Annotated in this window: 46 protein-coding genes (2 of these 46 cut by a window edge); 16 read left to right on the top strand and 30 right to left on the bottom strand. The window is 52.4% G+C overall.

Annotated elements, in window-relative coordinates; genetic code table 11:
* Positions 1-2,005: the 3' portion of a YccS family putative transporter gene (yccS, locus tag HV311_RS15965; RefSeq protein ID WP_191220165.1), read on the top strand. Its footprint begins 149 nt before the window's first position; the window shows 2,005 of its 2,154 coding nt (coding positions 150-2,154); the start codon falls outside the window, past its left edge; its stop codon occupies positions 2,003-2,005.
* Here yccS and HV311_RS15970 read toward each other — a convergent pair.
* On the bottom strand, positions 1,983-2,597 hold the full coding sequence (locus tag HV311_RS15970) for a TfoX/Sxy family DNA transformation protein (RefSeq protein ID WP_016152483.1): 615 nt from the start codon (positions 2,595-2,597) through the stop codon (positions 1,983-1,985). The two genes, yccS and HV311_RS15970, sit on opposite strands and share 23 nt — an antisense overlap.
* A gap of 216 nt (positions 2,598-2,813) precedes the next feature.
* Between HV311_RS15970 and sulA the strand changes: the two genes are divergently transcribed.
* A complete protein-coding gene (sulA, locus tag HV311_RS15975; protein WP_032931135.1) occupies positions 2,814-3,323 on the top strand; it encodes an SOS-induced cell division inhibitor SulA in 510 nt (169 codons plus the stop codon).
* A gap of 357 nt (positions 3,324-3,680) precedes the next feature.
* Positions 3,681-4,739 (top strand): porin OmpA, encoded by a 1,059-nt coding sequence (ompA, locus tag HV311_RS15980; RefSeq protein WP_075144918.1) that lies wholly within the window; start codon positions 3,681-3,683, stop codon positions 4,737-4,739.
* A gap of 98 nt (positions 4,740-4,837) precedes the next feature.
* Here the strand turns inward: ompA and matP are convergent, their stop codons facing one another.
* Positions 4,838-5,290 carry a macrodomain Ter protein MatP gene (gene matP, locus HV311_RS15985; RefSeq protein ID WP_016152480.1) on the bottom strand — a complete coding sequence of 151 codons (453 nt, stop codon included), beginning with the start codon at positions 5,288-5,290 and terminating at the stop codon, positions 4,838-4,840.
* A 185-nt stretch (positions 5,291-5,475) separates the two neighbouring features.
* Here matP and HV311_RS15990 point away from each other — a divergent pair, with 185 nt between their 5' ends.
* Positions 5,476-7,236: an AAA family ATPase gene (locus HV311_RS15990; RefSeq protein WP_191220166.1), complete on the top strand. Its 1,761-nt coding sequence runs from the start codon at positions 5,476-5,478 to the stop codon at positions 7,234-7,236.
* Between the two features lie 68 nt (positions 7,237-7,304).
* Positions 7,305-7,823, top strand: a complete 519-nt coding sequence (gene fabA / locus HV311_RS15995) for a bifunctional 3-hydroxydecanoyl-ACP dehydratase/trans-2-decenoyl-ACP isomerase (protein WP_003035875.1) — start codon at positions 7,305-7,307, stop codon at positions 7,821-7,823.
* 107 nt (positions 7,824-7,930) lie between these two features.
* Here the strand turns inward: fabA and rmf are convergent, their stop codons facing one another.
* From rmf to rlmKL, 6 genes are all read right to left on the bottom strand, one after another.
* Positions 7,931-8,098 carry a ribosome modulation factor gene (gene rmf, locus HV311_RS16000; RefSeq protein WP_003035871.1) on the bottom strand — a complete coding sequence of 56 codons (168 nt, stop codon included), beginning with the start codon at positions 8,096-8,098 and terminating at the stop codon, positions 7,931-7,933.
* A gap of 257 nt (positions 8,099-8,355) precedes the next feature.
* The gene (gene pqiC / locus HV311_RS16005; RefSeq protein WP_191220167.1) at positions 8,356-8,919 is read right to left on the bottom strand and encodes a membrane integrity-associated transporter subunit PqiC; all 564 of its coding nucleotides are present in this window, start codon (positions 8,917-8,919) and stop codon (positions 8,356-8,358) included.
* A complete protein-coding gene (gene pqiB, locus HV311_RS16010) occupies positions 8,916-10,556 on the bottom strand; it encodes an intermembrane transport protein PqiB (protein WP_003836843.1) in 1,641 nt (546 codons plus the stop codon). Before pqiB ends, pqiC begins: the two co-directional genes overlap by 4 nt.
* A 4-nt stretch (positions 10,557-10,560) precedes the next feature.
* Entirely contained in the window at positions 10,561-11,808 is a 1,248-nt protein-coding gene (gene pqiA / locus HV311_RS16015) for a membrane integrity-associated transporter subunit PqiA (RefSeq protein WP_016152477.1), read from the bottom strand.
* 15 nt (positions 11,809-11,823) lie between these two features.
* Positions 11,824-13,731 (bottom strand): ABC transporter ATP-binding protein, encoded by a 1,908-nt coding sequence (locus tag HV311_RS16020; RefSeq protein WP_016152476.1) that lies wholly within the window; start codon positions 13,729-13,731, stop codon positions 11,824-11,826.
* A gap of 12 nt (positions 13,732-13,743) precedes the next feature.
* Positions 13,744-15,852, bottom strand: coding sequence for a bifunctional 23S rRNA (guanine(2069)-N(7))-methyltransferase RlmK/23S rRNA (guanine(2445)-N(2))-methyltransferase RlmL (rlmKL, locus tag HV311_RS16025; protein ID WP_191220168.1), 2,109 nt, complete (start codon positions 15,850-15,852; stop codon positions 13,744-13,746).
* Between the two features lie 98 nt (positions 15,853-15,950).
* On the opposite strand from rlmKL, the gene HV311_RS16030 reads away from it, so the two are divergent.
* The gene (locus tag HV311_RS16030; protein ID WP_047359371.1) at positions 15,951-17,057 is read left to right on the top strand and encodes a YcbX family protein; all 1,107 of its coding nucleotides are present in this window, start codon (positions 15,951-15,953) and stop codon (positions 17,055-17,057) included.
* Here the strand turns inward: HV311_RS16030 and zapC are convergent.
* Both zapC and pyrD read right to left on the bottom strand, forming a co-directional pair.
* Complete coding sequence (gene zapC, locus HV311_RS16035) at positions 17,054-17,596, bottom strand: cell division protein ZapC (RefSeq protein ID WP_191220169.1); 543 nt, start codon at positions 17,594-17,596, stop codon at positions 17,054-17,056. The genes HV311_RS16030 and zapC overlap by 4 nt on opposite strands.
* 165 nt (positions 17,597-17,761) lie before the next feature.
* On the bottom strand, positions 17,762-18,772 hold the full coding sequence (gene pyrD, locus HV311_RS16040) for a quinone-dependent dihydroorotate dehydrogenase (protein ID WP_016152472.1): 1,011 nt from the start codon (positions 18,770-18,772) through the stop codon (positions 17,762-17,764).
* A gap of 242 nt (positions 18,773-19,014) precedes the next feature.
* Here pyrD and ssuE point away from each other — a divergent pair, with 242 nt between their 5' ends.
* The 5 genes from ssuE to ssuB are packed head-to-tail and all read left to right on the top strand — an operon-like array spanning position 19,015 to position 23,266.
* On the top strand, positions 19,015-19,590 hold the full coding sequence (gene ssuE, locus HV311_RS16045; RefSeq protein WP_016156133.1) for an NADPH-dependent FMN reductase: 576 nt from the start codon (positions 19,015-19,017) through the stop codon (positions 19,588-19,590).
* Positions 19,583-20,557 carry a sulfonate ABC transporter substrate-binding protein gene (locus tag HV311_RS16050; RefSeq protein WP_191220170.1) on the top strand — a complete coding sequence of 325 codons (975 nt, stop codon included), beginning with the start codon at positions 19,583-19,585 and terminating at the stop codon, positions 20,555-20,557. Before ssuE ends, HV311_RS16050 begins: the two co-directional genes overlap by 8 nt.
* Entirely contained in the window at positions 20,554-21,699 is a 1,146-nt protein-coding gene (ssuD, locus tag HV311_RS16055; RefSeq protein WP_016156131.1) for an FMNH2-dependent alkanesulfonate monooxygenase, read from the top strand. The genes HV311_RS16050 and ssuD overlap by 4 nt, the downstream gene beginning before the upstream one ends.
* 11 nt (positions 21,700-21,710) lie before the next feature.
* Positions 21,711-22,502: an aliphatic sulfonate ABC transporter permease SsuC gene (gene ssuC, locus HV311_RS16060; protein ID WP_016156130.1), complete on the top strand. Its 792-nt coding sequence runs from the start codon at positions 21,711-21,713 to the stop codon at positions 22,500-22,502.
* Positions 22,499-23,266: an aliphatic sulfonates ABC transporter ATP-binding protein gene (gene ssuB, locus HV311_RS16065; protein ID WP_016152467.1), complete on the top strand. Its 768-nt coding sequence runs from the start codon at positions 22,499-22,501 to the stop codon at positions 23,264-23,266. The genes ssuC and ssuB overlap by 4 nt, the downstream gene beginning before the upstream one ends.
* A gap of 103 nt (positions 23,267-23,369) precedes the next feature.
* Here the strand turns inward: ssuB and pepN are convergent, their stop codons facing one another.
* Entirely contained in the window at positions 23,370-25,982 is a 2,613-nt protein-coding gene (pepN, locus tag HV311_RS16070) for an aminopeptidase N (protein ID WP_191220171.1), read from the bottom strand.
* A 265-nt stretch (positions 25,983-26,247) separates the two neighbouring features.
* On the opposite strand from pepN, the gene pncB reads away from it, so the two are divergent.
* The 4 genes from pncB (at position 26,248) to aspC (ending at position 32,067) form a co-directional block, all read left to right on the top strand.
* The gene (pncB, locus tag HV311_RS16075; protein ID WP_191220172.1) at positions 26,248-27,450 is read left to right on the top strand and encodes a nicotinate phosphoribosyltransferase; all 1,203 of its coding nucleotides are present in this window, start codon (positions 26,248-26,250) and stop codon (positions 27,448-27,450) included.
* 165 nt (positions 27,451-27,615) lie between these two features.
* The gene (asnS, locus tag HV311_RS16080; protein ID WP_016152464.1) at positions 27,616-29,016 is read left to right on the top strand and encodes an asparagine--tRNA ligase; all 1,401 of its coding nucleotides are present in this window, start codon (positions 27,616-27,618) and stop codon (positions 29,014-29,016) included.
* Between the two features lie 600 nt (positions 29,017-29,616).
* Positions 29,617-30,693: a porin OmpF gene (ompF, locus tag HV311_RS16085; RefSeq protein WP_016156126.1), complete on the top strand. Its 1,077-nt coding sequence runs from the start codon at positions 29,617-29,619 to the stop codon at positions 30,691-30,693.
* Between the two features lie 183 nt (positions 30,694-30,876).
* Positions 30,877-32,067, top strand: a complete 1,191-nt coding sequence (gene aspC, locus HV311_RS16090; protein WP_191220173.1) for an aspartate transaminase — start codon at positions 30,877-30,879, stop codon at positions 32,065-32,067.
* A gap of 54 nt (positions 32,068-32,121) precedes the next feature.
* Here aspC and HV311_RS16095 read toward each other — a convergent pair whose 3' ends face one another.
* The 7 genes from HV311_RS16095 to cmoM form a co-directional block, all read right to left on the bottom strand.
* Positions 32,122-32,769, bottom strand: a complete 648-nt coding sequence (locus HV311_RS16095; RefSeq protein ID WP_003035823.1) for an MBL fold metallo-hydrolase — start codon at positions 32,767-32,769, stop codon at positions 32,122-32,124.
* 28 nt (positions 32,770-32,797) lie between these two features.
* Positions 32,798-33,346, bottom strand: a complete 549-nt coding sequence (locus HV311_RS16100; protein ID WP_016152461.1) for a YcbK family protein — start codon at positions 33,344-33,346, stop codon at positions 32,798-32,800.
* Positions 33,347-33,523: 177 nt separating this feature from the next.
* Positions 33,524-35,275 (bottom strand): L,D-transpeptidase, encoded by a 1,752-nt coding sequence (ldtD, locus tag HV311_RS16105; protein WP_191220174.1) that lies wholly within the window; start codon positions 35,273-35,275, stop codon positions 33,524-33,526.
* Between the two features lie 255 nt (positions 35,276-35,530).
* The gene (gene mukB, locus HV311_RS16110; protein WP_191220175.1) at positions 35,531-39,991 is read right to left on the bottom strand and encodes a chromosome partition protein MukB; all 4,461 of its coding nucleotides are present in this window, start codon (positions 39,989-39,991) and stop codon (positions 35,531-35,533) included.
* A complete protein-coding gene (gene mukE, locus HV311_RS16115; RefSeq protein WP_016152457.1) occupies positions 39,991-40,695 on the bottom strand; it encodes a chromosome partition protein MukE in 705 nt (234 codons plus the stop codon). The genes mukB and mukE overlap by 1 nt, the downstream gene beginning before the upstream one ends.
* Positions 40,676-41,998: a chromosome partition protein MukF gene (gene mukF / locus HV311_RS16120; protein WP_016156123.1), complete on the bottom strand. Its 1,323-nt coding sequence runs from the start codon at positions 41,996-41,998 to the stop codon at positions 40,676-40,678. The genes mukE and mukF overlap by 20 nt, the downstream gene beginning before the upstream one ends.
* Entirely contained in the window at positions 41,991-42,794 is an 804-nt protein-coding gene (gene cmoM / locus HV311_RS16125; RefSeq protein ID WP_049042122.1) for a tRNA uridine 5-oxyacetic acid(34) methyltransferase CmoM, read from the bottom strand. The genes mukF and cmoM overlap by 8 nt, the downstream gene beginning before the upstream one ends.
* A 135-nt stretch (positions 42,795-42,929) precedes the next feature.
* Between cmoM and elyC the strand changes: the two genes are divergently transcribed.
* The gene (gene elyC / locus HV311_RS16130; RefSeq protein ID WP_016152454.1) at positions 42,930-43,694 is read left to right on the top strand and encodes an envelope biogenesis factor ElyC; all 765 of its coding nucleotides are present in this window, start codon (positions 42,930-42,932) and stop codon (positions 43,692-43,694) included.
* Between the two features lie 35 nt (positions 43,695-43,729).
* Here the strand turns inward: elyC and HV311_RS16135 are convergent, their stop codons facing one another.
* The 12 genes from HV311_RS16135 to serC all read right to left on the bottom strand — a co-directional run.
* Positions 43,730-44,623: a YcbJ family phosphotransferase gene (locus tag HV311_RS16135; protein ID WP_016156120.1), complete on the bottom strand. Its 894-nt coding sequence runs from the start codon at positions 44,621-44,623 to the stop codon at positions 43,730-43,732.
* A 163-nt stretch (positions 44,624-44,786) separates the two neighbouring features.
* Positions 44,787-45,533 carry a 3-deoxy-manno-octulosonate cytidylyltransferase gene (gene kdsB, locus HV311_RS16140; protein WP_016152452.1) on the bottom strand — a complete coding sequence of 249 codons (747 nt, stop codon included), beginning with the start codon at positions 45,531-45,533 and terminating at the stop codon, positions 44,787-44,789.
* Complete coding sequence (ycaR, locus tag HV311_RS16145; protein ID WP_003035793.1) at positions 45,530-45,712, bottom strand: protein YcaR; 183 nt, start codon at positions 45,710-45,712, stop codon at positions 45,530-45,532. The genes kdsB and ycaR overlap by 4 nt, the downstream gene beginning before the upstream one ends.
* 51 nt (positions 45,713-45,763) lie before the next feature.
* Positions 45,764-46,996 carry a winged helix-turn-helix domain-containing protein gene (locus tag HV311_RS16150; protein ID WP_016152451.1) on the bottom strand — a complete coding sequence of 411 codons (1,233 nt, stop codon included), beginning with the start codon at positions 46,994-46,996 and terminating at the stop codon, positions 45,764-45,766.
* A gap of 41 nt (positions 46,997-47,037) precedes the next feature.
* Positions 47,038-48,015 (bottom strand): tetraacyldisaccharide 4'-kinase, encoded by a 978-nt coding sequence (gene lpxK, locus HV311_RS16155; RefSeq protein WP_016152450.1) that lies wholly within the window; start codon positions 48,013-48,015, stop codon positions 47,038-47,040.
* Positions 48,012-49,760, bottom strand: a complete 1,749-nt coding sequence (msbA, locus tag HV311_RS16160; protein ID WP_047414130.1) for a lipid A ABC transporter ATP-binding protein/permease MsbA — start codon at positions 49,758-49,760, stop codon at positions 48,012-48,014. Before msbA ends, lpxK begins: the two co-directional genes overlap by 4 nt.
* 36 nt (positions 49,761-49,796) lie before the next feature.
* Positions 49,797-52,061 (bottom strand): ComEC family protein, encoded by a 2,265-nt coding sequence (locus tag HV311_RS16165; RefSeq protein ID WP_191220176.1) that lies wholly within the window; start codon positions 52,059-52,061, stop codon positions 49,797-49,799.
* Between the two features lie 206 nt (positions 52,062-52,267).
* A complete protein-coding gene (gene ihfB / locus HV311_RS16170; protein ID WP_003035780.1) occupies positions 52,268-52,552 on the bottom strand; it encodes an integration host factor subunit beta in 285 nt (94 codons plus the stop codon).
* 160 nt (positions 52,553-52,712) lie between these two features.
* On the bottom strand, positions 52,713-54,386 hold the full coding sequence (gene rpsA / locus HV311_RS16175; protein WP_003035776.1) for a 30S ribosomal protein S1: 1,674 nt from the start codon (positions 54,384-54,386) through the stop codon (positions 52,713-52,715).
* Positions 54,387-54,499: 113 nt separating this feature from the next.
* The gene (gene cmk, locus HV311_RS16180; RefSeq protein WP_016152447.1) at positions 54,500-55,183 is read right to left on the bottom strand and encodes a (d)CMP kinase; all 684 of its coding nucleotides are present in this window, start codon (positions 55,181-55,183) and stop codon (positions 54,500-54,502) included.
* A gap of 233 nt (positions 55,184-55,416) precedes the next feature.
* Positions 55,417-56,700 carry a 3-phosphoshikimate 1-carboxyvinyltransferase gene (aroA, locus tag HV311_RS16185; protein ID WP_047501177.1) on the bottom strand — a complete coding sequence of 428 codons (1,284 nt, stop codon included), beginning with the start codon at positions 56,698-56,700 and terminating at the stop codon, positions 55,417-55,419.
* Between the two features lie 68 nt (positions 56,701-56,768).
* Positions 56,769-57,671 carry the 3' portion of a 3-phosphoserine/phosphohydroxythreonine transaminase gene (serC, locus tag HV311_RS16190; protein WP_016152445.1) on the bottom strand. 186 nt of this gene lie beyond the right edge of the window, so only the last 903 of its 1,089 coding nucleotides appear in the window; its start codon lies off the right edge, out of view — the gene reads right to left on this strand; its stop codon occupies positions 56,769-56,771.

The raw sequence follows: 57,671 nt of genomic DNA on the forward strand, positions 1-57,671 counted from the left end.
AGCCGCGCTTACTGACCTGGACGATCGTCTTGCAGGTCGCCTGCGCAATTTGATCATCACGCTGGTGTGCTTTTTCATTGCCTCGGCCTCGGTCGAACTGCTCTTCCCATGGCCATGGCTGTTTGCCCTTGGGTTAACGCTTTCCACCAGCGGCTTTATACTGCTGGGGGGATTAGGGCAGCGCTATGCAACCATCGCCTTTGGCGCGTTGCTGATCGCCATTTACACGATGCTCGGCACCTCGCTTTACGATCAGTGGTATCAGCAGCCAATCCTGCTGCTCGCGGGCGCCATTTGGTACAACCTGTTAACCCTGACCGGACATCTTCTGTTCCCTATTCGCCCGTTGCAGGACAATCTGGCGCGTAGCTATGAACAGTTAGCGCACTATCTGGAACTGAAATCGCGTCTTTTTGATCCCGACATAGAAGATGAAAGCCAGGCGCCGTTGTATGATTTGGCTCTTGCGAATGGGCAACTGATGGCGACCCTAAACCAGACAAAGGTGTCGCTGCTGACCCGCCTGCGCGGCGACCGCGGACAGCGAGGAACACGTCGCACGCTACATTACTATTTTGTGGCGCAGGATATTCACGAACGCGCAAGCTCCTCGCATATTCAGTACCAAACGCTTCGCGACCATTTCCGCCACAGCGACGTGATGTTCCGCTTCCAGCGCCTGATGTCGATGCAGGGGCAAGCGTGTTCGCAACTGTCTCGCTGTATTTTATTACGCACGCCTTATCAGCACGATCCGCACTTTGAGCGCGTCTTCACCCATATTGATGCTGCACTTGAGCGCATGCGCGCGAGTGGTGAGCCTGCCGACCTGCTCAACACGTTGGGATTTTTGCTGTCAAACCTGCGGGCCATTGATGCCCAGTTGGCTACCATTGAGTCCGAACAGGCTCAGGTACTTTCGCGCAATGAGTCTGAAAATCAGCTTGCCGATGACAGCCCGCATGGGTTCAGTGATATCTGGTTGCGTCTGAGCCGTAATTTCACGCCTGAGTCCGCCCTGTTTCGTCATGCTGTTCGCATGTCGCTGGTGCTCTGCGTCGGCTATGCCATTATCCAGATAACCGGAATGAACCACGGGTACTGGATCCTCTTGACCAGTCTGTTTGTCTGCCAGCCAAACTACAACGCCACCCGACATCGTCTGGCACTAAGGATTATCGGCACATTAGTCGGGATCGCCATTGGGTTACCGATCCTGTGGTTTGTACCTTCTCTCGAAGGGCAATTGATCCTTCTGGTGATCACCGGCGTGTTGTTTTTTGCCTTTCGTAACGTCCAGTACGCGCATGCCACCATGTTTATCACGCTGCTGGTGCTGCTGTGCTTTAACCTGCTCGGTGAAGGTTTTGAAGTTGCACTTCCGCGCGTCATCGATACGTTGATCGGCTGTGCCATCGCCTGGGCTGCTGTCAGCTTTATCTGGCCAGACTGGCGTTTTCGGAATCTGCCGCGAGTGATTGAACGGGCCACTGACGCTAACTGTCGTTATCTTGATGCTATTCTCGAACAATATCATCAGGGGCGTGATAATCGTCTGGCATACCGTATCGCCCGCCGTGACGCGCACAATCGTGATGCGGAACTTGCTTCGGTGGTGTCGAACATGTCGAGTGAACCGGATGTCACGGCCCAAACACGCGAAACGGCGTTCCGCTTGCTGTGTCTTAACCATACGTTTACCAGCTATATTTCCGCCCTCGGCGCACATCGCGAGCAGTTAACCAATCCTGACGTCCTGGCATTGCTGGATGATGCCGTCTGCTATGTAGATGATGCGCTTCACCATCAACCTGCTGATGAGCAGCGCGTATACCAGGCACTGGAAGATCTGAAGCAGCGAATTCAGCATCTCGAGCCACGTCCGGACAGTAAAGAGCCGCTGGTCGTACAGCAAGTTGGGTTACTGATTGCCCTGCTCCCAGAGATTCGGCGATTACAGCAACAAATTGCTGTGCTGCCATCTAATACCCCGGTTCCGGAGTAAGAGAACTCACCCACTCCACCAGCTCCTGGCGACGCGTCGCCGGGAGCGCGGCTTCATGCACCCCGTCAACCGCTCCTTCAAGGGCATAGAGTATTTTTACCGTTAAGGCAGGGTTATTTTGCCGAAGTTTCAACCAGCACATCTGAGCTCCCAGCGATCGCAATGTCCCCTCATCCTTAATTCCTGCTTCATTTAGCAAGGTCTCCAGATGAAACGTCATATTCGGTAATTCCCGCAGGCGATGTTGTGCAAAGCGACTCTGTTTTTCCTTAACGGCTGCATCGAGTGAAAATTGTGATAGCGATACTAACTGCTGCTGGTTTTGCCACAGGGTATCGTTCACCTGGTAATAATTGAGTACAACCGGACGCCCGCGCTTGATAAATGTTAGCCAGACAGGAGAATTTTTTACACAGTACTGGGCGCTCTGCTCACAGGCGCGAAGATATAACTCACCACTGGCAACCATGGCAAAGACCGTATCACCAACCGTCAGACTATAGCCGCCAAACAGTGAGCGGTAGTGAATTGTTCCCAGAGAAGCCAGATATTCTTGTGATTTATAGATTCTTGCATAAGACTTTTCTTTCATAAAAATCCTTTTAAATCATAACGTAAGCAAATAATTTGCAGTAGCAGATCCGTTAATGACGAAAATAGGCAACTTATGCGTATGGGGCAAGATGAATTTTATTTTTCCCGTGATGATGACTAAAAATTGCGAACCTGTTTCCGAAAATTAGGTTGATCTTTATTGATGGCGGGGTTACTGTATATCCATACAGTAACTCACAGGGCTGGATTGATTATGTACACTTCAGGTTATGCAAATCGTTCTTCGTCGTTCTCTTCCGCATCGAGCAGCATTGCGCGCGTTTCAGCAGAGAACGCTACCGCTGGGCTTATCAGTGAAGTGGTCTATCGCGAGGACCAGCCCATGATGACGCAGCTCCTGCTGCTTCCCCTGCTGCAACAGTTAGGGCAACAATCACGCTGGCAGCTGTGGCTGACGCCTCAGCAAAAATTAAGCCGTGAGTGGGTGCAGTCGGCCGGGCTTCCATTGACCAAAGTCATGCAAATCAGCCAGCTCTCCCCCTGCAATACGCTGGAATCGATGGTTCGTGCGCTGCGCACGGGTAACTACAGCGTCGTCATCGGCTGGTTGACAGAAGAATTAACCGAAGATGAACATGCCGAGCTGGTAAAAGCGGCAGATGAAGGTAATGCGATGGGATTTATCATGCGTCCTGTTCGCGCTCAGACACTTGCGGGGAGACAGCATTCCGGGCTAAAAATTCACTCGAATTTGTATCATTGAGTAAAATTAGGAATTATCCTGGAATTTTTTTTCATGTTTTAATTTGCCATTGAGCTGTAACGCGTTTTCCGGCTGAAGGCCTGTCTGAAGCGGTTTTCAGGAAATCCTCAGTACATTTATTCATCTATAAATGTTAAATAATGTGTACACAAGCCTTTTTTTTTCATATGCCTGACGGACTTCACACTTGTAAGTTTTCAACTACGTTGTAGACTTTACATCGCCAGGGGTGCTCGGCATAAGCCGCAGATATCGGTAGAGTAACTATTGAACTGGTCCCCGGGTGAAGGATTTAACCGTGTTATCTCTCTTCGGAGATATTCATGGCGAATTTTGGATGATAACGAGGCGCAAAAAATGAAAAAGACAGCTATCGCAATTGCAGTGGCACTGGCTGGTTTCGCTACCGTGGCGCAGGCCGCTCCGAAAGATAACACCTGGTACACTGGTGCTAAACTGGGCTGGTCTCAGTACCATGATATTGGCAACAACCAGATCAACAACGCTGGTCCTACCCACGAAAGCCAACTGGGTGCTGGTGCGTTCGGTGGTTACCAGGTTAACCCGTACGTTGGTTTCGAAATGGGTTACGACTGGTTAGGTCGTATGCCGTACAAAGGCGCCACCGATGCTACCCACAATAATGGCGCTTTCAAAGCTCAGGGCGTTCAGCTGACCGCTAAACTGGGTTACCCAATCACTGACGATCTGGACGTTTATACCCGTCTGGGTGGTATGGTTTGGCGTGCAGACGCTAAAAACAACGAAGGCTTCAAAGACCACGACACTGGTGTTTCCCCAGTATTCGCAGGTGGCGTAGAGTATGCAATTACTCCTGAAATCGCTACCCGTCTGGAATACCAGTGGACCAACAACATCGGTGACGCGAACACCGTTGGCGGTCGTCCGGATAACGGTCTGTTGAGCGTTGGTGTTTCCTACCGTTTCGGTCAGCAGGAAGAAGCAGCTCCAGTAGTTGTTGCTCCGGCTCCGGCTCCAGAAGTACAGACCAAACACTTCACTCTGAAGTCTGACGTTCTGTTCAACTTCAACAAAGCAACTCTGAAACCAGAAGGCCAGCAGGCTCTGGATCAGATGTACAGCCAGCTGAGCAACCTGGATCCGAAAGACGGTTCCGTAGTGGTTCTGGGCTTCACTGACCGCATCGGTTCTGACGCTTACAACCAGGGTCTGTCCGAGAAACGTGCTCAGTCCGTTGTTGATTACCTGATCTCTAAAGGTATTCCTTCTGACAAAATCTCTGCACGTGGCATGGGCGAATCCAACCCAGTTACTGGCAACACCTGTGACAACGTGAAAGCTCGCGCTGCACTGATCGACTGCCTGGCTCCGGATCGTCGTGTTGAGATCGAAGTTAAAGGTATCAAAGACGTTGTAACTCAGCCTCAGGCTTAAGTTATCGTCTTATGAAAAAACCCCGCTTTGCGGGGTTTTTTTTTCACTTTTTATCAATCAAAGCACGCCTGTACACAACACATTTAGCCATTCTGTGGTTATTCTTTTCCCAGCAGCGCCTGTAAATCCTGCTTCAATGTCGACATTTTATTCGCGTACTTCTCTTTATGCTCTGCGTCTTCAATCAGTTGCACAATGGTTTCAGAAAGCGTTTTGCCGCGCCGCTGCGCAAGCCCCGCTAAGCGCTGCCAGACCATAAATTCCAGATCGATAGATTTCTTTCGCGTATGCTGATGCTCCGCGTTAAAGTGCCGCTTACGCCTCGCCCGTATGGTTTGTTTCATACGATTTAGCAGCGCAGAGTTCATGTGTTCTTCAATCCAGGTATTGACCCGAACCGGTTCATTTTCGAGGGTTAGCAACAAATCAACGGCTTCTTCGGCAGCGCTGGCCTCTACGTAACGGGTGATTAATTCCCCCTCACGATGCTTCTTCACCAGATACTTCCATTTCCAGCCGCTTTCAAGGTTTTCAAGTTGTTGATATTTCATTGCGATCTCAATGTTACCGTGTAACTCTTATCAGAATATCAGCTTTTTCGGCATCTGAAGAAAAGAATATCCAGCCTGTGAACTGTCGCGCGTCATCGCATTCGTTTCACAGCGCTTTCCACGTGTGCAGTGATGATGGTTACGGTATAATCTCGTTTTTTACAACAGACTAAAAAACATCAACTTTGACCATTACGAAACTTGCATGGCGTGATCTGGTTCCTGACACCGATAGTTATCAGGAAGTATTTGCACAGCCGCACGTCACTGACGACACCGATACCTTACTTAGTGATACTCAGCCACGTTTACAATTTGCGCTGGAGCAGCTTCTTCAGCACTGGACGACGTCTTCGTTCATGCTGGTAAAAGCGCCGGAAGAGCTTGAGTACATCAACCTTATTGCACAGGCCGCGCGGCCTCTGCACTCGGATGCCGGAAGTCTCACCGGAGGTCATTATGATATCTCCGGTCACACTATCCGCTATCGTACAGTTGAGACAGCAGAAGACAATTTTGCGACATTAACCCAGGTAGTCTGCGCTGACTGGGTTGAAGCCGAACAACTGTTTGGCTGTCTGCGTCAGTTCAATGGCGAAATTACCCTACAGCCAGGCCTTGTGCATCAGGCCAACGGTGGTGTGCTGGTTATTTCGTTGCGCACGCTACTGGCCCAACCGCTGCTGTGGATGCGCCTGAAAGCCATTGTCAGCCACGAGCGTTTTGACTGGGTAGCTTTTGATGAGTCTCGCCCGCTGCCCGTCTCCGTTCCACCTATGCCGCTTAAACTCAAAGTGGTATTAGTCGGTGAACGTGAATCACTGGCAGACTTCCAGGACATGGAGCCGGAGCTGGCTGAGCAGGCTATTTATAGCGAGTTTGAAGATAATCTGCAGATAGTGGATGCCGAAACCATGACGCAGTGGTGTCAGTGGGTAACACATACCGCTACGCGCAACAATTTGCCCTACCCGGCCCCTGATGCCTGGCAAGTGCTGATCCGTGAAGCCGTTCGTTATACCGGCGAACAGGATACATTGCCGCTTAACCCGCTGTGGATCACCCGGCAGTTCAAAGAAGTGGCCCCGTTATGCGAGGGTGAAACCTGCAACGCTGAGCAGTTCAGCCTGATGCTGACCCAGCGTGAATGGCGGGAAGGTTTCCTCGCCGAACGAATGCAGGATGAGATCCTGCAGGAACAGATCCTGATCGAGACGGAAGGCGAGCGTATTGGCCAAATCAACGCCCTGTCGGTGATTGAGTTTCCTGGCCACCCCCGCGCGTTTGGTGAGCCTTCTCGTATCAGTTGTGTGGTTCATATTGGCGACGGCGAATTTACGGATATTGAGCGCAAAGCCGAGCTTGGCGGAAATATTCATGCGAAGGGTATGATGATTATGCAGGCGTTCCTGATGTCGGAACTCCAGCTTGAACAGCAAATCCCCTTCTCTGCCTCGCTGACCTTTGAGCAATCCTATAGCGAAGTGGACGGCGACAGCGCGTCCATGGCAGAACTTTGCGCATTGATTAGCGCCCTCGCCGACGTTCCTGTTAATCAAAGCATCGCCATTACCGGTTCTGTCGATCAGTTTGGTCGGGCACAACCTGTTGGTGGTCTGAACGAGAAAATTGAAGGCTTCTTCGCCATCTGTCAGCAGCGTGAGCTGACAGGCACACAGGGCGTTATCATTCCTTCAGCGAATGTCAGACACCTGAGCCTGCAGCCTGCTCTGCTACAAGCCGTAGAAGAAGAAAAATTCACTATCTGGGCGGTGGACGACGTGACCGATGCGCTGCCACTGTTATTAAATCTGGTGTGGGATGGTGAAGGCCAGACAACGCTGATGCAAACTATCCAGGAGCGTATTGCTACGGCAACGCAGCAGGAAGGTCGTCACCGTTTTCCCTGGCCACTACGTTGGCTGAACTGGATTATTCCGAACTGATCGGACTTGTTCAGCGTACACGTGTTAGCTATCCTGCGTGCTTCAATAAAATAAGGCTTACAGAGAACATGGTAGATAAACGCGAATCCTATACAAAAGAAGACCTTCTTGCCTCTGGTCGCGGTGAGCTGTTTGGCGCAAAAGGGCCACAACTGCCTGCACCAAGCATGCTGATGATGGACCGTGTCATCAAGATGACCGAAACCGGCGGCAACTTTGACAAAGGTTATGTTGAAGCTGAACTGGATATCAACCCGGACCTGTGGTTCTTCGGATGCCACTTTATCGGCGATCCGGTGATGCCGGGCTGCCTGGGTCTGGATGCCATGTGGCAGCTGGTTGGATTCTATCTCGGCTGGCTGGGCGGCGAAGGTAAAGGCCGCGCGCTGGGCGTAGGCGAAGTTAAATTCACCGGCCAGGTTCTGCCGACTGCGAAGAAAGTGACTTACCGCATTCACTTCAAACGCATCGTTAATCGTCGCCTGATCATGGGCCTGGCTGATGGTGAAGTGCTGGTTGATGGTCGTCTAATCTATACCGCAAACGATCTGAAAGTGGGTCTGTTCCAGGACACTTCCGCGTTCTAATCCAGGTCAGCGTAGCCGCCAGACATTAACGTTTATTCGTCTTGTCTGGTGGGCAAAAAGGCGAAACCTCCGCTCTGCGGAGGTTTCTTTTATCTAAAGAGACAGAATCAGGCCATTAAAACCCTATCCCCCATGGCTTCTCGCCAGCCTCCCAGCCAGTATGACCTCTGATTCAGCGTCTGATAGGGACACATTTCTTTTGAGCGTCCGGCAATGCCGGCCTGATATCCACGTTGATGTGCCCGTTCCAGGCGATCTCGTTTTTGTCTCTTCATGCCTCGTTTCCCTCATCTTTGGGTCTGGTGGAAAAGAAAACAGTGATTACTAAGTGTGCAATCACACTAAAACGAATACCCCTAAACATCAGGCTCGTCAATGCGCAAAATTCACGCCAGTGTCATATTTGTGAGCTACCCGCAAAATCATTTGTACAAAAATAGTCTGTCAGAACAGCTATCTCCACGGCTAAAAAAATAAAAAAAACCGCCCCGGGCAATGAACCAGGGGCGGCATAATTTACAATTATTTAAGCTTAAGGGATGTGTTTCAGCTCCTGAGCAATTGCCGTCGCTTCCTGGCTCCAGGCGTTGGCCAGAACCTTCACCATCTCATCGTAGCCGTCTTTAGTCTGTGCAGCTTCGATGTGGAATGGACGCTTGATCAACTGCCCCTGGTGATTCAGCAGCCATTCACCGCTCACGATGACCTTACCATCGTACCGACCGTGGAAGCCGGTCACGGTGACGTTCAACGTGTCCTGAGTGCTTCCCAGCGGCTGCGAAGCGACAACCCAGCCAGGCAACTGCATACTGAGGTTCGTAACCAGGGTATTGCGCAATTGCTGATCTAATGGGCTGGCCCAGAGATTATTATTCGCTATCACATATTGCACATCGCTGGTCTGGTAAACCACCCCATTACCCGCCAGATAGTCCGGGACCGCAATCTGTTCAACCCACAGCAGACGGTTACCCTGGTTAGCGGAGCTCTGTACGCCCCCTTGCGCGATAGGAAGCTGGTAATAGCTTTTATTTTCTCCGCTGGAGCTACATGACGTCAGCCAGACCGCCATCATCGCCACTAGCCACTTTTTCATTGTTTCGCCCTCTTCGGCTCTGGATCTTTTTTGTCCTTCGCTTCAAATACCAGCGCATTGCTCTTATCGTTCAACGTTTTCAGTACCGGTTGCAGTTCTCGCAGCACCTGATCAAGACGCTGCATATCCGCCACCATCTTGTTGTAGGCGGCGGAACCCGGCTGGAAGCCCTGCATACTACGGTTCAGTTCGCGCAGCGTGTTCTGCATATCCGCCGGAAGATCCTGCATCGACTGACTGGACGTGATCTTATTCATGTTGTCCAGCGTGGTTTGCAGATGCTTCATCGTACGCTGGCTTTCCGACAATGTATTGGTCGCCTGCTCAATCATCGGGTTCAACGGCAGATTGTTAATCTTATCCAGCGCTTCCATCAGTCGCTGCTGGATCTGCGCCAGACCACCGCTCACGGTCGGAATAATTTGATAACCGTTAAATTCGCGTACACCGGTAATCGGCGGTTCTTTCGGGTAGAAGTCGAGATCGACATACAGAGCGCCAGTCACCAGGTTCCCGGTTTTCAGCGATGCCCGTAAGCCGCGTTTAAGCAATTCTGCCAGATGAGCGCCAACATCAGTATCTTCTCCCAGCTGTGCCTTCAGACGTTCTGGTTCGATACGTACCAGCACCGGAATGCGGTAATCATTGTTGAAGACCTGACGCATATTCGGTGAGAAGAAAGGTACTTTACTTACCGTACCCAAACGGATGCCACGGAATTCCAGTGGCGCGCCGGGCTGCAGGCCACGAATTGAATCTTTAAAGAACATCAGGTAATCAATATGATCGGTATACAGTGAATCCTGAATACTTTTTTGGTCGTCATAAAGATTAAACGCAGACTGCTGTGCGACCGGTTCGCCTTGTTCCAGCCCTTCTGGCACATCAAAACTTACGCCACCGCCAAACAGCGTGGAGAGAGAGCCCATTTCCACGCGCATACCTGCCGAAGTAAGATCCACGGCGATCCCACTGTCCTTCCAGAAACGCACATTGCTGGTCACCAGACGATCGTTAGGCGCATTGATAAATAGCTGGTAGCTAATCGTACGCTTTTGCGCATCAAATGTGCTGGTTTCAACCGAACCTACACGATAACCACGGAACAGAACCGGGTCGCCCGGGCTCAGCTGACCGGCTTTTTTGCTGTCCAGAATCACACGGATCCCTTTCGCATCTGGCGGCGCCAGCGGCGGTGAATCCAGCAGTTGGTAATTTTCCAGCTTGCTGCCTTTATTGCCAGGCTGCAGTTCAATATAAGCCCCGGACAATAGCGTGCCGAGCCCACTGATACCTTCACGCCCAACCTGCGGCTTCACCACCCAAAAGACAGAATCTTTATGCAGCAGCTTTTCCATTCCGGAGTTAAGACGAGCTTTAATTTCCACATGGGTCAAATCATCAGTCAGGGTTGCGCTCTCGACGATGCCGACATCCACGCTGCGGCTCTTAATCGTCGTTTTGCCCCCTTCAATACCTTCGGCATTGGTGGTAATCAGCGTGACTTGTGGCCCCTGATGACTGTAGTGATAAAACAGGACCCACGCGCCAATGAGGGCAGTGACTATAGGGAATATCCACACGGGCGACCAGTTTTTTACCTTTTGCACTTTGGCTTCCCCACTTTTAGATTCCATGCTGTCAGGACTCCTCATGATCTGGTTCACGGTCCCACGACAGACGGGGATCAAATGTCATCGCAGAAAACATTGTCATAATGACGACTAAAGCAAACATCAAAGCACCCATTGCAGGATAAATGTTCATTAACCCTCCCATGCGCACCAGCGCAGAGAGTACGGCAATTACAAAAACGTCGATCATTGACCAGCGACCGACAAATTCTACAACCTCGTAAATTAAATGCATTCGTTCACTGTCGCGTTTGCCGTGCCCTTTGGCATCCCAACACAGCCAGGCAATGGCGATCATTTTCAACGTCGGCACCATAATACTGGCGATAAAGATAACCGCAGCCACCGGGTAAGAGCCTTCGCTCCAGATTAAAACCACGCCCTCGAGTATCGTTGAAGGCAGCTTTGACCCGAGCAGATCGGTGATCATGATCGGCAGAATATTGGCAGGAAGATAAAGCATGATCGACGTAAACAGTAATGCCAATGTCCATTGCAGACTGTTTTTACGCCGCACATAACCTTTCGTCTGACAGCGTGGGCATACCAGCTCGTCTGCCGGAAGAATAGCGGTGCAGCAGGAACAGGAACGCAATCCTTGTCGGATGCCGGGCACACCAGGCTTTAATTCCTGCTTAATGGCTGGCATAGGGGCAATATCATCCCACAGCCAACGGCGATCCACACACTGAAAAGCCCGCAACTGGAGCATACAAAACATGCACCACGGGATGAAGCTGCTGCCCACGCCGATATCGCCGTAGGCCATCAGCTTAACAAAGCTCACCAGCACGCCCGCGAGGAAAATTTCTGCCATTCCCCAGCTTTTTAACTGAAACAAAATACGCGCCAGCCATGTTTTAAGCCGCTCAGGCATATGAACCCGATTCACCAACAGCAAAATGGTCAACAAGCAAAAAGCGGGAACCAACTGAACGAATAAGATAAAGAAGGTACCGAGGCTGGCGTAATCTTCCGAAAAGAGAACGCTGGGGATTTGCAGCAGCGTCACTTCGCTGCTCACCCCCGCAACATTCATATTCACAAAGGGAAAGAGGTTTGACAAAAGCAGCATAAATAATGCTGCTAACACATAGGCGGTAGGACGCTGCCGTGGCGCGTCCCACTCAACCGTTAACGTAGTGCCACATCGTGGACATGCCGCTTTCTGACCATGCTCAAGGCGAGGTAACGCCACCAGCATGTCACACTGCGAGCACAGAATATGCTTCGCGGCATGGTGATGTTCGCACATATGTGCTCCTTTAAATTATGCGCCGTTCTTCAAAGACTCAAGATACTCCCAGCGCTCAAAGGCTTGCTCAAGTTCTTGTTCAGCTTCGTTCAGATTAGCTAATACCTGTTGCGTTTGCTCATGCGGCTGACTGAAAAAAGCGGCGTCAGCTACCTGAGCTTGTAATGCTTCCAGTTTAGCTTCCAGTTCTTCAAGCAGCGCGGGGAGCAGCTCCAGTTCGCGCTGCAGTTTATAGCTTAGTTTGCTCGTGCTGCGTTTGACAATTTCTGCTTTAGGAGCAACGGTTTCCTCTGTTTTTTTCGCAACTGGCTGTTTAAACGCCACATACTGCGATTGCTGGCTGCGGGCATCATGATAACCGCCGACATAACGACCAATTTTACCGCCGCCTTCGAAGATCCAGCATTCGGTTACGGTATTATCCACAAACTGACGGTCGTGGCTCACCAGCAGCACGGTGCCCTGGTAGCTATCAATCAGCTCTTCAAGCAGTTCCAGCGTTTCGACGTCCAGATCGTTCGTTGGTTCATCGAGAATCAAAAGATTACTGGGTTTGAGAAAAAGACGCGCCAGCAGTAGGCGATTGCGTTCCCCACCAGAGAGCGCACGTACTGGCGTCATCGCCCGTTTCGGATGGAACAGGAAATCCTGGAGATAGCCCAGCACATGGCGAGGTTTACCGTTAACCAGCACCTCTTGCTTACCCTCAGCAAGGTTGTCCATCACGGTTTTATCCGGATCCAGTTCGGCGCGGTGCTGATCGAAATACGCCACTTCCAGCTTCGTGCCGACGTGAATGCGTCCGCTATCAGCCTGAAGCTGACCTAACATCAGCTTCAGCAGCGTTGTTTTACCGCAGCCGTTAGGTCCAATTAGCGCAATCTTGTCGCTACGTTGCACCTGCGCGGAGAAATCTTTTACCAGTTGCTTTCCATCAACCTGGTAATCAACATTCTCCATTTCGAAGACAATCTTGCCAGAACGGCTCGCCTCTTCGACCTGCATCTTCGCCGTGCCCATCACTTCGCGACGTTCGCCACGCTCACGACGCATGGCTTTCAGCGCCCGCACGCGGCCTTCATTACGGGTACGACGCGCTTTGATGCCCTGACGGATCCACACTTCTTCCTGCGCCAGCTTGCGATCAAATTCCGCATTTTGGAGATCTTCCACCCGCAGCGCTTCTTCTTTATCCAGCAGATACTGATCGTAGTTCCCCGGATAGGTCACCAGCTTGCCGCGGTCGAGATCGACAATACGCGTCGCCATATTGCGAATAAATGAACGGTCGTGGGAAATGAAAATAATTGTCCCATTGAAGGATTTCAGGAACCCTTCCAGCCAGTCGATAGTTTCAATATCCAGGTGGTTAGTTGGTTCATCCAGCAGCAGTACGCGCGGGTTGCTCACTAACGCGCGGCCCAGCGCCGCCTTACGCAGCCAGCCGCCCGAAAGCGAAGAAAGCGCGGCGTTAGGATCCAGTCCCAGTTGCGCCAGCACTTCATTAATGCGGCTTTCGAGCTGCCACAGATTATGGTGATCGAGCATTTCCTGAACCCGCGCCATTTCATTCAGGTTTCTGTCGCTGGGATCGGTCATCACCAGGCGCGAAATATCGTGATAACGCTTCAGATATTCAGCCTGTTCCTCAATACCTTCGGCAACGAAGTCATAGACGCTGCCCTCAACATTACGCGGCGGATCCTGCTGCAGACGCGCCACAACCAGGTCCTGCTCATAAATAATACGCCCGTCGTCAAGACCCTGTTCACGGTTGAGGATCTTCATCAGCGTCGACTTACCTGCGCCATTACGGCCAACCAGACAGACACGTTCGTTATCTTCGATATGCAGTTCTGCATTATCAAGAAGCGGCGCATCGCTGAACGACAGCCATGCACCATGCATACTGATCAATGACATTTATTTATCCTTTCAGGCTGCGGTAATCAGCCAGCAATTGTGGATCTGACGGTTACGGGCAAAGTCCTGGGAAAGCGTTTTTTGGGTGATTTCTTGTGCTTTTAATCCCAGTTCAGCCAGACCGTCGAGATCCATACGGAACCCACGCTTGTTGTTGGAGAACATGATCGTACCGTCTTTACGCAGCAGACGTTTCAGATCTTTCATCAGCGCCAGATGATCGCGCTGTACATCAAACGAGTCTTCCATACGTTTTGAGTTAGAGAACGTCGGCGGATCGATGAAAATCAGATCAAACTGTTCATTGGCATCGCGCAGCCAGCCCAGGCAATCGGCTTGAATTAAACGGTGAGCGCGACCACTCAGGCCGTTCAGCCGCAGGTTACGCTCAGCCCACTCCAGGTAGGTACGCGACATATCAACCGTCGTGGTGCTACGCGCACCGCCCAGTCCGGCATGAACGCTGGCACTGCCGGTGTAGGAGAACAGGTTAAGGAAATCCTTACCTTTACTCATCTGGCCCAGCATGCGGCGCGCAATACGGTGATCGAGGAACAAACCGGTATCAAGATAGTCTGTCAGGTTGACCCACAGGCGCGCGTTGTACTCGCTTACCTCAATGAATTCACCCTTCTCATTCATCTTCTGATACTGGTTCTTCCCTTTCTGGCGCTCACGGGTTTTCAGCACCAGTTTATTTGGCGCGATTTCCAGGACCGACAGCGTTGCGGCAATGATATCGAACAGACGTTGACGTGCTTTTTGCGCATCGACCGTCTTCGGCGGAGCGTATTCCTGAACCACGACCCACTCACCGTAACGGTCCACTGCAACGTTGTATTCCGGCAGGTCAGCATCATACAGGCGATAGCATTCAATTCCTTCCTGACGCGCCCATTTTTCCAGCTTCTTGATATTCTTGCGCAGGCGGTTGGCATAATCTTCCGCGACCGTGGCTGGCTTGCTGTCCGCAGTGGTCTCTGCAACGTGATAGTTTTTCTGTACGCAATCCAGCGGACCGTTTTTCGCTTTGAACTGCTTATCAGCACGCAATTGCAGGCTGCTGAGCAAATCCGGAGAGGCGCTGAACAGCGACAAATTCCAGCCGCCAAACTGGTTTTTCATCGTACGGCCCAGCAAGCTATGCAGGGCAATCAGCGCCGGTTCGCTATCCAGACGTTCGCCGTAGGGCGGGTTACTGATCACCGTACCATACGGTCCCTTCGGCAGTGGATTGCTCAGTTTGGCGACATCTTTAACGTCAAATGTCATTAGATCGGCAATACCTGCACGGCGGGCGTTACTACGAGCTTTTTCAATCATGCGCGCATCGCTGTCGGAGCCATAGAAGTGCGAAGTATAGTCAGCTAGTCCCTTACGCGCACGCACCTGAGCTTCGGCTTTAACCTCTTGCCAGACGGCTTCATCGTGCTGTGCCCAACCGCTAAAGCCCCAGTACCCGCGGTGCAGGCCCGGCGCGCGATCGGTTGCCCACATCGCCGCTTCAATCAGCAGCGTGCCGGAGCCGCACATCGGATCGAGTAACGGTGTGCCCGGCTGCCAGCCAGAACGCATAACAATAGCGGCGGCCAGCGTCTCTTTAATCGGCGCCTGACCCGCGCGATCGCGATAACCGCGCTGATGCAAACCGTCACCGCTCAGATCAAGTGCAATGCTGGCGGTATCTTTGTTCAACCAGACGTTGATACGCAGATCCGGAGATTCACGATCCACATTCGGACGCGGAAGATTTTTGCGGGTAAAGGCATCGACAATCGCATCCTTGACCTTCAGCGCGCCGTACTGGCTGTTACGAATAGTCTCGTTCAGGCCGCTAAAATGGACGGCAAACGTAGCACCAGGATTAAATATCTCTGTCCAGTCGATTGCCTGAACGCCGAGGTACAGATCAAGATCGCTGTAGACCTTGCACTCTCCCATCGGCAGGATAATGCGCGAGGCCAGGCGGCTCCACATCAGGCTCTGGTAAACAAGCCGCGTGTCGCCCTTAAAATGGACCCCACCCTGAACGACCTGACACTCCAGCGCGCCGAGGTTTTCCAGTTCAGTTTTTAACAGCTCTTCCAGCCCGCGGGCCGTACTGGCAAACAGAGAATTCATAATGTCACTTTTACTCCTAGAAAATTGCTGCGCATTATAGCTAATATGGGCTGTATGTCATAAAGTTGAAGGCTTATTTTCGTTCAAGGGGCTGTGCAGTGGTAACGTTGACCCGACTTTTTATTCATCCGGTTAAATCAATGCGTGGAATTGGACTCACGCACGCCCTGGCAGACGTGAGCGGTCTCGCCCTGGATCGTATATTTATGATTACCGAACCCGACGGGACGTTCATTACCGCCCGACAGTTCCCGCAAATGGTCCGCTTTACCCCTTCCCCTTTCCACGATGGACTTCATCTTACAGCTCCAGACGGCAGCAGCGCGCTCGTGCGATTCGCAGACTTCGCCACCCAAGATGCGCCGACTGAAGTGTGGGGAAACCATTTTACCGCGCGTATTGCGCCAGCGGCTATCAACCTGTGGCTGAGCGGCTTTTTCTCCCGTGACGTGCAGTTGCGCTGGGTGGGTCCGCAACTGACACGCCGGGTGAAGCGCCACGCTGATGTTCCTTTGTCCTTCGCCGATGGTTATCCCTACCTGCTGGCCAACGAAGCATCTCTGCGCGATGTGCAACAGCGCTGTCCGGCAAGCGTCAAAATGGAACAGTTTCGCCCCAATCTGGTGGTTGCGGGGGCTGATGCCTGGGCAGAAGACACCTGGAAAGTGATTCGCATTGGCGACGTCATTTTTGATGTGGCAAAACCCTGTAGCCGCTGCATTTTCACTACCGTTAGTCCAGAAAAAGGCCAGAAACATCCGTCTGGCGAGCCGCTCGCCACGCTGCAAACCTTCCGGACAGCGGTGGATAACGGCGACGTTGATTTCGGCCAGAATCTTATCGCACGCAACAGTGGCGTTATTCGCGTCGGCGATGAGGTAGAAATTTTGGCAACCGGTCCCGCCAGAGCTTACGGTGCGGCGGAGCCAGATGATACCGCACTGGAACAACAACCCGATGCCACGGTACTTATTGACTGGCAGGGACAGACCTTTCGCGGAAATAATCAGCAGGTATTGCTTGAACAGCTGGAAAACCAGGGTATCAGAGTGCCCTATTCATGCCGGGCAGGAATTTGCGGATGCTGTCGAATTCGACTGTTGGAAGGCGAAGTTAGTCCGCTGAAAAAATCAGCGATTGGGGATGACGGGACGATTCTGTGCTGCAGTTGCGTTCCCAAAACGACAATCAGGCTGGAGAGTTAAACCGCCTGTTCAAGGCTGAAACTGTCGGCAATAACCTGCGGTTTCAGTCGGTCATTCATTATTTTAATCGCGTCGCCAAGTTGCATTGTTCGCCCGGCAATAACCACACAAGGTTGTGCAAGCAGACAAAGCGCGGCATTTTCACCCGGTTCAACCACTAACAGGTTTACCTGTTCATCGGTATCGCTTAAATCCACACAAGCAGCATCCCCCACGACTGGCGACCAGTTAATACCGTGTGCGACAAAGTGCCAGCTTTTTGGCATTTGCGGTTTAAGGTAACGAATCGCTACCAGCGCATTAAGCACCAGTTCCGCCTTTTGCTCTTTGGCTAAATCCAGGTAGCGACATTTTTCTTCAAAGGAAAAATAAAGAGCGGCGTCATCAACACAAAAACCCGACGGAGAAAATGCATCCGGAGTGAGCATTTTACGAGCAAAACGCGAACGGAATAACATGCCATTGGCTAAATCGAGCATCATACGATCGTGCTCTTCATCATAATACCAGCGCCAGTTATCGTCGGGTTTAATTCGCATCAGTTTCTCTCCTTTCCTTAATCATCACCATTACGACAGTATCCTTTTGCCGCTTCGTTTATTGCCTTAATAATAAAAGCTCAGAATGTTTAAATAAGCAACAGTAAAGGAATATAAAACAACCAGGGCCAGAAATAAAGCCCTGGATTGTGATTAAGGTAGCATTCAGATATTGGTGACGATTTCTTTAATCAACGGTGGGCCTTTAAAAATAAAGCCCGAATAAATCTGTACCAGGGAAGCACCGGCAGCTATTTTCTCACGCGCCGCGATTACTGAGTCGATACCACCAACCCCAATAATCGGCAGCTGACCTTTTAATTCCTGAGACAACTGGCGAATAATTTCTGTACTTTTTAATTGTAACGGTCGACCGCTCAGGCCACCCATTTGATCGCAATTTTTCATTCCCTGAACGAGAGAACGATCGAGAGTGGTGTTAGTCGCAATTACGCCATCAATATTATGACGAACTAAACTATCAGCAACCTGGATCAGTTCTTCCACAGAAAGATCCGGGGCGATCTTAACCGCCACTGGAACATATTTATGGTGGATCGCTTGCAGATCATTTTGCTTATTTTTAATTGCCGTCAGAAGATCATCCAGCGCCTCACCATATTGCAGCGTACGTAATCCCGGCGTATTCGGTGAAGAGATATTAATCGCGATATAACCAGCATAAGCATAGACTTTTTCCATACAAATCAGATAGTCATCTTTGCCGTTCTCTACCGGAGTATCTTTATTCTTACCAATATTAATCCCCAGAATACCGTCAAAATGCGATTTTTTGACGTTCTCAACCAGGTTATCAACCCCCAGGTTATTAAACCCCATGCGGTTGATCAAACCTTCTGCATCGACCAGACGAAACAGACGTGGTTTATCATTACCCGGCTGAGGACGCGGCGTCACGGTACCAATCTCAATGGAACCAAATCCCATCGCGCCGAGCGCATCAATGCACTCCCCGTCTTTATCCAGTCCGGCAGCAAGCCCGAGTGGATTTTTAAACGTCAGCCCCATACAGGTAACCGGTTTTGCGGGTACTTTCTGGCGGACAAGCGCTTCGAGCGGCGTGCCGGTAATGCGACGTAATTGCTGGAATGTCAATTCATGAGCGCGCTCTGGATCGAGCTGGAAAAGGGCTTTACGAACGAAGGGGTAGTACATGAACTCTCCTGGATTCCCGGTGTGCAAACCGGGGGCGTATTATGTGCGATCGCGAGCAAAAAGGGAATTGACCTGCGGCAATAAATAGCAATCGTTTTCCTGATTCCTCCTTTTTATTCATTTTTCAACTTTTCTATCCCGTATAAATCATTTCGATAAACAAAGTCTCTCTGCCAGACTGCACAAATTGTTATCAATGTTAATCAAAAGCAAACAATTGGTTATAAGGGGAGAATGAAATTATGCGCGTCATCACTCTGGCGGGAAGCCCACGCTTTCCCTCTCGCTCCAGCGCGTTACTGGAATATGCCCGAGAAAAATTGAACGGCCAAGATGTCGAAGTCTTTCACTGGAACCTGCACAACTTTGCCCCGGAAGACCTGATCTATGCCCGTTTTGACAGTCCGGCACTGAAAACATTTATCGAACAACTGCAGGATGCTGACGGGCTGATTGTCGCAACGCCGGTCTACAAAGCCGCTTACTCTGGCGCACTGAAAACGCTGCTCGATCTGCTCCCCGAGCGGGCGCTGGAAGGAAAAGTGGTTTTGCCGCTGGCGACCGGCGGCAGCGTGGCGCATTTACTGGCCGTCGATTACGCGCTGAAACCGGTGCTGAGCGCGTTAAAGGCTCAGGAGATCCTGCACGGCGTGTTTGCCGATGATTCGCAGGTCATCGATTATCAGCATAAACCGCAGTTTACGCCCAACCTGCAGCAGCGCCTGGACAGTGCGCTCGACACTTTCTGGCTGGCGTTGCATCGTCGCGATGTCCAACTCCCGCAACTGAACGCCCTGCGAGGTGCCGCCCATGCTTAATCTGCTCAAGCGTCACACCCCATGGCTGGCATTAACCGGGCTGCTGTCCCTGTCATCCTTGGCGCATGCCGCAGAATCGGCTCCGGATGCCCTGCGCATTGGCTACCAGAAAGGAAGCGTCAGCATGGTGCTGGCAAAAAGTCATCAGCTACTGGAGAAACGTTACCCACAGACCAAAATCTCGTGGATTGAGTTCCCGGCTGGACCGCAAATGTTGGAAGCACTCAATATCGGCAGTATCGATCTCGGCAGTACCGGTGACATTCCGCCAATTTTCGCCCAGGCCGCCGGAGCCGATCTGGTTTATGTGGGCGTCGAACCACCCAAACCGAAAGCCGAAGTGATTCTGGTGCCGAAAAATAGCCCGATCCAGAGCGTTGCGCAGCTCAAAGGGCATAAAGTCGCCTTCCAGAAAGGTTCCAGCGCCCACAATTTACTGCTCCGGGCGCTGCAACAGGCAGGGTTGAAATTTACCGATATTCAACCGACTTATCTGACCCCCGCCGATGCGCGAGCGGCCTTCCAGCAAGGAAACGTCGATGCGTGGGCTATCTGGGATCCCTACTATTCGGCCGCATTACTGCAAGGTGATGTGCGCGTGCTGAAAGACGGCTCAGACCTCAAGCAGACCGGTTCGTTTTATCTCGCTGCACGTCCTTATGCCGAAAAAAATAGCGCTTTTGTTATTGGCGTGCTGGATACCTTTAGCCAGGCGGATGCGTTAACTCTCAGCCAACGCCAGCAAAGCATTACTCTACTGGCTAAAACCATGGGCCTGCCCGAGCCGGTAATTGCGTCATATCTGGATCACCGTCCGCCAACCACCATTACGCCCGTCAGCGCCTCTGTTGCCGCCCTACAACAACAAACCGCCGATCTATTTTATGACAACCGTCTGGTGCCGAAAAAAATCGATATTCGCCAGCGTATCTGGCAACCCACTCAGCAGGCAGGAGAAAAATTATGAGTCTGAACATGTTCTGGTTTTTACCCACCCACGGTGACGGTCATTATCTGGGGACGGAAGAAGGTTCGCGCCCGGTCGATCACGGTTATTTGCAACAAATTGCGCAAACAGCCGATCGCCTGGGATTTACCGGCGTTCTGATCCCAACCGGTCGCTCCTGTGAAGATGCCTGGCTGGTCGCCGCGTCGATGATCCCGGTCACCCAGCGATTAAAGTTTCTGGTCGCGCTTCGTCCAAGCGTAACCTCGCCGACGGTCGCCGCCCGCCAGGCCGCGACGCTCGACAGACTCTCTAACGGCCGGGCGTTATTCAACCTGGTAACCGGCAGCGATCCACAAGAGCTGGCGGGTGACGGCGTGTTCCTTGATCACACCGAGCGCTATGAAGCCTCTGCTGAATTCACTCAGGTCTGGCGGCGTTTGCTGCAAGGTGAAACCGTGGATTTCAATGGCAAACACATTCATGTCCGCGGCGCGAAACTGTTTTTCCCTCCTGTACAACAACCCCGGCCACCGCTTTATTTCGGCGGTTCGTCTGATGTTGCACAAGATCTTGCTGCCGAGCAGGTTGATCTCTATCTGACCTGGGGCGAGCCGCCTGAACAGGTGAAAGAGAAGATTGAACAGGTGCGGGCCAAAGCGGCGGCGCTCGGGCGCAAGATCCGCTTTGGTATTCGTCTGCATGTGATCGTCCGGGAGACAACGCAAGAGGCGTGGCAGGCAGCGGATCGTCTGATAGCCCATCTGGATGACGACACCATTGCCAAAGCCCAGGCCGCCTTCTCAAGAACGGATTCGGTTGGTCAGCAGCGAATGGCTGCACTGCACAACGGTAAACGCGACAAACTAGAAATCAGCCCGAACTTGTGGGCAGGAGTAGGACTGGTGCGCGGTGGCGCGGGTACCGCGCTGGTCGGAGATGGTCCGACGGTCGCGGCGCGTATCAACGAGTATGCCGCACTGGGAATCGACAGTTTTGTGTTGTCCGGGTATCCACATCTGGAAGAGGCATACAAGGTTGGCGAGCTGCTGTTCCCACATCTGGATGTCGCTATACCAGAAATTCCACAGCCGCAGCGCCAGCATCAACAAGGTGAAGCGGTGGCAAACGAATTTATCCCACGCAAAATCGCGCAAAGCTAAGGAGCCTGCTGATGGCAACGCCGAAAAACAGGTGGTTACTGCGCCTCGCGCCCTGGTTTTTACCGGTTGGGTTGGTCGCGCTCTGGCAGCTCGCATCATCAATGGGCTGGTTGTCCACCCGCATCCTGCCCTCTCCGGAGGGCGTTGTCGAAGCCTTCTGGACGCTTTCCGCCAGCGGCGAGCTTTGGCAGCATCTGGCGATCAGCTCCTGGCGCGCGCTGGTAGGCTTCTCCATCGGCGGATCGATTGGCCTGACGCTGGGACTGATTAGCGGTCTTTCGCGGTGGGGAGAACGCCTGCTGGATACTTCGGTGCAGATGCTGCGTAACGTGCCGCATCTGGCGCTGATCCCACTGGTGATTTTGTGGTTCGGCATTGATGAATCCGCCAAGATCTTTCTCGTCGCGCTGGGCACGCTTTTTCCGATTTACATCAACACCTGGCATGGGATCCGCAATATCGATCGCGGTCTGGTAGAGATGGCTCGCAGCTATGGGTTGTCTGGTTTTTCACTATTTATTCATGTGATCCTCCCCGGCGCCCTGCCCTCGATTATGGTTGGCGTGCGTTTTGCTCTCGGACTGATGTGGTTGACGCTTATTGTTGCGGAAACCATTTCAGCCAATGCCGGCATTGGTTACCTGGCAATGAACGCCCGCGAATTTCTGCAAACCGATGTGGTCGTGGTGGCCATTATTCTCTACGCCCTGCTCGGCAAACTTGCCGACGTCAGCGCCCAATGGCTGGAGCGGATCTGGCTGCGCTGGAACCCGGCTTACCATGTGAAGGAGGCTACCGTATGAATACCGCTCGCCTAAACCAAGGCACGCCGCTTTTACTGAGTGCCGTGACGAAACAATACGCCGCCAATACGGTGCTCAATCAGTTAGATTTGCACATTCAGGCCGGACAGTTTGTTGCCGTGGTTGGCCGCAGCGGAGGAGGTAAAAGCACGCTGCTGCGTCTGCTGGCTGGGCTGGAGTCTCCCACCTCAGGTGCATTACTTGCCGGAACCACCCCGCTGGCAGAAATTCAGGAGGATACGCGAATGATGTTTCAGGATGCGCGTCTGCTGCCCTGGAAGACGGTTATCGATAATGTGGGTCTGGGTCTGAAAGGTCACTGGCGCGATGCGGCCCGGGACGCGTTGGCCGCAGTTGGGCTGGAGAATCGTGCTCAGGAATGGCCTGCTGCCCTGTCCGGTGGACAAAAACAGCGCGTGGCCCTGGCGCGGGCATTAATTCATCGTCCCGGTCTGCTGTTGCTGGATGAACCCCTCGGTGCGCTGGATGCCTTAACCCGCCTTGAAATGCAGGAGCTGATTGTCTCTTTATGGCAAGAGCACGGCTTTACCGTACTGCTGGTCACCCATGACGTCAGTGAAGCGGTGGCAATGGCCGATCGCGTGTTGCTTATTGAAGATGGAAAAATCGGACTGGATTTAACGGTGGATATTGCGCGACCACGCCGGATTGGTTCGGTGCGTCTGGCAGAGCTGGAAGCAGAAGTGTTGAACCGGGTAATGCAGCGTAGCGAAACGGAACAGCCGATCCGCCGGCATGGATAAGCATTCAGAAAAATCAGGCCCAGTAAGCGCAAGCGCCACCGGGCCTTTTGCCGGATAGCGGCGTTACCGCCTAATCCGGCTTACAAAACGACAGGTCAACGTTTCAAGCTAACGCTTTGGTTACCTTCTCGAACAGATCGCCGGAGAGATTCTCCAGACCTTTCAGCTGCTCCAGCGCCGCGCGCATCTGCGTCTGACGTTTTGCATCATACCGTTTTAAGCGAATCAGCGGCTCAATCAGACGTGACGCCACCTGCGGGTTACGGCTATTGAGTTCAGTCAGCATGTCGACCAGGAACTGATAGCCGCTGCCATCTTCCGCATGGAATGCCGCCGGGTTGCTGCCCGCAAAGGCGCCAATCAGAGATCGGATTCGGTTCGGGTTACTCATACTGAAGGAACGGTGCTTCAGTAAACCACGTACCGTTTCCAGCACGTTTCTCGCCGGGCTGGTGGATTGCAGGATAAACCATTTGTCCATCACCAGACCGTCATGATGCCACTTATCGTCATACTCCTGCATTAGCGTGTCGCGGCAAGGCAGTTGCGCCGCGACTGCCGCGGACAGCGCCGCCAGCGCATCGGTCATATTGTTTGCTTCACGGTACTGCTTGCTGACCAGCGTGTCGGCCAGATGGGTTTCGCCAAAGGCCAGGAAACGCAGGCAGGCATTACGTAGCGTACGCTTGCCAATATCGGCATGCTCAACGCGGTACTCATCAAGATGATTAGCGTTATAGATGGCGAGGAATTCATCCGCCAGTTCGGCTGCCAGCGTGCGAGTTAACGCTTCACGTACTTCCGTTATCGCCACCGGATCGATGATGTCGAACAGTTCAGCAATTTCATTCACCGAAGGCAGCGTCAGAATCTCTGCCGCCAGCGCCGGATCGATTTTCTCATCCAGCAAAATCGCCCGGAATGCATCGGCCACGTGTACCGGCAGCGACAGCGGCTGTCCCTGCTGATGGCGGGCTACGTTGAGCTTAATATAGGTCGCCAGCAAGCTTTGCGCCGCGTCCCAACGAGAGAAATCGTTACGCGCATGACGCATCAAGAAAGTCAGCTGCTGATCGCTCCATTTGTATTCCAGTTTTACCGGTGCGGAAAATTCGCACAGCAGTGCCGGAACCGGCTGGAAGTAGACATTATCAAAGACAAACGTCTGCTCAGCTTGGGTGACATTGAGTACGGAATTCACCGGGTGCCCGCCTTTTTGCAGCGGGATCACTTTCCCTTCGTTGTCATACAACTCGAGGGCGAAAGGAATATGCAGCGGCTGTTTTTCGGCCTGATCCGGCGTGGCCGGCGTGCGCTGGCTGATAGTCAGCGTGTACTGCTCAGTGGATGGATTGTAGTCATCACGCACGGTCAGAATCGGCGTACCGGACTGACTGTACCAGCGGCGGAAATGCGATAGATCGACGTTGGACGCATCTTCCATCGCCTGCACGAAATCATCACAGGTTGCAGCGCTGCCGTCATGACGCTCAAAGTACAACTGCATCCCTTTCTGGAAGTTAGCCTCACCGAGCAGGGTGTGGATCATACGAATAACTTCAGCGCCCTTTTCGTACACGGTCAGGGTATAGAAGTTGTTCATTTCAATGACCATATCCGGACGGATAGGATGCGCCATTGGGCTGGCATCTTCGGCAAACTGCAGGCCGCGCATGGTGCGCACATTGCTGATCCGGTTTACCGCGCGTGAGCCGAGATCTGAACTGAACTCCTGATCGCGAAACACGGTTAGCCCCTCTTTCAGGCTCAACTGGAACCAGTCGCGACAGGTCACGCGGTTGCCGGTCCAGTTGTGGAAATATTCGTGACCGATGACGCGCTCAATATCGAGGTAGTCTTTGTCGGTGGCGGTATCGGTACGTGCCAGCACATATTTGGAGTTAAAGATGTTCAGACCTTTATTCTCCATCGCCCCCATGTTGAAGAAATCGACCGCGACAATCATATAAATGTCGAGGTCATATTCGAGGCCAAAGCGCTCTTCATCCCATTTCATGGAGTTTTTCAGTGAGGTCATCGCCCACGGCGCGCGGTCCAGGTTGCCGCGATCGACGTACAGTTCCAGCGCCACTTCACGCCCGGAACGGGTGGTAAAGGTGTCGCGCAGGACGTCGAAATCACCGGCTACCAGCGCAAACAGATAACACGGTTTCGGGAACGGATCCTGCCACTGTACCCAGTGACGACCATTTTCCAGTTCCCCCTGCGCCACGCGGTTACCGTTGGAGAGCAGGAACGGATATTGGGTTTTATCGGCGATAATTTTGGTGGTAAAACGCGCCAGGACATCCGGCCTGTCGAGATACCAGGTAATATGGCGAAACCCTTCCGCTTCACACTGGGTGCACAGCGCGTCGCCGGACTTGTACAGTCCTTCCAGCGCGGTATTGGCCGCCGGGCTAATTTCATTCACGATACGCAGCGTAAAACGTTCCGGCAGTTGACTGATGACCAGAGCGCCCTCTTCTTCTTTATACTCTGCCCACGGCTCGTCGTTCACGTGGATCGACACCAGGGTCAGATCTTCACCATTCAGGCGCAGGGGCGCATCGGGCGCGCCATGACGGACAGCCTGGCTCACGGCGGTGACCACGGTTTTTTCAGCATCCAGGTCAAAGGTCAAGTCAATATCAGTAATCTGGTAATCCGGCGCACGATAGTCGTGACGGTATTTGGCTTGTGGCTGTTGTGTCATAAAAAACCTTTAGCATCTTTGGTAGAGTCTCGGCTTCAGTCTATTCCTGTTGCGTAAATCGCGCTACGCAGAATGTTCATCTTTTCAGGCACAAACACCCTTTTTGCTACATTTTTATAACACGCGGCACGAATTGCCCTCGACCAGAAAGACAGCTTATGGTGTGATCGGGGTTCAATAAATCGCTAAACAAGGTATACTCCAGCGGTTTTCTTAGTTGTTTATTGTACTAAACGCTCCCGTGAGAGGATGCTACTGCGCACCTATGACACAATTCGCTTCTCCTGTTCTGCACTCGCTGCTGGATACAGACGCTTATAAGTTGCATATGCAGCAAGCCGTTTTTCACCACTACTATGATGTACAAGTAGCGGCTGAATTTCGTTGCCGTGGCGATGACCTGCTCGGTATTTATGCCGATTCTATTCGTGAGCAGGTGAATGCTATGCAACACCTGCGACTGCAGGAGGACGAGTACCAGTGGCTCTCCGGCCTGCCTTTCTTTAAAGCTGATTACCTCACCTGGTTACGTGATTTCCGCTATAACCCGGAACAGGTTTGCATCACCAATGATAACGGTAAGCTGAACATTCGCTTAACCGGGCCGTGGCGTGAAGTGATCATGTGGGAAGTCCCGCTGCTAGCGGTTATCAGCGAGATGGTACACCGTTACCGTTCGCCCGAATCAGGCGTCCCGCAGGCACTCGATGAGCTGGAAAGCAAACTAGTAGAATTCTCTGCTTTAACGAAAGATGTCGATATGTCCCGCTTCCATCTGATGGATTTCGGTACGCGTCGTCGTTTTTCACGCGAAGTACAGCAGGCTATTGTTAAACGCCTGCAGCGAGAGCCCTGGTTTGTCGGCACCAGTAACTACGATCTGGCCCGCCGCCTGTCATTAACCCCAATGGGCACGCAGGCGCATGAGTGGTTCCAGGCTCATCAGCAAATCAGCCCTGAGCTTGCCACCAGCCAGCGCGTTGCCCTGGCCGCCTGGTTAAATGAATATCCTGACCAACTCGGCATTGCGCTGACCGATTGCATCACCATGGATGCGTTTTTACGCGACTTTGGCGTCGAGTTTGCAACCCGCTATCAGGGTTTACGCCATGACTCAGGCGACCCGGTGGAATGGGGTGAAAAAGCCATCGCCCATTATCAAAAACTGGGCATTGATCCGCTGAGCAAAACGCTGGTGTTTTCAGATAACCTCGATTTGAAAAAAGCGATTGAGCTCTACCGCCACTTCTCTTCTCGTGTGCAGTTGAGTTTTGGTATTGGCACACGTTTAACCTGTGATATTCCCCAGGTTAAGCCGCTCAATATTGTAATCAAGCTGGTGGAATGTAACGGCAAACCTGTGGCGAAGTTATCTGATAGCCCGGGTAAAACCATCTGCCACGATAAAGCGTTCGTGCGCGCGCTACGCAAAGCCTTCGATTTGCCGCATATTAAAAAAGCCAGTTAAACCTTCCAGGGAGCCAGTTTGGCTCCCTTTTCACGCTAATTTCCGAAATCTTTCACTCCAGCTACGAATTCTGCTTGTCTGATTGCAGATGCCAGGTAACATAGGTATCCCCCCATTACGGGTGGACATGTGTTTATATATCCGACTATTAACAGAGAGAATATTATGAGCGTTGTGCCTGTAGCCGACGTACTCCAGGGCCGCGTAGCCGTTGACAGCGAAGTCACCGTGCGCGGATGGGTGCGTACCCGCCGAGATTCAAAAGCTGGCATCTCCTTCCTCGCCGTTTATGACGGTTCCTGCTTTGATCCTGTACAGGCCGTCATCAATAATTCTCTGCCCAATTACAATCAGGACGTACTGCGCCTGACGACGGGTTGTTCAGTTATCGTAACGGGTAAAGTCGTTGCATCTCCTGGACAAGGACAGAGCTTTGAAATTCAGGCCACTGAGGTTGAAGTAGCCGGCTGGGTTGAAGATCCTGATACCTATCCAATGGCGGCTAAGCGTCACAGCATTGAGTATCTGCGTGAAGTGGCGCACATGCGTCCACGTACCAACATGATTGGTGCTGTCGCGCGAGTACGTCATACGCTGGCGCAAGCGCTGCATCGCTTCTTCCACGAGCAGGGTTTCTTTTGGGTATCGACTCCGCTGATCACCGCTTCCGATACGGAAGGTGCCGGTGAAATGTTCCGCGTGTCTACGCTGGATCTGGAAAACCTGCCGCGTAACGATCAGGGCAAAGTCGATTTCGACAAAGACTTCTTTGGTAAAGAAGCTTTCCTGACCGTTTCCGGTCAGCTGAACGGCGAAACCTACGCCTGTGCTCTGTCCAAAATTTATACCTTTGGCCCGACGTTCCGTGCAGAAAACTCTAATACCAGTCGTCACCTGGCAGAGTTCTGGATGCTGGAACCGGAAGTGGCTTTCGCCGACCTGAACGATGTTGCAGGCCTGGCTGAAGCGATGCTGAAGTACGCGTTCAAAGCCGTACTGGCTGAGCGTGCGGATGATATGAAATTCTTCGCCGAACGTGTCGACAAAGACGCGATTTCACGCCTGGAACGTTTCATTGAGGCTGACTTCGCGCAGGTGGATTACACCGACGCGGTAAGCATTCTGGAAAAATGCGGCAAACAGTTCGAAAACCCGGTTTACTGGGGTGTGGATCTGTCTTCTGAGCACGAACGTTACCTTGCTGAAGAGCACTTTAAAGCGCCGGTCGTCGTTAAAAACTACCCGAAAGATATCAAAGCGTTTTATATGCGCCTTAACGAAGACGGTAAAACCGTTGCAGCAATGGACGTCCTGGCTCCAGGAATCGGTGAAATCATCGGTGGTTCTCAGCGTGAAGAGCGTCTGGACGTCCTGGATGCCCGTATGCTGGAAATGGGTCTGAACAAAGAAGATTACTGGTGGTATCGCGACCTGCGTCGCTACGGTACCGTTCCACATTCCGGCTTCGGTTTGGGCTTTGAGCGTTTGATCGCTTACGTTACCGGCGTGCAGAACGTCCGTGACGTTATTCCGTTCCCGCGTACCCCGCGCAACGCCACGTTCTAACCCTGCATTTTTGATACAAAAGCCAGCATTGCTGGCTTTTTTTGTCACCGCTTCACGTTTTGGGATCCCCCTCCCGCGTTTAACACAACCCTTCGCCTTCCCCCTTCCTGTTACGTAATATTTCACCGCAACATATTTGAACAAAAAATAATCAGCATTTTTATTGTGGATTAGCATTTTCTGATTAAATAGTACATTTTCTGACCACTTGCACGGCATTCCAGACGTCCAGAAATAGCCATCTGTAAACCATGAACTTTATGGCAGAACAGAGAAAAAAGGAGTTTATCTAAATTAAATATAAGAAAATCATATAAATAGAAATAGAAGTGGTGATTTTTAGCGCACGGACATCTGAAATTTGAAGTTGTTCACAAAGTTGCACAAAAATAACATTTTGTTACACACCTTTTCTTTTTGAAACCAAATCTTTATATTTGTAGCACTTTGACGGTAGCGAAACGATAGTTTGAATGGAAAAATGCCTGTCAGACACATAAAGACACCAAACTCTCATCAATAGTTCCGTAAATTTTTATTGACGGAAATTATTGGCGGCAGTGGCAGGTGTCATATAAAAACCGATGAGGGTAATAAATAATGATGAAGCGCAATATTCTGGCAGTGGTTATCCCTGCTCTGCTGGTAGCCGGGGCAGCTAACGCTGCAGAAATCTATAACAAAGATGGCAACAAAGTAGACCTGTACGGTAAAGCAGTAGGTCTGCACTATTTTTCCAAGCACAACGGTGACAATGCCTACGCACCTAATGGCGATCAGACTTACGCCCGTCTTGGTTTCAAAGGGGAAACTCAGATTAACGACCAACTGACCGGTTACGGCCAGTGGGAATACCAGTTCAGTGGCAATAACTCTGAAGGCGGTGATGATGCTCAGAATGGCAACAAAACCCGTCTGGCGTTTGCCGGTCTGAAATTCGGTGATGCAGGCTCCTTCGATTACGGTCGTAACTACGGCGTCGTTTACGATGCACTGGGTTACACCGATATGCTGCCAGAATTCGGTGGTGACACTGCTGCTTCCGACCAGTTCTTCTCCCAGCGTAACGGCGGTCTCGCAACTTACCGTAACTCTAACTTCTTCGGTTTGGTTGAAGGCCTGAACTTCGCTGTTCAGTACCTGGGCAAAAACGAGCGTGATGACGTTCGTCGCTCTAACGGTGATGGCGTTGGCGGCTCTGTTAGCTACGAATTCGAAGGTTTTGGTATCGTAGGTGCGTATGGTGCAGCTGATCGTACCGATGCCCAGCAAAACCCACTTCTGCGCGGCCACGGCGACAAAGCTGAGCAGTGGGCGACCGGCTTGAAATACGATGCTAACAACATCTACCTGGCGGCGAACTACAGCGAAACCCGTAACGCAACCCGCATCGCTAACGGTTATGCTAACAAAACTGAAGACGTCCTGTTGGTTGCTCAGTACCAGTTCGACTTCGGCCTGCGTCCGTCCCTCGCCTATACCAAATCTAAAGGTAAGGACATCGAAGGAATCGGCGACGTAGATCTGGTGAACTACTTCGAAGTGGGTGCGACTTACTACTTCAACAAAAACATGTCCACCTATGTTGATTACATCATCAACCAGATCGATTCTGACAACAAACTGGGCGTAGGCTCTGACGACACCGTTGCAGTGGGTATCGTTTACCAGTTCTAATAGCAGACCTCTTTGTTAAATGCCTAAAAAACAGGACTTCGGTCCTGTTTTTTTATCTCTGCTAGCGGATTCTTGCGTCTTAAAAAAACACCTCGGCTTTTCGTCAGTAACGGTTGGCATTTTGTAAATCTACCGTTAACCTGATAGCGGACTTCCCTTCTGTAATCACTATGGAACCTCGTCATGTTTGAGAACATTACTGCCGCTCCTGCCGACCCCATTTTGGGTCTGGCTGATTTGTTTCGTGCCGATGACCGCCCAGGAAAAATAAACCTTGGGATCGGTGTATATAAAGATGAGACAGGTAAAACGCCGGTACTGACCAGCGTTAAAAAAGCCGAGCAATATATACTGGAAAATGAAACCACCAAAAATTACCTTGGCATCGACGGTATTCCAGAGTTTGGTCGCTGCACTCAGGAATTACTGTTTGGTAAAGAAAGTTCGCTTATCAACAACAAACGTGCGCGTACAGCACAGACTCCTGGCGGCACTGGCGCACTGCGTGTGGCCGCTGATTTCCTGGCAAAAAACACCTCAGCTAAACGCGTATGGGTGAGCAATCCAAGCTGGCCAAACCATAAGAGCGTCTTTAACTCTGCCGGTCTGGAAGTTCGTGAATACAACTATTACGATGCCGCGAACCACTCATTAGACTTTGATGCGCTGCTGGCAAGCCTCAGCGAAGCGCAGGCTGGCGACGTGGTGTTATTCCACGGCTGCTGCCATAACCCAACCGGTATCGATCCTACGCTGGAGCAGTGGCAAACGCTGGCTCAGCTTTCTGTCGAAAAAGGTTGGTTGCCGCTGTTTGACTTCGCATACCAGGGCTTTGCCCGCGGTCTGGAAGAAGATGCAGAAGGTCTGCGCGCATTCGCTGCGCTGCACAAAGAGCTGATCGTCGCCAGCTCCTACTCCAAGAACTTTGGTCTGTACAATGAGCGCGTAGGCGCCTGTACGCTGGTTGCAGCCGATGCTGAAACCGTCGACCGCGCGTTTAGCCAGATGAAATCCGTCATTCGTGCCAACTATTCCAACCCACCAGCACACGGTGCGTCGGTTGTGGCAACCATCCTGAGCAACGATGCCCTGCGCGCTATCTGGGAGCAGGAACTGACTGATATGCGTCAACGCATCCAACGCATGCGTTTGCTGTTTGTGAATACGCTGCAGGAGAAAGGTGCGAACCGCGACTTCAGCTTTATCATCAAACAGAACGGCATGTTCTCATTCAGCGGCCTGACCAAAGAGCAGGTTCTGCGTCTGCGTGAAGAGTTTGGTGTCTATGCCGTCGCTTCCGGACGTGTGAACGTAGCAGGAATGACGCCAGATAACATGGCGCCGCTGTGCGAAGCGATTGTCGCAGTACTGTAATCTATCGCGTACTAAAAAGGCCGCAATAGCGGCCTTTTTCATTTATCTGCGGTGTTACCAGACTGGCATTTCATCCTGCAGGAACGGATTATGTAGCCGTTCGTTGCCCAACGTCGAAAGTGGGCCGTGACCCGGAATAAACGTCACGTCATCGCCCAACGGCAACAGTTTACGTTTAATCGAATCAATCAATTGACTATGATCTCCGCGAGGAAAATCGCTGCGCCCTACGCCGCCTTTGAAAATCACGTCACCAGAAATCAGTAGCTTTGATTGTTCATCAAAGAAGACCACATGTCCCGGCGTGTGACCCGGGCAATGCAGTACCTGCAACGTCACGTTACCCACGCTTACCCGGTCGCCTTCATTCAACCAGCGATCGGGCGTCAGCGGCTCACAATCGCCCAGGCCAAACATGCGACTCTGAGCAGGAAGTCCTTGTAACCAGAACTCATCTTCTTTTTCCGGACCAATAACCGGTACACCATAATGCTGTGCCAGTTCAGCCGCCGCACCTACGTGATCAAGATGACCATGGGTGAGCAGGATCTGCATTAGCGTCAGGCCACTGGCATCGACTTCCTGTTTGATTTTCTCAGCATCGCCGCCGGGATCGACCAGCGCAGCCAGACGGGTTTGCTCACACCAGATTAACGAGCAGTTCTGGGCGAATGCAGTGACCGGAATAATACGATAGTTCATACGGCTCCTGTTTCATTAAGCTTATGGATCACCAATGACGCGCCGGTCCGGTGTCAATATGCACAAAGTTACTGCGTGGGTAGTATCCTACACCACCTGCGCGCATAGATAACGCAGCTTTGCGAATATTACTTAATGCGATGCCTTCAATATGGAAATCCATGGCCTGCCCTTTCGTGTGGTAGCTTTTCTTTGCCACACCGCGGCTGTGCGCACGTAATTCATTATTGGTATCAATAGAGCGGTAACCAGAAATAAGCTGTACGGGTTTACGCGTGCCCAGCAGGCCCTGCAGACGGAAGAGTTGATCGAACAATCCCGGATCGATGGATTTCACTTTATTCGCACGAAAATCACGGAAAAAGTGATTAAGTTTAGCTAATTCGTCCTGAATATAGCCCCTGCCATCAAAAAACTCTGCTTTTATTGACTCACCGGTATGCAGGTTATTCAGAGTCAAAATGCGCGGACGTGGGGTAGAGAGTGTAGCAAACGCAGGCGTAGGCAGGATGGCAGCGCCGAGGGCAATGCCACCAAGCGCCAGCAGTTTGCGGCGATTAGCGTCAAATTTGTCCATGGTTTTAAGGTCTACAAGGTCAATGTTATCGTATGTATGCTCTAGCGCACGCGGGAAACCTTATCTGGCTAAGTAGTCCACGTCAAGGCTCCCAACCCCAGGAAATACGGGGCTTGCAGCCATTTCGCCCCGTTTCCAGCATAACTTACGACAATTATTTTCCTCGAACTGCTTCATTTATCTGATTAATTGTTCAGCTTTTGACACAATTTGTGCACTGGATCGCGCTGTCTGATCGTAATTGTAAATATCTGTACGATACTGCGTGCGACCATCCGGGCCAACAAATGCGGTCAGATAGTAGAGGTTAACGGGGATATTCTGGCGAATATTCACGTACCTTGTATCCCCTTGCTTCAGGGCATCCGAGATGCGCGTATCATTCCACCCCGCATCCTGTAGCAGCATATTCGCCAGCTCAGATGCCTTGTTCACGCGTACGCAGCCGGAGCTTAACGCCCGCGTATCCTTCTGGAACAGAGTGTGATTCGGCGTATCGTGCAGATAAATAGCATCCGAACTCGGCATATTGAATTTATAGCGTCCGAGCGAGTTACGCGCTCCCGGAGCCTGCTGGAAGCGGAACGGCAGATTGGAGGCGGTGATGGTGGCCCAGTCAACCTGCCACGGATCTATCGTCTCTTTGCTGTTCCAGCCGCGCATTACGGTATAGCCGTGACGCTCAAGATACCCCGGGTCATTCCAAACCTTAGGCAGAATATCCTTCCGGGCCAGCGTCGGCGGCACGTTCCACGGCGGGTTAACGACCACGTTATTCAGCGCACTGCTCATCATCGGCGTTTTACGATCGGGACGTCCGACGATAACGCGCGAGGCCAGTACCTGATTGCCGTTCTGATAATACACCAGCGAGTAGGCAGGAATATTCACCATGATACCGGTAGACAGCGTACCCGGCAGCAGGCGCAAGCGCTGAATATTTAACGCCAGCACGCCCGCACGTTGAGCGGGCGTCACGTTCAGCCAGTCACGCGTGGCTGGGCCAATCGCGCCATCGGCCCCAAGCCCCTGCCACGTCTGAAAACGCTTAACCGCGTCAACAAGTTCACGATCGTAAGCGCTACGGCCTTCTTTGGCAGCCGTACTAACAACAGACTCCAGCATCCCGGTACGGCGCAAAATTTCACGCAGCGCAGGGATGTCGTTACTCCACTCCCCCGGACGCAGCGTCGCGGTACTGGTCAGTTGCGGCCAGGGCCGCGTATCGCCCACCAGCTTGAGCAGCGATTCATGCATGGCTGCGTACTGCGGATGTTGCGGTGCCAGGCTGGCGACAAACGAAGTCAGTTGACCGTTATCCAGCGCGACTTGCCATTGGTTGATCACGGAAATCGGCGGCGTCGTCAGCGCATAGGGCTTATCGCTATAGAGCCAGCGATTGCCTTTGACGGGGATGTTGGCAATAAAGTGCAGATACCCCATCATCGCATCTGAGAGCACGATATCTCGCGCCTGACCGGTTACTGCTGGGTCAGTCAGTAAAGCGACCCAGGTGGTGAACTGCGGCTGAAAGCCGGCAATCGCCACTTCAGCTAACTGTTGCTGAAAGGCTTTTACCGCATCACGATTTTCCCACATCGGTTTCATTTCGCGTGCGGCATACAGCAGTTCCAGTTGGCTCATATAAACCGGTGTGAAGCCCGCTGGAAGTTGAGATTGTAATTCGGCGCGGGCTTTATCAACTGACACGCCCTCGGGCAGTGGTTGAATACCTGCCATGATAGCCGTCGCGGAAGATTGAGCCTGCGGCTGCGATAACGCTGTTGGCTGTTCACTGACGGTCGCTGAGCTATCGCCAGGGATCATTTCAGGCTCATCGGCCTGCGCATTGAACAGTGGAGCGAATGTTACGGCCAGGCACAAACTAATTGCCGACAGCCGACGACCACACATTTTATTAAGCAACATCCCTTGCCCCCTGTTTTTTTATCATACTTTGAGTAGCCAGGCCGTATGTCTTCCCCTTATTTTGGCGGGGCCGAACCTGTAAAACGCCAATACAAGCTGAAGTATGACGAGCAAGCCTGTCACGCGTTAGGCTTACCTTTAGTATATAAACATGAAAAAATTTTTGCCTAACCTAATGTAAAGAAGTTTAAAGAAATTACACCAGTTATTGAGAATTTCCGGAAAAAAGAAGGCGGCCATTTAGCCGCCTTTTATTTAGCTTGCCTGCGAGGAGGCATCTTCGGTGCCAGGCAGCGGCTCAGGTAACTGAGGCGCAAACCCGCGCAGACCTACCACGTGAACGTGTTCGGTGTTCTGGAAGACTTTACGCACCAGTTTGTAGGTGGTGCCTTTCTCCGGGCTAATGTTTTCTGGAGCTGCGATAATCAGCTGCATTTGCAGACGCTCGCACAGTTCAAACAGAGTCGCGATAGAGCGTGCATCAAGTCGCGCAGCTTCATCCAGGAACAGTAGACGGCAAGGAGAAATATCTTTCCCGCGCAGTCTACGCCCTTCGTCTTCCCAGCTTTGCACAACCATCACCAGAATAGACATCCCGGTCCCGATCGCTTCACCCGTTGACAGCGCGCCAGATTCAGCACGCAGCCAGCCGTCAGAGCCACGGTTAACCTCAACTTCCATTTCCAGATAGTTACGGTAATCCAGCAGCTCTTCACCAATGGTTTGCGGCGTACGTTGCCCCATATCAATCTGCGGATTCAGACGCTGATACAACTTCGCCAGCGCTTCAGAGAAGGTCAGACGATTGCTGTTAAACAGATCCTGGTGCTGCTCATGCTGTTCGGAAAGTACGTCCAGCAAGGTAGCATGCGTCTCGCGTACGTTGACGTTCAGACGAACGCTGTTTACCTGGCCAAACGACACGCTTTGCAGCCCCTGGTTCAGCATGCGAATACGGTTCTGTTCGCGCTGAATGGTCTTACGAATGATATTCGCCACGCTGCGAGAGCTGATCGCCAGTTTCTGTTCGCGGGACGTTAATTCTTCCGTCAGACGGCTCAGCTCAATCTCCATCTGTTCGATCGCTTCAACCGGATCGTCGGTACGGATAATATCCTGGCGAATACGCTCACGCAGATGCTGATAAACCGCGACAAAGAACTGAATTTTACGCTCTGGACGTTTTGGATCTTCAGACATGCGCAGTACATCACGCAGGTGTTCGTTATCCGCAACCGCCAGGCGCAGCGCACCAAGCGCCTTATCCGACATCGAGCGCAGTTCATCACCGGAAAGATACGCCAGCTCACGACGGTGCAGGCGGCGTTCAACGCCGTTATCTTTCACCATCCGCATCACCGCACACCATCCGGCTTTCGCGGTAACCACCTGCTCGCGCATTTCAAAATAATCACGTTCCAGCTTGCGCAACCTGCGGGTCAGGTTTTCCATCTCCGCTTCGCAGAAGGTCAACGCTTTTTCCAGTTGGTTACGGCGGGCACGGTTATTGCTGAGCTGCGCATGCAGTTCATCACGACGAATACGCGCGCGCTCTTCGGCACCGCTGTCCGCACGAACGCCAATATCCTGCAGTTCACGTTGTAAATCGTTAAGCAGCTCTTTTTTGGTGTCATAGGAGCTTTTCAGCGACGCCATGACCTGGTTGTACTGGCTTAACTGTGCAGCGTGACTGCGTAGCGCTTCACGGGCGCGGGTACGTTCAGCTTCCGCCTGTTCCAGGCGCTCACGCAGTTTTTCGTTCAGATCGCTGTTGCCGCTAAGCATTTCAGCAGAGTCGGAATAGCTAAAGTGCGCCCGGCGCTGCACCACTTCGGTCAGAGCAAAAGCTTGCTGACGTGCATCGCGCTGCATCTGTTGGGAATACGCGTAGTCTTCCTTCAGTTGTTCAAACTGCTCAGGGTCATTTTGCAGGACCGAAACAATCGGTTCCAGTTTGGCTAACTGGTTGCCATGTTGCTGTACAAAACGCGCCGCTTCCTGGGCTTCATCCAGGCGCTCACGAATTTCGTCCACGCGATCGGCCAGCGTGTCATCCGCCAGCAGATTCAAACGCGGGAGAAGGCGGTTAAGAGCGGAGACCCCCTCTTTCGCCTGCTCAAACTGTATACGGCTTTGCTGATTATCATTTTCATGATTGGTCAGCGCACGTTCCAGTTCAACGCGACGGCCATTCAGTTGGCGAATTTCCGCTTCCGGATCGGCTTCAAACGCCACCGACAAATGACTGCCAATGAAACGACTGAACGCCTGATGCAGACGCTGGGTTTTCTGGACGTCAAAGGAGAGCGTTGCGAAACGTTCAGACAGCCCTTCACGCTCGGCATGCAGGGTTTCAATACGGCTTTCGCGCGCTGCACGGCCAAAAATCGGCACCGTCGGGAAGCGGGAATAACGCCACTGACGCTCGGCGGTTTTCACCACTACCGCTTTTTCCAGCTCATCAACGCTGAAAACGCTGTCATCAAACGACTGCGGATCCCCTTCGATGAAATAGAGATCTTCCGGACAATCCGTCAGCCCTTCAAGCTGCTCGGTAATCAGCGACAGATCCGGCACCACGATGGCATGACGCGACGGACCGTACAGCGCAGAGAAGTACGGCGCATCTTCAAGGCTAACGTCGTCATAGATTTCTGACAGCAGAACGCCGCCGAAGCGCTCCGCCAGCGCGTTCAGACGCTGATCTTCCGCCCCGCCCGGCTGACTTAAACGTTCAATTTCTTCATCAACTGCATTTTTGCGCGCACCGACTTCATCACGCTCAACAATGGCTTCACGCTCGCGCTCCAGCAGTTGTTGCAGATACTCGGTCACATCCTGGCTTGAGGTAAACTCTTCGCCACACTGCTCGCTAAGCTGATTCAGGCTATTCTGCGCGGCCAGCCAGACAGGCGCACGTTTCATCAGATGCTGGATACGAGACTGCAGCTGTTCCTGCTCCTGACGCAACGTCATACGCTGTTCGCTGGCAGAAGAGACGCTGTCCGACAAGGCGGCGATGCGTGCTTCCAGCTCCTGGTGCAGCGCTTCCAGCTCATCGATATCGAACTGTTTACCCTGACGCTTGCAGAATTCAGCCAGCAGACGTTCGGCGTCTTGCTGTTCGCGCAGACGCTGCTCCAGTTCGCTGAGTCGCATACGCAACGGCTGAACCTGTTCCGCCAGGTGGCGCTGTTCAACGCCTTCCCGCAGCAGTTCACGCGCCACGCTCCAGGCTTCACCACGCGCCAGCGGGCCATTGATAGCCGCCACCAGCTGATAAGCCTGTTCGAACTGGCTGTGCGCGGTTTGCGCCACGCTCATTTTTTGTTCCAGCGTCAGCAGTTTTTCAGTGGCTTCCTGCTCTTTAGCCTGGAAGGTTTCCAGCCATTCAGCAGCGCTGTCGGCGGTCAGATCCGGTAAGTGGCAGAGCTCTTTCGCCCGATTCAGCGCCTGGATCGCCTGGGTATATTGGATGGCTCGCGTTTGCTGGACGTCCAGCGCTTGCTGATAATCGGCAAGCTGGCTTTTCAGCTCATCCACTTCCAGTTCCGCGGCTTCTGCGCGGGCTTCGTTTTCATCCTGGCGGTCAACGGCTTCCGCGACCACCTCATTTTGTTCTTCGAGACGGACCTGCAGTTCTTCGAGATCCGCTTCGTAGCGTTCAATTTTTTCCTGCTGACGCAGAGCGGTTTGCACCAGATTCAGGTGATCGCTCGCGGCCTGGTAATCAGCTTCCAGATCGCCTTCCGCGCCGTTATGCTCGCCCAGTTCGCGCGCCATATCCACGTGCTTATACTGCTCCGCGGCCAGCTGCTTACGTGAAGTATGCAGCTCACGACGATATTCCAGCGCTTTATCAAGATGGATACGACGTTCGTTGGCGTGACGCATATAATCCGCGGCCACATAGTTAGTCGCTTCGCTGATCAAATGCTTAAACAGATCGCGGTCAGACTGAGTTACGCGAATCGCTTCCAGCGTCATGCGGTTTTCACGCAGCGCAGCTTCCATATCCTGGAAGGCTTTACGTACGCCGCTGTTTTCCGGCAGCAGGTAGTCACGCAGTGAACGGGTAATGGCACTGGAGATCCCGCCGTACAGCGAGGCTTCAATCAGACGATAGAATTTACTACGGTCAGACGCGGAACGCAGACGACGGGCGATGATGCCCAGATCGAACATCAGTGAGTGATAATCGGTGATTGAGTTGAACTGTTTAAACTGCACACCTTCCATCTCATCAAGCTTCTCTTTCAGCTCAGAGAGGGACAGCACGCGCGCCTGGCGTTCATTCAGCGTTTCCGTCACCAGTTGGGTTGGCTGCACCGACATCGGCAGCCCCTGAATGGCAAACGGTTTGATATCCACTTTACGATCGCGACCAGCAACCTGTTGCAAACGCACCCCCACGACCACGCGCTGATGGCGCGAGTTGAGGACGTCGAGCATTGAGTAACAGACGCCCGCTTTCAACTTACCGTGCAGGCCCTTATCACGTGAACCACTGGTTGCACCGGCTTCGGTGGTGTTACGGAAATGCAGCAGGGTTAAGTCCGGGATGAGCGCTGTAACAAATGCCGCCATGGTGGTGGACTTACCCGCACCGTTACCGCCGGACAGCGTGGTAACCAGTTCATCAAGGTCGAATGTACGGGCAAAAAAACCATTCCAGTTAATCAGCGTAAGTGAGCGAAATTTACCGCGTTCAATCATTATTCTTCTTCTCCACTGTCCGGCTGATTCTCTTCGGGCTCATCGTTGAGCTGCAGGCGGTTCTCGACCGGCATCGCTTCGCCATCACGAATTAAGCGACGCTGCGCTTCGCGCGGATCGTCACCGCTGCGCACGTCCGCGCCAAAGCGGAAGACTGATTCCGTAATACGGAATTTGCTGCTGTCGTGACCCATAAACCACACCATGCCTAAACGGCGCAGACGGTTTAGCGAAGAACGAACTTTTTCCTGTAGCTTCTGGCGATCAACATCTGAACCGGTTGAACGGTTGTTCACCAGTTTCAGCAGCTTCGCTTCATCAGCCAGCGTTAGCAGCTCGTCGTACAACTCTTGCTGGGTAAAAATCCCTTCGTTCGCCAGGCGTTCCGGGCTGAGATAGAGATAGCAAAGAATTTTACCGACCATCATGTCCAGTTCAGACAGGACCGAACGGGGAATGAGCGTCGTTGAACGCGGGCGAAGGTAGAAGAACCCTTCCGGCGCACGGATCAATTCCACGTTATAGCGGCTGTAAAACTCTTCAAAATATTCCTGAAAATCCATCAGGAAGGCATGATTATCCAGTTCATCCAGACCGATATGGCGGCCCGAACGTAAGGCGCTGTCCAGCGCCGGAAATAACGGATTCGCCAGCGCCTGCGCCAGCTTTACCGGCATCACTTGTTCAATATTTGTCAATGACATGCGCCTGTACCTTGGCTCCGTAATCATTAATCGGCTGCCATTTGGCTGGCAGTCCGGTGAAGTCTGCTTGCGCTACGCCAAGGCGTACCGCCTGATCGATAACTATGCGCGCGACGTCGAAATGACGCGCACGTGGGTATTGCGCCAGATACTCGCGCACGACCAAACCGAGATCCAGTGGTGTTTGTCTGGATTTGTAGATAGCTAGCTGTTCTTCGATGATCGCCGCCAACTGTTCACGGATCTCGTTAAATTCTTCATATTCCAGATCTTCCGGAAGCTCGCCGGTGACCTCTTCGTCACGCAGCACCATCTCCTCGTCACGCATATCCAGCAGACGATCGGCGTTGGCATAGGTTAGCGCCCACGGATCGTCAAAGTATGTCTGCACGGACTGGCGCAAACGCTGGGCAAAGACGCGGTTTTTATCCATATCGATCGCGGTACGGATAAACTTATGCACGTGACGATCGTAGCCGATCCATAAATCAATGGACTGCTGACCCCAACTGATAATGCGGTCGAGCTTACTTTGTAAGTCAAACACCAGCCGATCGACGAAATGCAAATCGTCATGCGTCATCGTGGCGTCCTGGATGTGTAACAGGTGAGCCTGTAGCTTATCCCCCGCCGCTTCCAGCGTATCCTGCAGTTCACGCAGCGTACCAGACGTTTCAGAGAGCAGCAGTTCACAGCTGGAGATCGCCGCCCGCCAGTCTTTATTAAGCAACTGTGCGATGTCGTCTTTTACCTGCTGCTGCTGTTCATCCATGATGCGCTGGGTCAGATCGATACTGTCGAAAATCTCCGCCACCGAGTATTTCAATGGCGCGTAGACGTTGCGATGCCAGTGGAACTCATCGCCACCTTCCGCTGCCGCATCCGCCGCACGCTTTAGTTCACCTGCAACAATCGACAGCTGCATTGAAAGACGCAGCGTAGAGAATTCGCGCTGACGAATGTAGTAATCCGTGATGCCAATTCCCAATGGCGTTAAACGATATATAGCGTTGCCTTCCGCCTGCTCGCTGGTAAAGCGGTTCAGCAGACGTTGACGCACCATATCGTTGATCGCGTTGTTGGCGCGTACGCCGATGGTTTCGCTGGTTTGCTCAAACGCATCACTCACATGGCGGAACGCATCCACCAGCTCACCTTCACTCATCTCGCCGTCAAGTCGCTCACCGTTCAGGGTCGCGACCGCCAGCAGGAACGAAAGTCTGTCTACCGGCAGAGAGATGGAGAAGTCATTTTTTCTGGCCCAGGCAACCAGTTCGGGGACTGTCTGGGAAAATTCACTCATAAATTATCCTTGCATCTGCGGCTCGGGCCGAACTTTTAATCGCGGTGACATGAATATAGCGCCCAAGGCTGATATACGGTTCCTGGCGGCAATAGCGCGTTTCTAACTCAAGTAACATTTCAAAGTCGTCATGCTGTTTATGTTTATCTCGCAGATAATCATGAAACACGCGGACGCCCGTTTTACCGGTTATCTGCCAACCGATCTCGTCCAGCCACTGGTAGACCTGCCCCGGATCGCGCGGGTAGTCCGGTGAAAGCGTGCGCTTTTTACGTTTCGGCATCCCCACCTGCACATAGTCAAAGTTCCCTGCGACCATGTTATGCATCAACAGACCGTTAGCATTGTAGAACATTAACGACAGCGCGCCGCCTGAACGCAATACTGACCACAGAGTCTGCAACACGCTGACCGGATCTGTCACCCACTCCAGCACAGCATGAAACAATATCAGATCAACCGGGCTTTCCAAATGCGAAGCAACATCCTGAGCGGCGCATTGTATAAAATGCATGTTCCCGCTCACACCTTTTGCCTCTGCCGCCTGTTGCGCTCGGGCGATCATCTCGCCAGACAGATCGCATAATGTGACGAAATGTCCTCGTTCCGCCATTTTGATGGCCGTTTGCCCTTCACCACCACCGGCATCCAGAATGTGCAGTTTTTGCTCATCGAATGTTTCCAGTAATCGATCCAGATCCTGCCAAAGGATAGCCTGTCTTAATTGACCTTTGGTGGTGCCGTAAATGTTACGGGAAAACTTCTCTGCAATGTCATCAAAATTGCGGTCCCGCATCGGGCTCTCCACATACTGGCTTTAGGGTGACTAAGTAAAACCGCTATTTTGTCACACCCACGCCGAGAATGAACCTTCCTGGTGTAATATCCCTGCAGATCCCCTGCTGTATGGTTAAAAAAGGAACCAAAAAGGATGCTTTTTACGCTGAAGAAAGTGATTGGCGGTATGATGCTGCCGCTGCCACTGATGCTAATTATGATGGGTATTGGCCTGGCGCTGGTCTGGTTCAGTCGCTTTCAAAAAACAGGGAAAGTGTGTATTAGCCTGAGTTGGCTGGCACTGTTACTCCTTAGTTTACAGCCCGTCGCCGACAGCCTGTTGAAACCGATTGAGGACAGTTATCCAACGTGGCAAGGTTCGCAAAAAGTGGAATATATTGTGGTGCTGGGCGGAGGGTATACCTGGAATCCGCAGTGGGCGCCGAGTTCAAATCTGATCAGCAACAGCCTTCCACGTCTGAATGAAGGTATTCGCCTATGGCGCGCAAACCCGGGATCGAAGCTCATCTTTACCGGCGCTGCCGCAAAGACGAATAACGTCAGTACCGCAGAAGCTGGCGCCCGCGTAGCGCAGTCGCTGGGGGTGCCAGCCGATGAAATCATCACCCTGGATCACCCCAAAGATACCGAAGAAGAAGCCGCAGCGGTAAAGAAGACCATCGGCAATGCGCCGTTCCTGCTGGTAACCTCTGCCTCCCACTTACCGCGGGCGATGATCTTCTTCCAGCAGGCCGGCCTGCATCCGCTGCCAGCGCCAGCCAATCAGTTAGCAATTGATTCACCGCTTAATCCGTGGGAGCGTGCTATACCCTCCCCCGTCTGGTTGATGCACAGCGATCGCGTTGGTTACGAAACCCTGGGACGCATCTGGCAGTGGCTGAAAGGATCGGAACATTGACAGGAATGTTGCCTGATAAGGTGTTCACATGTTTATCATGCGAGCCACGGCAGCAATGATTTCGTTGCCAGGTCAAAGTTGGAACGATTAAAGCGTCCGGTGTTGACCAATTGCGTCACTTCATCCCATAACACATACAACCAGCGCCGCCAGATGAATGACTCCGCCACTGGCGCGCGCTGCAGGTATTGCCAAAGCAGGCTTTCCGCCAGCGCATTATCCATCAAGCGGAACAGTTCATATTCCCTTGGCGCCCACAGCATCAACCCCGGTCCCACCATAGCCAGAAGCTGATCGCTACGGGCGTCTTTGAGCATGCTACGTAAACTGAAATTACCGTGGATCAGCACGCAGTTATCATTGAATCCTTCAAATAAGGCAGGCAAACACTCACGCGTGCGAAACAGGATCCGCTTGTCCTGCATCGTTAGCCCGGTATTGTTGAACTGATTTAACGTGGTCCACAGCACCTCAACCCGCTGACGATACCAGGATGGCCAGATATTCTCTTGCGTGTTATCCACCATTCCCACGCAGCCAGCACTATCCTGTCGATGCCATGACAGCAGACCTTCTACGATCTGATCTTTTAAATGTTCCCAACGTTCGGGCGTTCGGGCTGGCGCTTCCACCGGCACTCCACGTAAACGCTCAAGCAGTAGCACATCAGGACCGGGATGTTCCTCGTGGGTTAAGACCCCATAAATGACGGGCATACGCACCGTACCACTGCGCGCCAGCATGGAGGTTTTCCATGCCAACTGCTGCGCCATACCCGGCGTGGTGAAACTTCTCGCCATCAGTGGCATCGGATTTCCCTGGCTGTCGTACAGTGACCACAGGGCCGTATCCACTTTTTCATTCACGCATTCTATACGACTGAGTTTTTCACCCAACAGATGACTGAGTTCGGCACGCAACTGTTCCATTTCGGATTGCCCTCATAAATGCTACTGCTTTCATAATGAGCGTCGTGCAGACAGATGTCACCCGGATGAGATCAATTGATGAAAAGAAAAGTGGCGGGAAAGCGTAACGATATGACACTCCTCCCAAAAATTCGCGTCATCAGGGGGAGTGTCGTGAGAAAAACTAACGCATTTCGGCGCGAACGCGCTCAAGATCTTCGGCAGTGTCTACGCCGGTACCGGGTACTTCTTTGGCGACGGCAACATGAATTTTTTCGCCGTACCACAGCACACGTAGTTGCTCCAGCATTTCAATATGCTCAAGCGGGCTGGGCTGCCAGTTAACATAACGGCGGATAAAACCGGCGCGATAGCCGTAAATACCCAGATGTCGCAAGAAGGTGTCACCCACCGTTTCCAGGCTTTTAGCGAAACGGTCGCGATCCCACGGAATGGTCGCGCGTGAAAAATAGAGCGCATAACCTTCGGCGTCCAGAACGACTTTCACCGCATTCGGATTAAATGCCTCTTCCGCACTGTGAATCGGGGCAGCAAGGGTCGCCATACCGACCTGGCGCTGCGCCAGATTCTCAGCGACCTGGCGAATAATGACCGCCGGGATCATCGGCTCATCACCCTGTACGTTCACAATAACGGTATCATCGCTAAAGCCACATTTCTCGACGACTTCCGCCAGACGCTCCGTACCGGACTGGTGATCGGCGCGGGTCATGCATACTTCACCACCCACCGCTTCTACCGCGCGAGCGACATCTTCGTGATCGGTCGCAACAATAATACGTTCAGCGCCAGATTCACGCGCACGTTCCAGCACATGCACGATCATCGGCTTGCCATTGATATCCAGTAGCGGCTTGCCCGGCAAACGTGTGGACGCATAACGCGCAGGAATAATGACCACAAAACTCATGATTTACTCTCATCAGCAGTCAGAACGCGAGCTTCGGTTTCCAGTAACACGGGAATGCCATCACGCAGTGGGAAAGCAAGGTTATCCAGTTTACAAATCAGTTCCTGTTTTTCCTGGTTAAACCAGAGTTTGCCATTGCATACCGGGCAGGCAATGATTTCAAGCAGACGATGATCCATAGTTCCTCCAGATGGACCGGATTGTGAATCCGTAAATATTAACATAATCGCTTACCGTGCTGGGTCTATTTCCCAACCATGGCGTGCATCAGCAAATAAACCTTCAGGATAGCGTCCCAGCGTCACACGTGTTGCCTGCTGCCAGCGGGCAAAATCATCAATCGCCTGAAACAATCCTTTTTGCAGAGTAACCCCAGGTTTGACGCCATCCTGTAACCAGAGCGAAATCACTTCCAGTACGCCCGTTTTGCGGTGCATTTTGGCATCCATCCGCCCAACTAACTGCCCGCGATGCAGCAGCGGCAGGACAAAATAACCATACTGACGTTTCGGTGCTGGCGTGTAGCATTCGAGGCGATAGCTAAAATCGAATAGCTGCTCTGCCCGTTTACGATCCCAGACCACCGGATCAAAGGGTGATAATACTGCGCTATGCGTCGCCGTTAATTTACCCGTCAATGCCTGCTCCAGCAGCGGCTGAAGGTGGCTATGCAGCCACAGGGTTCCTAACCCTTCGACATCGACAGGAATAATCTGTTGCTGCTGTGCACGTACGTTGCACCAGTTTTTTAGCGCCGGACGCTTCAGGCGATAGTAGTCTGCCAGCCATTGTTCGCGAAAAATCCCCAGACTGCGGGCACTGTTATCCAGCATGAGGCTTTCTGCTTCTTCCTGTGAAAGCCGGTCGCGTTCATCATCCCAGTGCGGCATGACGCGATGGGTTAAATCATACACTCGCTGGAAATTACGCCGTTCCACCACCATCACTTTCCCGGCGGTGAACAGGCCTTCAAGATGACGCTTATGCGGTTTCCATGCCCACCAACCGCTGGCCCCCTTGCGCAGATGCTCAAAATCGGCAGAGCGTACTGGTCCGTTATGCTGGATGTGCTGGAGCAGTTGCTCAATCTCATGCGCATGTTCTTTCATCCACTCCGCTTTATATTTCCAGCCCATTTTCTCCGGGGCCAGCATGCGGTGACGTATCAGCATAAAGTCGCTACGCGGCAAAAAGCAGGCCTCGTGCGCCCAGTATTCCATCAGTTCGCCCCGCTGCAATGCGTCATCCAGCCACTGGGGCGAATAATCACCCAACCGACTAAACAGCACCAGGTAAGGGCTGCGCGACACAATATTGATGGTATCGATTTGCAATAACGACATGCGCGAAATGGTAGCAAGAATATCTGCTGGGGTTGCCCGACGGCGTGTTTTTTTCAGCAGCCCTTGAGCGGCAAGGTGAAGATGACGGGCATCCGTCAAAGAAAGACGCGGCAACGACATTTATGGCCTCATAAATGATTCGCTGCCGCAGCGTGAATCAGTTAGCGAGTCAGCGAGATTAAGCTATCCAGCAACATATCAGGCCGATCGCCTGACAAATGAGCGTCAACAGGTAAATACCACCAGTTTTCATCGGCAAATGCACGGCACTTAACCGCATCTTTTTCCGTCATCACCAGCGTTTGCCCGGCGTCTGCAAACGCACTGACGTCACTGTAGGTCAGAGACTGATGGTCTGCCAGCGCAATACTTTTTTGCACGCTGGCACCGCATGCTTCCAGCGTGGCAAAAAAACGCGGTGGATGGCCAATGCCCGCCATGGCGACAATATTGGACAGCTGCGACACATCGCGGCGTTCACCCGTACGTAAATTAACGGCCAGCCCCGGTTCAAGTCGCATAGGGATTTCCCCTGGCTGCGCAACGCCACCGTTAACGATAGTCGCATCCACCGATTTAAGCCGGCCTGCGCGTTCCCGCATGGGACCCGCGGGAAGCCACCAGCCATTGCCAAACCGACGTTCTCCGTCAATAACCACGATTTCAACATCTCGCGCCAGACGGTAGTGCTGTAGCCCATCGTCCGTCACAATCATCTGCACATCGTGTTGGGCCAAAATGGCTTTGACCGCATCCGATCTTACCGGGGATACCGCTACGGGCACGCCGGTACGTTGGGCGATCAGCACAGGTTCATCACCCGCTTCTGCCGTAGTGGTATCTGCGGTCAGTAACAGCGGGTAAGCAGCCGCTTTCCCGCCATAACCACGCGACACCACGCCCACGCGAATCCCACGTTGACGCAGTTGTTCAACCAGCCAAATGACCACTGGTGTTTTGCCATTGCCACCCGCGGTCAGGTTTCCGACCACCACAACCGGGACTGGTGCACGCCACGCGCGTTTAATCCCAAGCTTGTAACATAAGCGGATCCCCCCACTCACCAGGCCATACAGCCAGGAGAGCGGGAGTAACAGTCGCCACAGCGGCGACTCACCAGACCAGATTCGAGCGATCATTGACCGAATTGCATTTTATGTAATTGTGCATACACCCCACGCTGCTCAATCAGCTCGCTATGGGTTCCACGCTCAACAATAATACCGTCTTCCACCACGATGATTTCATCCGCCTGTTCAATGGTAGAAAGGCGGTGAGCAATCACCAGGGAGGTACGGTTTTTCTGAAGCTCATCCAGAGCAGCCTGAATTGCGCGTTCAGACTCGGTATCGAGTGCCGACGTTGCTTCATCAAGGATCAGAATCGGACTGTCACGCAACAAGGCGCGGGCAATAGCGATACGCTGACGCTGACCACCAGATAGCAGGACGCCGTTTTCGCCAATCACCGTATCCAGGCCATTGTCCATCTTATTGATGAAATCCATGGCGTAAGCCATTTTCGCCGCTTTTTCGATCTGCTCACGGCTGTACAAATCGGTACGCGCGTAGGCGATGTTGTTGGCAACCGTATCGTTAAACAGGTGCACATTCTGCGAAACCAACGCGACCTGATCGCGCAAGGATGCCAGGGTATATTCACGTAGATCGTGTCCGTCCATTAGAATCTGCCCTTCATCAATATCATAGAAGCGCGTGATCAAGCTGGCGATGGTGGATTTCCCTGAACCTGAACGGCCAACCAGGGCAACGGTTTTCCCCGCTGGAATATTCAGGTTGATGTTGCGCAGCGCAGGTACTTCACGTCCTGGATAGGTGAATGTCACGTTGCGGAACTCGAGATTGCCGGTAGCGCGTTCGATTTCGCGTGTACCTTCATCTTTTTCCTGCTCGCTATCCAGAATCGTAAATAAGGTCTGGCAGGCCGCCATACCGCGCTGGAACTGTGCGTTGACGTTGGTCAGCGATTTCAACGGACGCATCAACGCGATCATTGACGAGAAGACAACCGTAATTGTCCCTGCAGTCAGGTTTTCCATTACGCTTGGGAAACTGGCTGCATACAACACGAAGGCCAGAGCCAGAGACGCAATCAGTTGGATGATAGGATCGGAGATAGAAGAGGCGGAAACCATCTTCATGCCCTGCAAACGCATCTTATTGCTGACTTTATCAAAGCGTTTAGTTTCGACTTCCTGACCACCAAAAATCAGAACTTCTTTGTGGCCTTTTAGCATCTGCTCCGCACTGGTCGTAACCTGCCCCATGGTGTTTTGCATATTTTTACTGATGCTACGAAAACGCTTGGAAACTATACGAATCGCCACTGAAACAATTGGCGCCAGTACAATCAGGATCAATGACAGCTGCCAGCTGTAATAGAACATCATGATAAACAGGCCAATAATTGAAGCCCCTTCACGTACCACGGTGATCAGCGCGCCGGAGGACGATGACGCGACCTGCTCTGAATCATAGGTAATACGTGACAACAGCGTACCTGTAGACTGTTTATCAAAATAGGAGACCGGCATGCCCATCATATGGCCAAACAGGCGGCGACGCATGGTCATGACCACTTTGCCTGATACCCATGAGATGCAGTAGCTGGAGACATAGCTGGTGAATCCGCGAAGAACCATTAGTCCAATGACCACCAGCGGCATCCACTGCAGCACCGAGCGATCCGTTTTACCAAAACCATCATCCAGTAATGGCTTAAGGAGCGATAGCATGAAGGTATCGCTGGCCGCGTTCAGGATTAACGCTATACCCGCCACGATCAGACCCGATTTAAAAGGCGCTATGGTTGGCCATAGTCGGCGAAACGTCTGCCACGTAGAGAGATCTTTATCGTTATGCATTCAAAAAACCAGCATTTGTTAGAATAGCCGCATATTCTACCCGTTATCCTCCGACACGCCAAACCACTGATGATACCAACGAGGTAAAATCTGATCCCGCAAGCTGTTTATTCGCCAGTTTTTTTGATAAAAATCCAGCGTAATCTGCCCCTGGTGGGGTGTATCCAACCATTGATAATTTTGTTGCCGATAACGTTGCTTCACTTTCCTGGACGGGAGACGCCAGGCATTGTAACGGGATGCGGAGGCTAACGCGGCCTGCCCGCCGACCCGCTGAATCAGCGCCTGCGATGATGAGGTATTGCTACCATGATGTGGAACCTGTATCACCGTAGACTGCAGATGCTGCCAGTAGTGACTGAGCATTTTTTGTTCAGCGGGAGACTCAATATCTCCGGTCAGCAGAATACTCTGATGCCCGTCATCGACCTTAACCACGCAGGAGTGGTTATTCCCCAGATCTTTATTTCCACGCACGGGCCAATGCGCACTAAAGGTTAACCCTTGCCATTGCCAGCGCTCCCCGCGTAAACACGGGAGATGCCCTTCCCAACCTAATGGGCTTCTTATCCATAGCGACGGCCAGGCTTGCTGCAGCGAACGCAACCCGCCCCGGTGATCCATATGCTCATGGCTTAAAATAACGCCTTCTGGCTCCAGGTTGTGCCAGCGTAGCCAGGGAATAATCAGCTGTTGCGCGCTATCGCCTTCAGGCCATGCCAGACCGGTATCGTAAAGAATCGCTTTCCCATTGCGCGAAATAACCATCGCCAGTCCCTGCCCGACGTCCAGCATATGCACTTGCCAGACATCAGTACGTAGCGTTCGCCAGAACGGGGCGCTCAGTAAAAGGAGCACAGTGACGCAAACTACCGGTATAGTTCGCCACGCGTTCAGCCGATATGCGATGAGCAGGAGTCCGGGTACAAATGCAAGCCATTGCCAACGTGCATCAATATTGATCCACCCTTCAGGCAGGCTCCTGAGCCCCCAAAATAATAGCGCGAGGGAGCGATCCGCTAAATACCATAGGTTCGACTCAACCATCGCCAGCCCGGTTAAATGCACGATCATGCCTGCTAATATCAATGGTACGGAAATAAACGTAACCAGCGGTACAGCAAACAAATTCGCCAGAAATGAGGTCAGGCTAAAACCGTGAAACATCGCGATTTGCACAGGTAGAAGCAGGAGCGTAATTCCCAATTGCAAATGAGCAAGCGCCAGAAATTGGCGTCCAACGCGCGACAGCGGCCAATCCGGCATCGGAACCCATTGATACCAGAACAGCAGCGCCGCAACGGCAAAAGCAGACAACCACAGACTTTGTGAAAGAACGGCGACAGGATCCACCACCAGAATGGCTGCCAGACAGCAGATCCACACCGCCCATCCACTCCACTGCCTGCCGCTGAGTTTTAGCCCTCCCCAGACCAGTAGCGCAACAACCGTACGTAATGCCGGGGGCTGTAGCCCCGTTAACCAGGCATAGAATGTTGCGCAGACGATCCCGCCAACTAACGGAACCTGCCAGCAAATCCATCTGGTTGGCATAAAAAATTGCCCCGCGCGAATTAATCCTGCAGCCAGAAGTGCGGCAAATGCAATATGCAGCCCGGAGATAGCCATCAAATGGGCCGTACCGGTATCACGCATAATGGTTTTCACCGCTTGTGACACGGACAAGCGCTCCCCCATTCCCAGGCCCAGTATAACCTGCTGCCAGGGATAGTCAGCGAGCGCGCTTTTCAACGAGGAGAGATACCGCGAACGCAAACTGCATTGTTGTGTGATAACCGAAGCCTGCAAAAATCTTCCCGTCAGCAGCTGGTGCTGCGCCAATGCGTAACGCTGGCTATCAAACCCGCCCTCGTTCAATTGACCGTGTATGGCACGAACCTTCAACGTCATCGCCCATGTCTGGCCCGCACAAACGTTGCCGGGTAGGTACTGCCCATACAGAGTAATTCCGATAGCAGGAAATACCCGCTTCCCCTGCAGATGCGTGATCTGGCCGTAGTGCGTTGTCATATTATCGGTTCCGGTTATCCGCACGATGGCCTGCTGGCTTTTTGCAGGCAGCGTATTACCGGCCCACAGCGCATCTTTCGCAGCCAGAACTCCCCAAAGAAAAAATAGCAGGGTTAATCCGGCGAAACGTACAGGGCTGTGAGAAATAAGGCAGAGCAGAATTGCCAGACCAAATATAACGCCGATGCACAGCGTGTCAGGTAACGCAGGTAATAGCATAAGCGGGAGAATGCCGAATAATGCACTCGTACTAACCGTTGTTATTTTCATCAGTCACCTCCCTGTAGCAGGAAGTGTGCAGTAATGTTCGACGGTTGTCTGGTGCCAATTTAGCGTTATACGGTATGCATTCCGCTAACATTTAGCGGCGCTTGTAACGTGCAAATTAACTGGGATGGAGATTCCAGGATGGGCTGGCAGAAATGAAAAAAGCACCCATGCGGGTGCTTTTTTCGGCGTTAAGTCTCGCTAAAAACTTAACCGTAAATATTGGCGCGATCGCGCAGTTCTTTACCTGGTTTAAAGTGCGGAACGTATTTTCCTTCCAGGTCCACTTTATCGCCGGTCTTCGGATTACGTCCGGTGCGCGGTGCGCGGTAATGCAAAGAGAAACTGCCGAAACCGCGGATTTCAATACGCTCGCCCTGCGCAAGAGTCGAGGCCATATGTTCCAGCATCTCTTTAACTGCATCTTCAACCGCTTTCGCGGGAATATGAGGTTGCTGGGTTGCAAGTCTTTCAATCAATTCTGACTTGGTCATGATTCCTCCGGTTCCTTAAAGGCATAATTAGCTGCTGCATTGATTAAGGGCGGCCTTAGCCGCCCTTTGTCATTGATTACAGGACGAATCCTGTAATCTGTCAAGCTACTCGTCACCCTTTGTGCTGTTAACAGCACAAAGGATTTAGGAGCACTCGATATTACTCGCCTTTAGCTGCTTTGAAAGCTTCAGCCATTGCGTTGTTAGAGAAGTTAGCATCTTCCTGTTTGTTAACAGTTGCGATTGCATCTTTCTCATCAGCTTCGTCTTTAGCACGAACAGACAGGCTGATTGCGCGGTTCTTACGATCAACGCCGGTGAATTTAGCTTCAACGTCGTCGCCTACGCTCAGAACCAGAGTTGCATCTTCAACGCGGTCGCGGGAAGCTTCAGAAGCGCGCAGGTAACCTTCAACGCCGTCAGCCAGTTCTACGGTTGCGCCTTTAGCATCAACTGCAGTGACTTTACCGTTTACGATTGCGCCTTTCTTGTTCAGTGCAACCCAGTTGTTGAACGGATCTTCTGCGAGCTGTTTAACGCCCAGAGAGATACGCTCACGTTCTGCGTCAACCTGCAGAACAACAGCTGCGATTTCGTCGCCTTTTTTGTATTCACGAACTGCTTCTTCGCCTGCAACGTTCCAGGAGATGTCAGACAGGTGAACCAGGCCGTCGATGCCGCCGTCCAGGCCGATGAAGATACCGAAGTCAGTGATAGACTTGATTTTACCTTCAACACGGTCGCCCTTGTTGTGGGTTTCCGCGAACTGCTGCCATGGGTTATTTTTGCACTGCTTCAGACCCAGGGAGATACGACGACGTTCTTCGTCGATATCCAGAACCATAACTTCCACTACATCGCCAACGTTAACAACTTTGGACGGGTGGATGTTTTTGTTGGTCCAATCCATTTCGGAAACGTGAACCAGGCCTTCAACGCCTTCTTCGATTTCAACGAAGCAGCCGTAGTCGGTCAGGTTGGTCACGCGACCAGTCAGTTTGGTACCTTCCGGATAACGCTTAGCGATAGCTACCCATGGATCTTCGCCCAGCTGTTTCAGGCCCAGAGATACACGAGTACGCTCGCGGTCGAACTTCAGCACTTTAACAGTGATTTCGTCGCCAACGTTTACGATTTCGCTCGGATGCTTAACGCGTTTCCATGCCATGTCGGTGATGTGCAGCAGGCCGTCAACGCCACCCAGATCAACGAATGCACCGTAGTCAGTGAGGTTCTTAACGATACCTTTAACTTCCATGCCTTCCTGCAGGTTTTCCAGCAGCTGATCGCGTTCTGCGCTGTTTTCGGATTCGATAACGGCACGACGGGAAACAACAACGTTGTTACGCTTCTGATCCAGCTTGATTACTTTGAATTCAAGCTCTTTGCCTTCCAGGTGCAGCGTGTCGCGGACCGGACGAACGTCTACCAGGGAACCCGGCAGGAACGCGCGAATACCATTCAGCTCAACAGTGAAGCCACCCTTGACTTTGCCATTGATAACACCAGTAACGGTTGCAGCTTCTTCGTAAGCTTTTTCCAGCGTGATCCAAGCTTCGTGACGTTTAGCTTTTTCACGGGACAGCAGGGTTTCACCGAAGCCGTCTTCTACTGCATCCAGAGCAACGTCAACTTCGTCACCAACCTGGATTTCCAACTCGCCCTGGGCGTTTTTGAACTGCTCTGCCGGAATGGCGGACTCAGATTTCAGACCAGCGTCAACCAGTACTACGTCTTTGTCGATAGCAACAACAACACCACGAACGATGGAACCCGGACGGGTTTCGATTTCTTTTAAGGATTCTTCAAACAGTTGAGCAAAAGATTCAGTCATGTTTAATCTTCAGGTTTCATATTTAACGTCCACCTGGCTCCATGCCGGATGGGGTTGTTTAACATACCCGCTGTCAATCCATTGCAACGGGGGTACTGCAAATTCGGTCGCACTTAAGCGAGTGCCAGTTTTTGGCGCGCGTATTGTAACGCTTTTTCAATCACTTGCTCAATGCTTAATCGGGTTGAATCCAAAACTAAAGCATCAGCAGCGGGAACCAGCGGCGCTACAGCACGATTACGATCGCGGAAATCGCGTTCTTCGATCTCGGCCAAAAGGCGTTCAAAGTTAACACTAAAGCCCTTTTCCTGCAACTGTAGCATACGTCTATGCGCACGTTCTTGCGAGGAGGCGTCCAGGAAAATTTTCACTGGTGCATCCGGGAACACCACGGTCCCCATGTCTCGTCCGTCGGCAATCAGGCCGGGCGCTTCACGAAACGCGCGTTGGCGGCGTAACAGCGCTTCGCGTACGCGAGGAAACGCAGCGACCTGAGATGCGGCATTCGCTACTTCCTGGGTGCGGATTTCGCCGCTGACATCTTCACCTTCCAGAATGACTTCCAGGTTGCCGTCCGTTGAGATAAAACGCACATCCAGGTGTGAGGCAAGCGGTACCAGAGCATCTTCAGATGTGACATCAACATGGTGATGCAACGCTGCGAGCGCCAGTACGCGGTAGATCGCGCCTGAATCTAACAGATGCCATTGCAATGCTTCCGCCATTGCCTTGCACAAGGTGCCTTTTCCTGCACCACTTGGGCCATCAATGGTAATAACCGGGGCAATTGCCGTCATCTTTTTCTCCTTAAACGGGCATACGTTAACGTGAACGCCGCGCATTATACGCGCCAACGCTAATAATCGTTAACACAGAGTGTAAAAACCCGATTAGTCTGTAACGATGTGAGGAAGAATTGCGCAATTATAGCGGGCTGGCGAGAAACCAGCCCGGAAGATGACACTGATTTACTTTTTATCTGCAGCGATGCGCTCACGAATATGCTGAGCGCGATCGTCAGATGTGAGGATCAGGCAGGTGTACTAATACGCGCCAACTGTTCGAAATAATCCGGGAAGGTTTTGGCGGTACATTTAGGGTCCAGAATGGTCACCGGCGTGTCAGACAACGCCACCAGCGAGAAACACATCGCCATGCGGTGATCGTTGTAGGTCGCGATCTCCGCAAACTGTAACGTCGCCGGTGGTGTGACACGAATATAGTCTTCGCCCTCTTCAACGATCGCGCCCACTTTACGCAACTCGGTCGCCATCGCGAAAAGGCGGTCGGTCTCTTTGACGCGCCAGTTGTAGATGTTACGTAAGGTCGTGGTGCCTTTAGCGAACAGCGCTGCCGTGGCAATGGTCATCGCCGCATCGGGAATATGGTTCATATCCATGTCTACCGCGTTCAGCTCACCGTGAGTACAGGCAATAAAGTCTTCGCCCCAGGTAATGGTCGCGCCCATTTTTTCCAGCACATCGGCGAAGCGGATATCACCCTGCATACTGTTGCGGCCAATCCCGGTGACTTTTACCGTACCGCCTTTAATGGCTCCCGCTGCGAGAAAATAGGAAGCGGAAGAAGCATCGCCTTCAACCAGATATGCACCCGGTGACTGATACTGCTGCTGACCCTGCACAACAAAGCGCTGGTAGTTCTGATTCTCAATTTCAACACCAAACGTTTTCATCAGGTTCAGTGTGATATCAATGTAAGGTTTAGATACCAGCTCGCCTTTAATGGCGATCGTCGTATCCTGCGGCGCCAGTGGCGCAGTCATCAGCAGCGCAGTCAGGAACTGGCTGGATACGCTGCCGTCTACCTCAACCTGTCCTCCGGTAAAGCCACCGCGCAGACGTAAAGGCGGATAGTTTTCTTGCTCCAGGTATTCAATGTTGGCTCCGCCCTGGCGTAACGCATCAACCAGATGGCCAATCGGGCGCTCTTTCATGCGCGGCTCGCCTGTCAACACGATGTCATTACTGCCCAGACACAGCGCAGCGGCCAGTGGGCGCATTGCGGTTCCGGCATTGCCAAGGAACAGTTCTACTGCGCCTTCGGCATGCAGCGCGCCGCCATTGCCGATAATCTCGCAACGCGTACGGTCGGCAGAAAGGGTATAGCTAATTCCTAACGCATTCAGAGCATTAAGCATATGGCGGACATCATCGCTGTCCAGAAGGTTGGTCAGGACAGTGGTGCCATTTGCTAATGCAGCCAGCAGCAAAGCGCGGTTAGAAACACTTTTGGATCCAGGCAGATTGATGGTGCCATCCACCCGCGCAATGGGTTGTAACGTCAGGGATTCCATGAAACTCGACTCTCAAAAACAGACATAAAAACCCCACAGACTGGCTGTGGGGATGAAAATACAGCAGATTAACCGCGGCGGCGCTCGAAATCGACCATGAAATCGGTCAGCGCTTTTACACCTTCTAGCGGCATTGCATTGTAGATGGACGCGCGCATACCACCGACCACACGGTGCCCTTTCAACGCGTGCAGACCCGCAGCGAAAGACTCTTCCAGGAAGAGTTTATCCAGTGCGCTGTCAGCAAGCTGGAACGGTACGTTCATCCGTGAACGGTTCGATTTTGCCACGTCGTTACGGTAGAAATCGCTGTTATCGATTACGCCGTACAGCAGTTCCGCTTTTTGCTGGTTAATTTTATCCATCGCGTTAACACCGCCCTGCTCTTTCAGCCATTTAAAGACCAGGCCAGACAGATACCAGGCAAAGGTTGGCGGCGTGTTGAACATGGAGTCGTTGTCATTCAGCACGGTATAGTCGAGGATTGACGGGCATGACACATGAGCCTTACCCAGCAAATCTTCACGTACGATGACAATGGTCAGCCCGGCCGGGCCGATGTTTTTCTGCGCCCCGGCATAAATTACGCCATAACGGCTCACGTCAAGCGGTGCAGAAAGAATGGTAGAGGACAGATCCGCCGTAACCACCACATTGCTGGCAAAATTCGGCGTTTCATCGATCGCAATGCCATCAATGGTTTCATTCGGGCAATAGTGCAAATACGCCGCGTTGTCAGAAAGCTGCCATTCGCTCATTGGCTTAACAGCACGCAGTCCGTCAACGGTGACTTTGGCGTCGATAACGTTTGGCGTACAGTATTTTTTCGCTTCTTTAATTGCGCTGGCGGCCCAATAACCGGCATCAACGTAATCCGCCGTGGTTTTGTCACCCAGAATATTTAACGGGATGCCCGCAAACTGCCCGCGCCCACCGCCATGGCAGAACAACACTTTATAGTTGGAGGGGAT

Origin of the sequence: Citrobacter sp. RHBSTW-00881, assembly GCF_013728515.1 — a bacterium.
Taxonomy (GTDB): Bacteria; Pseudomonadota; Gammaproteobacteria; order Enterobacterales; family Enterobacteriaceae; genus Citrobacter; species Citrobacter braakii.

What these genes read in the sequence shown, in the direction of transcription:
- HV311_RS15970 (WP_016152483.1), bottom strand. Translation starts at nt 2,597, where the DNA reads ATGAAAGAAAAGTCTTATGCAAGAATCTATAAATCACAAGAATATCTG.
- sulA (WP_032931135.1), top strand. Translation starts at nt 2,814, where the DNA reads ATGTACACTTCAGGTTATGCAAATCGTTCTTCGTCGTTCTCTTCCGCA.
- ompA (WP_075144918.1), top strand. Translation starts at nt 3,681, where the DNA reads ATGAAAAAGACAGCTATCGCAATTGCAGTGGCACTGGCTGGTTTCGCT.
- matP (WP_016152480.1), bottom strand. Translation starts at nt 5,290, where the DNA reads ATGAAATATCAACAACTTGAAAACCTTGAAAGCGGCTGGAAATGGAAG.
- fabA (WP_003035875.1), top strand. Translation starts at nt 7,305, where the DNA reads ATGGTAGATAAACGCGAATCCTATACAAAAGAAGACCTTCTTGCCTCT.
- rmf (WP_003035871.1), bottom strand. Translation starts at nt 8,098, where the DNA reads ATGAAGAGACAAAAACGAGATCGCCTGGAACGGGCACATCAACGTGGA.
- pqiC (WP_191220167.1), bottom strand. Translation starts at nt 8,919, where the DNA reads ATGAAAAAGTGGCTAGTGGCGATGATGGCGGTCTGGCTGACGTCATGT.
- pqiB (WP_003836843.1), bottom strand. Translation starts at nt 10,556, where the DNA reads ATGGAATCTAAAAGTGGGGAAGCCAAAGTGCAAAAGGTAAAAAACTGG.
- pqiA (WP_016152477.1), bottom strand. Translation starts at nt 11,808, where the DNA reads ATGTGCGAACATCACCATGCCGCGAAGCATATTCTGTGCTCGCAGTGT.
- HV311_RS16020 (WP_016152476.1), bottom strand. Translation starts at nt 13,731, where the DNA reads ATGTCATTGATCAGTATGCATGGTGCATGGCTGTCGTTCAGCGATGCG.
- rlmKL (WP_191220168.1), bottom strand. Translation starts at nt 15,852, where the DNA reads ATGAATTCTCTGTTTGCCAGTACGGCCCGCGGGCTGGAAGAGCTGTTA.
- zapC (WP_191220169.1), bottom strand. Translation starts at nt 17,596, where the DNA reads ATGCGAATTAAACCCGACGATAACTGGCGCTGGTATTATGATGAAGAG.
- pyrD (WP_016152472.1), bottom strand. Translation starts at nt 18,772, where the DNA reads ATGTACTACCCCTTCGTTCGTAAAGCCCTTTTCCAGCTCGATCCAGAG.
- ssuE (WP_016156133.1), top strand. Translation starts at nt 19,015, where the DNA reads ATGCGCGTCATCACTCTGGCGGGAAGCCCACGCTTTCCCTCTCGCTCC.
- HV311_RS16050 (WP_191220170.1), top strand. Translation starts at nt 19,583, where the DNA reads ATGCTTAATCTGCTCAAGCGTCACACCCCATGGCTGGCATTAACCGGG.
- ssuD (WP_016156131.1), top strand. Translation starts at nt 20,554, where the DNA reads ATGAGTCTGAACATGTTCTGGTTTTTACCCACCCACGGTGACGGTCAT.
- ssuC (WP_016156130.1), top strand. Translation starts at nt 21,711, where the DNA reads ATGGCAACGCCGAAAAACAGGTGGTTACTGCGCCTCGCGCCCTGGTTT.
- ssuB (WP_016152467.1), top strand. Translation starts at nt 22,499, where the DNA reads ATGAATACCGCTCGCCTAAACCAAGGCACGCCGCTTTTACTGAGTGCC.
- pepN (WP_191220171.1), bottom strand. Translation starts at nt 25,982, where the DNA reads ATGACACAACAGCCACAAGCCAAATACCGTCACGACTATCGTGCGCCG.
- pncB (WP_191220172.1), top strand. Translation starts at nt 26,248, where the DNA reads ATGACACAATTCGCTTCTCCTGTTCTGCACTCGCTGCTGGATACAGAC.
- asnS (WP_016152464.1), top strand. Translation starts at nt 27,616, where the DNA reads ATGAGCGTTGTGCCTGTAGCCGACGTACTCCAGGGCCGCGTAGCCGTT.
- ompF (WP_016156126.1), top strand. Translation starts at nt 29,617, where the DNA reads ATGATGAAGCGCAATATTCTGGCAGTGGTTATCCCTGCTCTGCTGGTA.
- aspC (WP_191220173.1), top strand. Translation starts at nt 30,877, where the DNA reads ATGTTTGAGAACATTACTGCCGCTCCTGCCGACCCCATTTTGGGTCTG.
- HV311_RS16095 (WP_003035823.1), bottom strand. Translation starts at nt 32,769, where the DNA reads ATGAACTATCGTATTATTCCGGTCACTGCATTCGCCCAGAACTGCTCG.
- HV311_RS16100 (WP_016152461.1), bottom strand. Translation starts at nt 33,346, where the DNA reads ATGGACAAATTTGACGCTAATCGCCGCAAACTGCTGGCGCTTGGTGGC.
- ldtD (WP_191220174.1), bottom strand. Translation starts at nt 35,275, where the DNA reads ATGTTGCTTAATAAAATGTGTGGTCGTCGGCTGTCGGCAATTAGTTTG.
- mukB (WP_191220175.1), bottom strand. Translation starts at nt 39,991, where the DNA reads ATGATTGAACGCGGTAAATTTCGCTCACTTACGCTGATTAACTGGAAT.
- mukE (WP_016152457.1), bottom strand. Translation starts at nt 40,695, where the DNA reads ATGTCATTGACAAATATTGAACAAGTGATGCCGGTAAAGCTGGCGCAG.
- mukF (WP_016156123.1), bottom strand. Translation starts at nt 41,998, where the DNA reads ATGAGTGAATTTTCCCAGACAGTCCCCGAACTGGTTGCCTGGGCCAGA.
- cmoM (WP_049042122.1), bottom strand. Translation starts at nt 42,794, where the DNA reads ATGCGGGACCGCAATTTTGATGACATTGCAGAGAAGTTTTCCCGTAAC.
- elyC (WP_016152454.1), top strand. Translation starts at nt 42,930, where the DNA reads ATGCTTTTTACGCTGAAGAAAGTGATTGGCGGTATGATGCTGCCGCTG.
- HV311_RS16135 (WP_016156120.1), bottom strand. Translation starts at nt 44,623, where the DNA reads ATGGAACAGTTGCGTGCCGAACTCAGTCATCTGTTGGGTGAAAAACTC.
- kdsB (WP_016152452.1), bottom strand. Translation starts at nt 45,533, where the DNA reads ATGAGTTTTGTGGTCATTATTCCTGCGCGTTATGCGTCCACACGTTTG.
- ycaR (WP_003035793.1), bottom strand. Translation starts at nt 45,712, where the DNA reads ATGGATCATCGTCTGCTTGAAATCATTGCCTGCCCGGTATGCAATGGC.
- HV311_RS16150 (WP_016152451.1), bottom strand. Translation starts at nt 46,996, where the DNA reads ATGTCGTTGCCGCGTCTTTCTTTGACGGATGCCCGTCATCTTCACCTT.
- lpxK (WP_016152450.1), bottom strand. Translation starts at nt 48,015, where the DNA reads ATGATCGCTCGAATCTGGTCTGGTGAGTCGCCGCTGTGGCGACTGTTA.
- msbA (WP_047414130.1), bottom strand. Translation starts at nt 49,760, where the DNA reads ATGCATAACGATAAAGATCTCTCTACGTGGCAGACGTTTCGCCGACTA.
- HV311_RS16165 (WP_191220176.1), bottom strand. Translation starts at nt 52,061, where the DNA reads ATGAAAATAACAACGGTTAGTACGAGTGCATTATTCGGCATTCTCCCG.
- ihfB (WP_003035780.1), bottom strand. Translation starts at nt 52,552, where the DNA reads ATGACCAAGTCAGAATTGATTGAAAGACTTGCAACCCAGCAACCTCAT.
- rpsA (WP_003035776.1), bottom strand. Translation starts at nt 54,386, where the DNA reads ATGACTGAATCTTTTGCTCAACTGTTTGAAGAATCCTTAAAAGAAATC.
- cmk (WP_016152447.1), bottom strand. Translation starts at nt 55,183, where the DNA reads ATGACGGCAATTGCCCCGGTTATTACCATTGATGGCCCAAGTGGTGCA.
- aroA (WP_047501177.1), bottom strand. Translation starts at nt 56,700, where the DNA reads ATGGAATCCCTGACGTTACAACCCATTGCGCGGGTGGATGGCACCATC.